Origin of the sequence: Photorhabdus sp. P32 (assembly GCF_038085095.1) — a bacterium.
GTDB lineage: Bacteria > Pseudomonadota > Gammaproteobacteria > Enterobacterales > Enterobacteriaceae > Photorhabdus > Photorhabdus luminescens.
In genome coordinates this window covers 57,672-115,342 of the sequence record NZ_JAZGJN010000288.1, presented here as the reverse complement: position 1 = coordinate 115,342, position 57,671 = coordinate 57,672, and the positions used below count along the sequence as shown (strand labels likewise).

The following is a 57,671-nucleotide window of genomic DNA, read 5'->3' as shown; positions in this document are numbered from 1 at the left end:
AAGCTCTGTTAAGTGGGACTTTTTAAATCGTTACTTGCCCTTAAATAAGACTGATTTGCTTCCAATGTGGGTGTCTGATTTCGATTTTCAGTGCCCGGAAGAAGTCTTGCAAACACTCTATTCTCGAATTGACCACGGTATTTTCGGTTATAGCGAACGCGACGATCGCTATTATCAATCAGCAATAGACTGGTTTTCGAGGCGTCATAAACTGACCTTATACCGCGATTGGTTTACGTCGATAGAAGGCGTCGTACCCGGATTGGCTTTACTGATACAGATGCTCAGTAAACCGGGGGAAGGTATCGTTGTGCAAGGACCCTATTATGCTTCATTCGCCAAAATTATTACTATGAACGGCAGAATGATGATTGAAAACCCGCTTCTTGAAAGTCAAGAAGGTTACAAAATTGACTATGATCATCTGGAACACATGTTGAAGAACCACAAACCACCTTTATTATTGTTATGTAATCCACACAACCCTACTGGCCGATGTTGGGATAGTGACGAACTGCTCCAGTTATTAATGCTTTGCAAAAGGTACGGTACGACGGTAATTTCCGATGAAATTTGGGCTGATTTAATTTTGCCTTGGGGAAAATTCACCTCAATACTGCATCTGGGGAGTGAATGGCATAGCAATGTCATTGCCGCCACCTCAACAAGTAAAACATTTGGGCTTTCATCACTCCGTATATCAAATTTTCTCATTCCAAATCCCGAACTTCGACATGCCTTTATCGATCGGTTGAATGCTCATGGACTAGACGTATTCAACGCGCTATCTATGGCTGCGGCTACAGCAGCATATCAACATGGGGATGTATGGCTTGATGAACTACAGCATTATTTGGCGGAAAACCGTTGTTGGTTCGAGCAGGCTTTAACGTCAGCCGTTCCGTGGTGCCGAATGACCAAAGCGGAAGGGACATATCTGGCTTGGCTGGATTGTCGCGATTTAGGTTTGGATGATGCTGCTTTGCAGCAGGTCTTATTACAAAAAGCCAAAATAGTCGTTTCAATGGGATGGGGTTTTGGCGACAGTGGCAAAGGGTTTATCCGAATAAATTTAGGTTGTCCTCGTCAATATCTTGAAAAAGCAATCACGGGTTTAGCTCAGTTAACATCATAAAATAAAAAGATATCTACGAAATCAGTAGAAATATGGGGAGAAATGTTAACATAATACAAAAAATTAACCGGTGATAAACATCCTGAATTGGCCTGTTTATATAATTTAACTACAGATCGATAACAAAGCAGGGCGTTAATAGCCCTGTTTTAATTTTATTATCATATCTGAAACTTTCCATGAGGAAAGTTTCAGATAATTAATTTCCTCTCATTAGTTTTTATATGAGGAGTTCATGTTGATTTTGAAAATGGCAACTAATTTAAAGTATCTGCTCGGCCATATTTCGCAAGGATCACAATTTAAAGCGGCAGCAATAAGCCGTTCACCTTTGGGCCACGGACGGTACAGCGCATTACTTAAGGTGGATGGAGCAAGCCCCGCTTTTCTTGAAACAGTAGAAAGATTTGTTCCTTGTTTTTTTAATGCCGCAATAATCTCTGCCGGGCGCCAGTCGTTTTTTACAATCATTTCTTCTTCTCCTAGTTTGGCCATTCAAGGCACTATGTTCATATTCTCTTCAAATTAATATTTTTATATTGTTACAGCCTTTTCCCTTAGTCCGCGCTGGGGCTGAATGCTAAAAAATAGCTGTACTAAGACATTAAACCCCGCTAAGTACAGCCAAATATTCTCCAAATGGAAAATGTTATGTCTAACGACAAAAAAGTCATAAATGAACTTAAATTGTTCAAAAATAAACATTGAATGTTCAGAAATGTTCTTTTGCGGATACTAAAATATTCAAAAAGTTTAGTTATTTTTGGGAGCGTTGGAATACGTATGAAATACCTTAACGAACGTCTTAAAGAAGCGTTTGAGTTACGGGGAATGACACCAACAAATCTGGCTCACCGAATTGGTGTGCAAGGGGGTTATATTTCGAAACTGCTTTCGGGGAAAATCAGCAACACCAAGCACATAGGCGCAATCAGTGAATGTCTCAATGTCAATATTGCGTGGCTTAAAAGTGGAGATGGGCTACCTGTCGTAGGAATTGAGACACATTATGTCGATATTCCACTTTACACGTCAGTTAATGAATATAGTAAAAAAAGTTATATGAAAATGGCTCGTATTCCATATTTATATGCAGATAAAGATAATGATCTATTTGCAATATCACTATCTCAAAATGACTTATTTGAGGAAGGGGCAACTATGGTTGTTAATAAGCATGGAAAAGGAAACGGTTTTTTTCTTATTGAAGATAATAAAGAATTATTCATCTCATCTCGATTTGACAATATGAATAGCCTCAATTGGGTGCATAACACAAATAAAAAATCTATAGTAATCAATACAGCCAAAATTTTAGGAAAAATTGTGGCATTTTACGAACAACCTTATTCAATTCACGTGTAGAAGAAAAATTACGTCAGGTTACGATTTGATGTAGAATTTAAAAGTTTTTATGTAACATATAGCAATATAATGTTTTTATAAGGCAATCCGTTTTAATGGATTGCGATGTTATGTGCGTGAAATTTTTAATGGGTAAAATAAATCACTTAAATAATTTTTAATAAAAATAATATTTTTTCTTATATTGTTTGATATTTATAATGCCATATTGAAATTAATAAACATACAGTCTTTGGCTGGATAATTGTTATACTATATTATATAGTTAAATTATTTTGTGTATCACCAGAAAACAGTTCGTTCAGATAATGACTTAAATATAAATTTAGGAGTCGCTATGTCAAATATAAGAAACAAATCCGCTCATATTACGCCACAATTAACGCTGATGTGGGATAAAAGCAATGAACCTTGGGGAGCCAGAGATCGCCAGTCAAGGTTTATTTATGCTAACCCTGCTTTTTATCAACTACTCAACCTTCCTGAAGATTTCGATATTATAGGGTTATTTATGGGTGAATTACCCTCACCTATTGCTGAATATGCAGAAGAATTTCATCGTCAGGATCAAAAAGCCATTCAAACTATGCAACGCGTCACTTCACTGGAAACACATAAGTTTGGGGAGCATAACATTAAACAAACTTATATTTGTGATAAATTTCCCCTTTATGATGAGAATAATGATTGCATTGGGATCTTCTTTCATATGTATAAAATTCAGGACTTTTCTATTTCGTACTACTATGAAAAAACCCCTCCGGCAACATTGGAATTCACTGCTCCGAATGACACTCTAACACAATCTGAATGGGAGGTTCTCTTTCTAATTCTGCGTTCATTAGATGAAGAGAAAATCAGTGAAGAACTAATGATAAGTGCAGAAGATGTAGTTAATCATATTCAATCAATTTACCAAAAATTCAATTTGCCCTTACATGCGGAATTAAAGGATTTCTGTAAAGAAAATAAATTTGATCTTTATATTCCAGCAAGATTTGTCACTATCGGCAGTAGAGAGTTAAGTTGATGATAAAATATTAAGAATCTAACTTTAAGACTGGAGAAAAAGGAGTAATAACATGGGTAATAAACTAATTATTTCACCTCAAGTCATTAATACAATGAAGCAAAGTAATGAGCCCTGGGGGATTAAAGATAAAAATTCATGCTATATTTATGGCAATCTGGCACTTAAACGTCTTGAAAATCTTCCAGACTCATTTGATTACGAAGGACGGTATGATTATGAACTTCCTTGGAGTGGAGCTGAATTTGCAAAAGAATTCGTTCTTCATGATCAAAGTGCAATGAAGAGCGAAACAACAGTATGTTCGCTTGAAACACATATGTATGGGAACGATAAATTTTTATCATCTCATTTTTGTGAAAAATACCCACTATATAATGATGAAAACGAATGTGTCGGGGTCATTTTCCACGGATGGGAAGTCCAGGATTTCTCATTAACACGTTTGTATCATGGAAAACTCCCCGCTTCTATTATATTTCAACCACCGACTGATTTATTCACTCCACAGGAATGGAATGTCATTTTTCTCTCTTTACATAAATATACCAGTAAACAAATTGGTCGAATGTTAAATATTTCCTACCGTACTGTTGAACACTATATGGCACAAATATACAGAAAGGTTGGTGTTAGGTCTGCTCAGCAATTGGAAGAATATTGTCGCTTCAATGATTATGATCTTTATGTACCAGAAAGATTTTTACATCCTGAAAGCAGCATTTTGGTTTGAATCTCAAATCTTAGTGATGTCCGTGACAGGAAGTGGCCGAACAGAGTTATCGTTATATGCTCCATTTATCGGGAAAAGCGAGTATGACTTACTTACACGATGATCCCTTTACTGCCCGTTTTAAGGAAGAAACGGGGGGTAAATATCCTTAACGTAATTTTATTACATCAGGCGATAACTACCTTGAAAAAGGCCGTTAAAGAGCGAGCTCTTTCGCGGTAATACGCAATAGGTATACATTTGGTATAACAATGATATAGGGGCGACTGGGAAACTAATTTTTACGTTAAGACTATCTTTCAATGGCCATTAATTTTCTTTCTTACCTGTTAAATGCTTATATTTTTTCTACCTAATCATAGATGTTATCCATTATTATTGATATTTATCTTAGGTTGGGTTTTTTAATTTTTTGGTAGTGCATGGCTATAATATAATTAACTTTAAAATTAGCAACTTTGGGAAAGTCTGTTGATAGAATAGGATGTTGATTCATATACTATTATTAGTGTAATTTATATTTGGATATTGGAGTAATTAAATCACATTTTTATTATCATAAATATTTATAAATTAGGATTGAGAGAATCTATTGATTTAGCAATAAGCTTCTCTCCGCATTTTTGACAGATATAATGACTTTCTCCGCGCAGAATTTTATTATGGCGTCGTAGGGTTAGTTCATGTTGCTGGCAACGACAATAATAAGTAAAAGTTTGACTACGTACTGAGTCGATTTTAAATTTGTGTGTACGGTTAGCTGGAACATTCAGTACTTCTTCCATCATCCAACGCCACTGTTTCCCATGTGGAGGTACTTTCCCAAAGTAGCGATAAACCAATAGATGAGCTAATTCGTGAGGCACAACTTCATCAATAAAAGTTTGTTGATTTTCAATCAATAATACTGGATTAAGGCGGATTTCCCAATTTTTTATATAGGCACTGCCTGCGGTAGTTCCCCGCTGGAGGTAGTTTATTGTAGGCTCAGGAAAATCACAGTTAAGATATAAGTTTGCTTGTTGCAGTTTTTGCTGCAAAGTATTTATAACGGCTTGTTGTAGGGAAATTGGAACGCTAGCTGATTTCATGTGTTGGAAATAAAATAGGTAAGGATTAGTGAATTCTATTAGAAATCCGTGAATAACCGATAATAATATTTTTAGGGATTCTTCAATCGTTAGCTAATGCTAAAAAAAAGCCTGGTTTAGTTATCTAAGCCAAGCTTTTTGCTGTTATATTTTTACATATTCATAGCTGATAGTTTCAGACCCGCAGCATCACGCAGCGCTTCTGCTTTATCAGTGGCTTCCCACGGGAACTGTGGACGACCAAAATGACCATAAGCCGCAGTATCACGATAGATTGGGTGTAATAGATCCAGCATCTGAATCAAACCGTGAGGGCGTAAATCAAAGAATTCACGTACCAGCAGAGTCAGAGTTGCTGTTGAAACTTTTTCAGTACCGAATGTTTCCACCATGATGGAAGTGGGTTCTGCAACGCCGATAGCATAAGAAACTTGAATTTCACAACGATCAGCCAGGCCAGCAGCAACAATATTTTTCGCTACATAGCGAGCAGCGTAAGCCGCTGAACGGTCCACCTTGGATGGATCTTTACCGGAGAATGCTCCGCCGCCATGACGTGCCATGCCGCCGTAAGTATCTACGATAATTTTACGGCCAGTCAGACCACAGTCCCCCATTGGGCCACCGATAACAAAACGACCTGTTGGGTTAATGAAATATTTGGTTGTTGGATTTAACCATTCAGCAGGCAGAACCGGCTTGATGATCTCTTCCATAACGGCTTCTTGCAGATCTTTCTGGCTAATATTTTCAGCATGCTGTGTGGAAAGTACAACCGCGTCAACGCCGACAATTTTGTCGTTATTGTATTGGAAAGTGATTTGGCTTTTAGCATCGGGGCGTAACCACGACAGTACACCATTTTTCCGAACTTCAGCTTGACGCTGAACCAGACGGTGCGCATAGGTGATAGGCGCAGGCATGAGTACGTCAGTTTCGTTGGTTGCATAACCAAACATTAGCCCTTGGTCGCCAGCGCCTTGTTGTAGGGGATCTTCACGATCAACACCTTGGTTAATATCCGGTGACTGTTTACCAATGGCGCTTAATACTGCGCATGAGTTTGCATCAAAACCCATTTCAGAATTAACATAACCAATCTCTCGAACTGTTTGTCGCGTAATTTCTTCAATATCAACCCAAGCGCTGGTAGTAATTTCACCACCAACCATGACCATGCCAGTTTTAACATAGGTTTCGCAGGCAACTCGTGCTTTTGGATCTTGTTCCAGAATAGCATCAAGAACGGCATCAGATATTTGGTCTGCAATTTTATCAGGATGCCCTTCGGAAACAGATTCGGAAGTGAAAAGGTATGTGGTCATTATATAACGTTACCTTAAAAATATAATTTCAGTTTGGAAATGGATGGATTAACATCTAGATGGCTATTTTAGGGTAATTCTTATCCATGCGCTAGATTTTTTTAGTTCAGTGAGTAATTTTCATCGGGGGAATGAATAATTTCTTGGTTGATATGTCGGTTTTGTTCAATTTCATTTTGCAATTTTGTGCGATTGCGAGTATAAACAGCGGCCGTAGTTGAAGTATTTGTGCTACAGACTCGCAGAAAGCTAATATAGCTTCTGTTTCTCAATCGAGAAAATGGCTCCTTAAATATGAGTCATGTGTGGGGGTGAATGGGGTAATGAACCATTATCTGCTGATTGCTAATGGCCAACAGCCACACTTGTCGTCGGATGTATCCGCGTCTTTTTCCTTTCTTTTCAATATGTCTTTAATTCGATGTTATCTGTTGTCTGCAAACAGGTCGGATATGTCGGACAGGCGTATTGTCACTCGGTAATTTTGTCATTGTTTAGTAGTAACTAAACGCTTTTTACAACCTGAGAGCATGCTGTTCCCTGATATTTCTCAACACGCGAGATTATAGCGTTTTGGGTTATTTATTAATTACAGGCGAAGGCGAAAAACTCTCACTCCCTTAAGGAGACTGCTATGAATGATAATATCGCTCGTAAAATGCAACAGACTTACAATATTGCATATTGGGGAGGGAGTTACTACTACGTCAATGATCTTGGCAATGTTAGTGTGTGTCCAAATCCTGATTTGCCGGGGGCAAGAATTGATCTTGCGGAATTGGTGAAAAGAGTTCAGCAGGAGCAGGAACATTTGCGCTTACCTGCGCTGTTTTGTTTCCCTCAAATCCTGCAACATCGTTTGCGTTCAATTAATGCTGCATTTAAACGTGCTAGAGAGTCATATGGTTATAAAGGCGATTACTTTTTAGTTTATCCCATTAAAGTTAACCAACAACGCCGCGTTATTGAATCACTGGCCAGTTCCGGCGAACCTTTAGGGCTTGAGGCCGGCTCCAAAGCAGAGCTAATGGCGGTGCTAGCCCATGCGGGTATGACTCGTACCGTCATCGTGTGTAATGGATATAAAGATCGTGAATATATTCGTCTGGCGCTGATCGGTGAGAAGTTAGGTCACAAGGTTTATTTGGTGATCGAGAAAATGTCTGAGATCGCTCAGGTATTGGAAGAGGCTGAACGATTGAATGTGATCCCTCGTCTGGGAGTTCGTGCACGTTTAGCATCTCAGGGATCAGGTAAATGGCAGGCCAGTGGCGGTGAAAAGTCGAAATTCGGGCTGGCGGCGACTCAGGTATTGCAATTGGTTGAGACTTTGCGCGCAGTGGATCGACTTGATAGTCTGCAATTGTTGCATTTTCACCTTGGCTCACAGTTGGCGAATATCCGTGATATCGCAACAGGGGTCCGTGAATCAGCGCGTTTTTATGTCGAGTTACATAAACTCGGGGTAAATATTCAATGTTTTGATGTTGGTGGTGGATTGGGTGTCGATTATGAAGGGACCCGTTCTCAATCTGATTGTTCTGTGAATTATGGGTTGAATGAATATGCCAACAATGTCATTTGGGGGATTGGCGATGCTTGTGATGAACATGGTTTACCCCATCCGACTGTTATCACAGAATCCGGGCGTGCCCTGACGGCTCATCATACTGTTTTGGTCTCCAATGTTATCGGGGTTGAGCGTAATGAATTTACGCAGACCACGCCACCGGCAGAGGATGCTTCCCGTCCCCTCACCAGTCTGTGGGAAACATGGCAGGAGATGCACTCTGAAGGGAATAGACGTTCTTTACGTGAATCGTTGCATGACAGCCAGCTTGATCTGCATGATGTTCACACACAATATGCACATGGCATGCTGGATTTGACGGAACGGGCATGGGCGGAAGAATTATATCTGAATATTTGTCGCCGTATTCAACAGGATCTTGACCCAAGCAACCGTGCTCACCGGCCGATTATTGATGAGCTGCAAGAGCGTATGGCAGATAAATTCTATGTGAATTTCTCTCTGTTCCAGTCTCTGCCTGATGCATGGGGTATCGATCAGTTGTTCCCGGTTTTACCGATTGAGGGGTTGGATAAGCCGTTGGAACGCCGTGCTGTGTTGTTAGATATCACCTGTGACTCCGATGGCATCATTGATCATTATGTGGATGGCGATGGTGTAGCAGCGACAATGCCGATGCCCGCTTATGACCCCGATTGCCCGCCAATGATTGGTTTCTTTATGGTGGGAGCATATCAGGAAATTCTTGGCAATATGCATAATCTGTTTGGCGATACAGCGGCTATTGATGTTTATGTATTCGATAATGGCGAAGTGACCTATAACCAGAGTGAAGAGGGGGATTCAGTCGCCGATATGCTGCAATATGTGAAACTGGACCCTAACGTATTGATGGCTCGCTTCCGTGATCAAGTAAAAGGCGCGGATTTGGATACAGGTTTGCAAGAGCAATTTTTACTGGAATTTGAAAGTGGTCTTTATGGCTACACATATCTGGAAGATGAATAATCTTCTGGTGTTAATTAAGCCTCCTGTATACAGATAATGTTATTTATATAAACCAGATGCGAAATGCAGAAAAATGGGGTTATTTCAGAAATACCCCATTTTGTCATGGCATGGGTATTCTGGTATTAAATAGCTTTGTTCTGTCGGGAAACTTTTGAGGATATATCTCATGACAATAAGTACCTTGGGCAACCAACAAGATGACTCTCTGGTTTCTAATGCCTTCGGTTTCCTGCGCTTTCCGCTGAATTTCCAGCCATATTCTAGCGATGCAGAGTGGGTAATTACTGGGGTGCCATTCGATATGGCGACATCAGGCCGTGCAGGTAGTCGCCACGGGCCTGCGGCTATTCGTCAGGTTTCTACTAACCTGGCATGGGAAAGCTGTCGTTGGCCGTGGGATTTTAAATTACGCAATTGCCTTAACGTTGTGGATTGTGGCGATGTGGTCTTCAACTTTGGTGATGCTCAGGATATGAGTGACAAGTTGCAAGCTCATGCTGAAAAATTGCTGGCTTCTGGTAAGCGTATGCTCTCTTTTGGTGGTGACCACTTTATCACTTTGCCTTTGCTGCGCGCTCATGCCAAACATTTCGGCAAAATGGCTCTGGTTCATTTTGATGCTCATGCTGATACCTATCCAAACGGTAGCCAATTTGATCACGGTACCATGTTCTATCATGCGCCAAATGAAGGGTTGATCGACCCACATCATTCAGTACAAATTGGTATTCGCACCGAACATGGACGGGACAATGGTTTTACGGTGCTGGATGCTGATCAGGTTAATGACCGTAGTGTGGATGATTTGCTTGCTCAGATAAAAGATACGGTTGGTGATATGCCGGTTTACCTGACTTTTGATATCGATTGTCTTGATCCTGCTTTTGCGCCAGGTACGGGGACCCCGGTTATTGGTGGTTTGACAACTGATCGGGCGCTGAAATTACTGCGTGGTTTGCAACCGCTAAATATTGTCGGTATGGATGTGGTTGAAGTGGCTCCAGCTTATGATCAGTCTGAAATTACGGCTCTGGCAGGTGCGACTATTGCGCTGGAGATGCTTTATTTACAGGCATCTAAGAAGCGCTAAATAACACGTAGTCTTAATATATTTTAGGGGATAGTGAAATAAGCTCGTATTGAGTTGTAGAGCTATCCCCTTCAAACATAAACTGAATTTCCCGATCTGCATCAAAAAAATCCTCGCCTGTGGTAATAAGATCTTCGAATCCTCTGGGAACTCTATCTTGTTGGTTTATTGGTACAAGTTGGACATAAGGTTTGTCAGCTAATTGGTTTAGGCTACTTTTAAGTTCATGCATATAAGTTCATGCATATTTTGTTTGGATAGTCATAGTAAGGTGCTTATATTTGGCTAGATTAGCCAAGTTAACAAAAAATGTCGAAATAACCGGCAATTTTTTTGTTACAAGGAATTGAGATGCCGCAGTGTTGAACTGGGCATCTACTAGTAGCATGCTTTCTAAATCAAAGAATGATATTTTTTTAGCGTTGTTATTGTAGCGCTATTTCTCATTTCTTTTCTTTTTCCCGCGCATCAGGTTTAGCGTTTCTACTGCCATTGAGAAGAACATGGCGAAATAGATGTAACCTTTAGGTATATGCACTTGTACGCTTTCCAGAATAAGGGTAAAGCCCACCAAAATTAAGAATGACAGCGCCAACATTTTGACGGAAGGGTGGCGGTCAACGAATTCGCCGATAGGACGAGCGGCGAGCATCATAACACCGACGGCTATGACAACGGCTGCCATCATAATGAATAGATGATCGGACAGACCAACTGCGGTGATAACTGAATCCAGGCTGAAAATAATGTCCAGCAACATAATCTGGATGATAGCCCCCATGAAGGAGTGAACAGGACGTTTTAGCTCTCCTTCATTGTCACCTTCGATCGTTTCGTGGATTTCTTTGCTGGCTTTCCATATCAGGAACAGACCGCCAAAGAATAGGATTAAGTCACGAGCAGAAATGTCATGTCCAAAAACTGTCAATATTGGGTAGGTTAGCCGAATAACCCAGGCAATAGATGCTAACAGCGCCAGGCGCATTAGCATTGCTCCCATTAGTCCGATCCTGCGTGCCCTATTTTGCTGATGGTTAGGGAGTTTCGCCACAACAAGTGACAAAAAGATAATGTTATCAATCCCTAAAACGATTTCTAGAATTGTTAGGGTGGCAAGTGCCATCCAGGCGTGAGGATCAACAATCCATTCTAACATTGCTTATTAAAACCTTAAGGTAAAAATCTAATTATACGCGTGATTAGATGCAAGGTAAGCATGGGAATGTAAAAATCAGTCAGAGCTCAACGTTAGATTAAGAAATGACGGGCCAGTAGAGGAGCAGTGAAATTTTTCCTCAGATAGAATCCGCGAGGCAGAGTCATAATAGGCTGGCCGTGTATTCCGATTGCTTCGGTTAACGCTTTGCTGTTAGCCGCTTTTGGGCGTAACTGTAATACTTCTCCATGACGGGCGGTAACACTCTCTACTTTGCCAAGCACGATGAAATCCATCAATTCTTCCCAGTCGCGACGCAGTAACTCTTCTTCTTCTTGATTGGGACTCCACAATAAAGGGGAACCCACTCGGCGTTTGGCTAAAGGAATTTCCCGTTCACCTTCAACGGGTATCCACAGCACCCGCGATAATTTGCGTCTCACATGACAACTTTTCCAGGTAATACCACTATTCCCTGTTAATGGTGCAACGCAGACAAATGTTGTTTCCAGTGGATAACCTCTTCTATCTACGGGGATAGTTTTGAGCTCAATGCCGATATGTTCAAAATCTTGTTCTGGCTTACTGCCGGCACTTGCACCGAGATAATATTCCAGCAGCATGCCTACCCAGCCTTTATCTCGTTTCAGATTAGGGGGAATAGGCAAATTTGCTTTTTCCGCGAGTTCTCCCATTGATAGACCAGCCAGAAGTTGGGCGCATTCAAGCAATTGTTGCTCGTTGTCTGGTGGCGTTGGGGGGGAAAAAAGAGTGTTCATTTGGGATATCCGTTTTTTAGGTCAAAAAACAGCCTTAGTTTCTGTGAATAATAAATCTGAAGTTTATACAATAGCTAAAAAGTGATAATAGCATGATATACAAACATTTTTTATTGCTGTTTCAAATATTGTAAAATTGCCTGTTGTTCTTGTTCACCTATTGCCGGTAATAATGAACAGGATCTTACACCATGTTATCCACAGTTTTATGGGATAAGTAGACAAAAATGAGATCACTGGTTTGATTTACAGGTTTGACTCACACTTTTTTCTACAAAAACCGCTGTTTTTTGCTTAACTAAAAAGCATAACCTGTGGATAACATGATGTTTGGTTGTTTTTTGTTCTCATCAACTAACGTTATTCGTTATAGCCGTGATTGAAACTAGAAATACTGAGGTAAATAGCCGCTATTTCAATGAAAAATAAATACTATTTCATTTTTTGTTTATAGATTGATAATTCATAATATAAAGCTATACCTGAATTACCCCTGCTTTTTTCACATAGATATCCACAGAAAAAGTGAATAAAAGCGAGTTTGTGTACCTGTGTATGTTCATAACTCTGGCCTTTTCTGTGAATTACCCTTCATGTGGGTTAAACCAGGCGGATTTGAAATCAAACCAACCAAAGGTGTTCATTTTGACTCCGCGCATGCTTCTTTGTCCCTGCAACTCAAGCCAGTGGTGGAACAGCGGATGCAGCCAATGCTCATCAATTATTTTTTCGCACCATTCTTCAAGGGATAGTTCTTGTCGTCGCCATTGAGATACTTCTTTATTCAAGTTATCACCAAGGCACTTTTTCAATAATGGCATCTCGTACAGTGTCGCGAACAGCGAAAATTCCAGAGGATTATAAAAGTTGGCGGTAGCAAGCCAGAGGTCGCTTTCGGCGTTGCCATTGAACCATGTGTCGTAATCCACAATGTTAATTTTCAATGTGACGCCGCATTTGGTCAGTATGGTTTGAAGGATCTGGCTGATTGTGTGGTATTCGTGATGTTGATGGTAAAGCGTGACGGTCAGATGAGTAATATCCTCTGGTTTGTTCAATTCAGATATGAGCTTACTGTGGTGCCAGCGTAGTAGTAAACCATAGGCGGGCGACCAGTGGCGTTGATAAAAAGGGTCGCAATGCGCGAGCAGATTTATCGGTGTTAACAGGCTACATAGCCATTGGCGAACGTCTTCTCTCCTACATTTAGTTGAACGGTGGTCATGTAGTAGGAAATAGCAGCCTTCTTCTATCCTGCTATCTAGCGAGTTATTACCTGTGCTGTCACTTTCCAGATGCAGCGTTGTACAAACCAGTTTCTCGGCTAATTCTGGTAGAAACCATATGTTCACCTGATCAATCAGCGCCCGAAAGCCAAAGTAATTATCAAAGGCACGAATTTGTAGTTTCTGAGCACTGTTTTTTATTACCTGGTAAGGGCCGGTTCCTACTGGCATACGAGAGAAGTTCGGTAACTTTGTCCACTCTTGAGGCAAGATCATGGCGTGTGGGCTGCCGATTAATAAAGGGAGCCAGAGATCGGGTTCTGAAAGAAAAATGTCAATCACATAGGGTGTGGGCGTGGTGACTTTTTCAATATGAGAAAAAAGGGGCAGGTGGCGTAATCTTTGTAGCGAAGCAATGACGTCTGCCATCTGTAATTCTCTGCCGTGGTGAAAATGGATGGCCGGCCGTAGATAAAAGCGCCAATGATTTGAGGATAATTGTTGCCAATGATGAGCTAAGTCAGCTTCTGGTTCCCCATTTTCCTCATTTATGCGGGTTAGGCTGTTAAATATCTGTCTGACCAGATGGATTTCAGATCGGCGCAAAGGCGAACCGGGTAGAAGATTAGGGAAAGGGCGATAATAGAGTATCCGCAGTAAGTTTTTTCCCTGACGGAAACGGCGTTCAATCTGGGATAGTACCATATGACGGACTGTATCTTTATCGCCAACCAATTGGACCAATTTCTCAACATTCTGTTGCTCAAGCAACTCTTCAGCCCGTTGTTGCTGGAGTTCCCATCCATCACGCAAGAAATTCAGTTGAGAACGTTTCCCCCGACCAGACTCTGCCTGCCACTGTAACCAGCCCGCTTTTTGCATATTGTTGAGCAGTGAACGGATATGGCGTTTTGAACAATGCAGTACATTTGCCAGCTCTTGTAACGTTGTTTCAGCCTCTTTTCCTTGATGGTGTTGCCATAATCGAATGAATTGTTGTTGTAAACGTGAACTGGGCATAAAAGAGGAACTCCAGAGTATTATTCATCAATTTTTATTTTCTTATATTGCAGCGATAATTATCTGTATTGAAAGTAGCTCAATAGGCCAGACGAAATCTGGCTTCTCCCCCAATTTTCTTGAGTAATGGTGATTTGCCAGCCAGTAAGAAAGCTTACTGGCTTTTTTTCTTATTGTACATTGCGTACTCTTTGCTTCTTTTTTACATATCAATTTAAAACGAGTAATCATCTGGCATTGGTGGCGCTTTGTCCAGCCACTATCGCTGTTTCATCTATTAATTTATTTTAAATGTGATATGGATTGATTAAATATTAGTTAAATTACTATATATGGCTATGGCTGAAAAGGTGACTGTCTGTATGAGTGTTGAGTATAGACGTGGTGGTATTTTTCTTGCCTTTGACACTGATAAAAAAATCCCGTAGTAGAAAACTACGGGATAAGTTAATAAAGGCAAAATTAACGCAGGAAAACCGGTTGTTCCTGCTCGTAGGCTGTTATGGCGTCCAGATGTTGTAATGTTAGGCCGATGCTGTCCAGACCATTCATCATACAGTGACGCCGGAAACTATCGATTTCAAAATCATAGCTTTTATTGCCAGCGTAGACTTTCTGTTGTTCTAGATCGACAGTAAAACGACAAACTTTGTTTTGCTGAACTAACTCAAATAGCTCATTGACATCTTTATCGTTCAGTTTTACTGGCAATAATTGGTTGTTGAAAGCGTTACTGTAGAAAATATCCGCAAAACTTGGGGCGATAACCACTTTAAAACCATAATCCGTTAATGCCCAAGGCGCATGTTCACGGGAGGAACCGCAACCAAAGTTTTCACGAGCCAGCAGGATACTAGCATCCTGATAACAAGGCTGATTTAATACGAATTCAGGATTAGGTTTTTGTCCTTCATCATCAAGAAAACGCCAATCATGAAACAGATGCTGACCAAATCCTGTACGAGTGACTTTCTGCAAGAATTGTTTGGGAATTATGGCATCAGTATCGACGTTTGCAGCATCTAAAGGAGCAACCAAGCCGGTATGTTGAATAAGCTTTTCCATCATTCTCTCCTTTATGACTTCTGTGCTGGATGGCGTATATCGATAAAATGACCATTAATCGCCGCCGCCGCCGCCATCGCTGGACTCACCAAATGGGTGCGCCCGCCACGTCCTTGGCGCCCTTCAAAGTTGCGGTTACTGGTAGAAGCGCAGCGTTCACCGGGTTGCAAGCGGTCATTATTCATTGCCAGACACATGGAACATCCGGGTAAGCGCCATTCAAAACCGGCCGCTATGAAAATTTTGTCCAAACCCTCTGCTTCTGCTTGTGCTTGAACAGGGCCTGATCCGGGAACAACGATTGCTTGAACGCCAGGGGCAACTTTATGACCTTGTGCGATAGCTGCGGCGGCCCGTAAATCTTCAATCCGGGAGTTGGTGCAAGAACCGATAAAGACTTTATCGATCTTCACATCTGTTAGCTTAATACCGGGTTTCAAGTCCATATAAGCCAGTGCTTTTTCAGCAGATGCACGTTCGACAGGATCACTAAAGGATTCTGGCGCTGGAATTGTTTGATCAATGGCGATCACTTGTCCAGGGTTTGTTCCCCACGTGACCTGCGGAGAGATCTCTTCTGCATTAATCGTAACAACAGTGTCATATTGTGCATCAGGATCGGATTTTAATGTCTTCCAGTAAGCGACCGCTTGCTCCCACAGCTCTCCTTTTGGTGAGAACTGGCGACCTTTCATATAAGTAAAAGTGGTTTCATCTGGTGCGACCAAACCTGCTTTAGCACCCATTTCGATTGCCATGTTACATAAAGTCATACGGCCTTCCATGCTAAGCGCCTCAATTGCCTTACCACAGAATTCCACCACATATCCCGTACCACCTGCACTACCCGTTTTGCCGATGATCGCCAGAACGATATCTTTGGCGGTAATCGCATCGCCGACATCACCCATCACTTCGATTTTCATCGTCTTAGCGCGGGCTTGTTTCAGGGTTTGGGTGGCGAGTACATGTTCAACTTCAGAAGTGCCAATACCGAAGGCCAATGCGCCGAATGCTCCGTGCGTGGCAGTGTGGGAATCGCCGCAAACAATAGTCGTGCCTGGCAGAGTAATACCCTGCTCAGGTCCGATAACATGAACAATCCCCTGATAGGGGTGATTGAGGTCATATAATGTGATACCGAATTCGGCGCAGTTTTTCATTAACTCCTGCATTTGAATACGTGCCATATCACCGCAGGCGTTAATATCTTTTGTTTGCGTGGATACGTTATGATCCATTGTTGCGAACGTTTTACCAGGTTGGTGCACAGGGCGACCTTTAGTGCGCAAACCATCAAAAGCTTGCGGGGAGGTTACTTCATGAACCAGATGACGATCAATATAGAGTAACGGGGTTTCATTCGGCACTTCCCGGACAATATGAGCGTCATATAATTTTTGATATAAAGTCTTAGCCATATTAAATACCCTCGGCTATATAGCGGGCGATAGCGCTGCCCATTTCATCAGTGCTGATTGCTTTACCGTTTCCGGTTAAATCTGTTGTGCGATAGCCCTGTTCCAGCGCGTAGTTAACTGCCTGCTCAATCGCATTTGCGGCGTCATTGTGACCTAAGCTGTAACGCAACAGTAGAGCGGCAGACAGGATCTGGGCTATCGGGTTAGCGATACCTTTTCCGGCGATATCTGGCGCAGAACCACCGGCGGGTTCATACAGGCCAAAACCTTTTTCGTTCAGGCTGGCTGAAGGCAGCATGCCCATTGAACCCGTAATCATGGCGCATTCATCAGATAAGATATCGCCGAAAATATTGGAGCACAGCATCACATCAAACTGAGATGGATCTTTAATTAACTGCATGGTGGCGTTATCAATATACATGTGATTGATTTCTACATCTGGATACTCTTTTGCAATCTCAGTTACAACTTCTCGCCACAATACGGAACTCTGCAACACATTTGCTTTATCAATAGACGTAACTTTGTTACTACGTTTGCGAGCGGATTCGAAGGCGATACGGGTAATGCGCTCGATTTCAAAACGGTGATAAACCTCAGTATCAAATGCCCGTTCATATTTACCTTGGCCTTCACGCCCTTTGGGTTGACCAAAATAGATACCGCCGGTTAATTCGCGGACACATAAAATATCAAAGCCTTTGGCGGCAATATCACTGCGTAAAGGACAAAATACCTCTAATCCGGCATATAAGCGGGCAGGGCGTAAGTTGCTGAATAGTTTGAAATGTTTGCGTAATGGCAACAGTGCGCCACGCTCCGGTTGTTCTGCTGGGGGTAAATGTTCCCATTTAGGACCTCCCACGGAGCCGAACAATATGGCATCAGCCTGTTCACAACCTGCTACGGTTTTTGCCGGTAGTGAACAGCCGTGGCGATCGATAGCAATCCCACCCACATCATATTCGCTGGTGGTGATACGGATATTGAAACGCTTACGGATTGCGTCCAATATTTTATAGGCCTGTGTCATAACTTCGGGGCCAATACCATCACCGGGTAAAACTGCAATATGATAATTGTTCGACATGTTTACACCATTTCCTTTGTATTTTGCTGTATGCGTTGTTTCTCTTTCTTAACTTGCTCTGTACGCCAAACGCAGTTCAGAGCATGAATCATTGCTTTGGCAGAAGATTCAATAATATCGGTATCCAAGCCCATACCGTGGAAGCGGCGTCCAAAGCATTCGACAACGATATTTACCTGACCTAGTGCATTTCTTCCTTGGCCTTTACCTGATAATTGATAAGAAACCAGTTCAATTGGGTATTCAGTTATTCGACTGATTGCCTGATAGACAGCATCTACCGGGCCATTGCCGGTGGCGGCTTCTGATTTCATCTCTTTACCACATACTACGCGTACAGCGGCTGTTGCCATCACGTTGGAGCCGGATTGGATATTAAAGTTATCCAGGTGGAAAAATTCGGGTTCTTGTTGTTGCAAATTCATGAAAGCTAAAGCTTCCAGGTCATAGTCAAATACTTGGCCTTTTTTATCCGCCAGACGTAAAAAGGCTTCATATAAGCTATCCAGATCGTAATCTTTATCTTGATATCCCATCTCTTCCATACGGTGTTTCACTGCGGCGCGACCGGAACGGGAAGTCAGGTTCAATTGAATTTCTTTCAGGCCGATGGATTCTGGCGTCATAATTTCGTAAGTTTCACGATTTTTCAGTACCCCGTCCTGATGAATCCCGGATGAGTGGGAAAATGCATTGCTGCCAACAATGGCTTTATTCGCGGGGATCGGCATATTGCATAATTGGCTGACTAACTGACTGGTGCGGTAAATTTCCTGATGGTTGATATTAGTATAAACGCCTAACATTTGCTGACGGACTTTAATCGCCATAATAACTTCTTCCAGTGAACAGTTACCGGCACGTTCACCCAAACCGTTTATCGTCCCTTCGATCTGACGGGCGCCGGATTGTACTGCTGTGATCGAGTTGGCGACAGACATCCCCAAATCATCGTGGCAATGGACGGATATTATCGCTTTATCAATATTAGGAACGCGTTCGATCAAGTTAGTGATGATACCGCCAAATTGATATGGTGTGGTGTAACCGACGGTATCTGGGATATTGATCGTCGTTGCGCCTGCTTTGATCGCGTTTTCAACGATCCGACACAGATTATCAATAGGTGTACGGCCCGCATCTTCACAGGAGAATTCGACATCATCAGTGTAACGACGTGCTCGTTTGATTGATTGAGCTGCCATTTCCATGACATTTTCGAATGTTTTTTTCAGCTTGGATTCAATATGTAAATTGGAAGTGGCCAAGAAAACGTGGATTCGAAACGCTTCTGCAACTTTTAATGCTTCCGCAGCCACATCGATGTCTTTTTCTACACAACGCGCTAAGGCACAAACACGGCTGTTTTTTATCTGCTTAGCGATCGTCTGTACAGATTCAAAATCACCAGGAGAGGAAACTGGAAAACCGACTTCCATGATATCAACACCCATTCTTTCCAGGGCCAAGGCAATTTGGAGCTTTTCGTTCACACATAAGCTGGCTTGTAATGCTTGTTCTCCATCACGTAACGTGGTGTCGAAGATAATAACTTGCTGGTTCATATGTACGTTCCTCTCATGGTTATTTTTTGCGCCCAGCAGGTAAAAAAAACCCGCGCATGGCGCGGGTTCTTGTTTATGTCTGGTTTGGACCAACTCTGTTTTGAATCAACTCTGTTTTCTGTCCACCAGCATACCGCGCGTATCAGATACGATAAGTAGTAGGTTTAATAGACAAATTGAGTGAATCATATCGATCCAACCTTTCAGTAGTATTAATGAGTGTTCGTGATTCGTATGCTTTTATTGATACGTTATCTTAAAAGTGATGTCAAGAATTCATTTAGGCATATGATTCTTGGTTTCACTTTTCTCATAGCGGTAAATTGAAGTGTTGATCTGTTTATATTTAAAAAGATTTTATTTTATTCTTTTTTGTTCGGGTTTGACTTTAATGAAAAGCTAAGATTTATATAAAAATAGCGCATTATACTGATTAATTAAAATTAAGTATTTTTGGTGTGGTAGGCTGGAAGTGGATTTGTATTTTTCTGAGAAACATCATTTGCTATTGAAAAAATAGATGCAAATAGGAAGTTATGTTATATATCTTTGAAAAAATAATTCTATAATATAATAACTCTGATAAAATTGTTTAATAATAATAAATCAGTGATTTTATTGTGAATTGTGTCTTTCTTTGATTTATCATCATATACAGAATAGCAGGGTGAATAAATTGTTAACATAATTGTACTTTTTTGTGAATGAATAATGAGCTCTACATTGTCTACTAATTGAAATTATATATTTTTAACACTAATAAGGGGATGCGCGGGTTAGCTATGCGTATTCAGATTTGTACAAGGACGAGTCTTAATTATTTGTTATCGAAATGATTAAGACAATTGATCTCGTTAATAGTTATAGTCATCGTAATATCTGAGTAATAAATGAAGGTATTTCCGATGTTTTGTTATTAGCTGGGATCATCTGCATGAGTTTAGTGGAGTTAAACAATGGCTGAATACACCTCAGTAACTGCAACCAAAAAAGATCCAAATGAAATTCATTTACGTAATGTGGATCTCAATCTGTTGACTGTTTTTGATGCAGTTATGCAAATGCAGAATGTGACACGTGCGGCACAGATATTAGGGATGTCACAACCTGCTGTCAGTAATGCGGTTTCTCGTTTGAAGCTAATGTTCAATGATGAATTATTTGTGCGTTATGGGCGTGGAATACAACCGACGGCAAGAGCTCATCAATTATTTGGTCCAGTCCGTCAGGCATTACAACTGGTATATAATGAGTTACCTGGGGTTGGCTTTGAGCCTGATAATAGTGATAGGGTTTTTAGTCTTTCAATTTGTAGCCCGCTGGATATTAGACTCGCAGCAAAAATAGTTGAACAGGTAAAACAAAATACACCCAATCTGGGTGTGACGATTAGATCATATTTGCATGATAATATTGAGCATCAGCTAAGATATCAGGAAACTGAGTTTGTCATTAGCTATACGCAGCTAGAACGCATGGATTTTCATCATTACCCGTTATTCAATGATGAGTTGGTCTTGGCTGTTTCTAATCATCATCCAAGAATTGAAAATAGTATTAGTGAGCAGCAATTGTATGAGGAACATCATGCAGTTGTATCATTGGATAATATATGTTCATTTAGCGTTCCCTATTATGATGGTGGTGAACGTTTGCGTTCGGTTGTTTATCAGGGTACCGACTTGAATAGCGTGTTGCATATTGTCTCTCAAACCTATTTGGTTGCGATTGCGCCAAAATGGTTGGTTGAGCACTATAGCGAACAATTAGCAATAAGAGCGGTTTCATTACCGTGGGATAAAGTAAGTCGTCCGTGTTACTTGATTTGGCACGAATCTACAGCGAAAGATAAAGGGCATCAGTGGATGAAATCGTTGTTGAGTCAACTTAGCGGCAGATAATTAATTTGAAACTCACTACTAGATAAGGGTGGTGAGTTTTTTTTATTTTATCACAAATTTTTCAACTTTTGATAAATAGGCTTTTCCTGTTGCTCAGGAATCGGTAGACTGCAAGGAAATAGCTAACACCTGTAAGCTGAAAAGCGAATAAGTGATGCGAGAAGGTATTATTAGAGAATAAAACCACTGTTTTTTCTCCGATAAGAAAAAAATTTTTCGAACAGGAAAAATGTTGTGATAACTAAAAATTTACATCCTTATCACTTGATAAACCGGTTACAACAACAAATCAAACAACACCCAGAGAAAATTGCTTTTCGCCAATGGTCTCCGGCTGAACAACTCGAACTAAACTGGAATGATATTGGCAAAAAGACCAACGCTATTAGCCGGGCGTTGTTGGAGATTGGTGTTGATGTGCAAGAGAAAATTGGCCTCTTTGCCCATAACAGCATGGCGTGGTCATTGGCAGATATCGCTGTATTACAACTTCGGGCGATCACTGTCCCTCTGTATGCAACCAGTAGTCAGGAACAGGCTAGTTTCATACTTAATGATGCTGGTGTGCGTATTTTGTTTGTTGGCGGGCAGGCGCAGTATGATGTTGCTATTACTTTGACAGAACATTGCCCTCAGTTAAGTCACATTATTGTCTTAGATGAATCAGTAGATTTGCGGGATTGTTCATTAGCTCTGCATTTATCTGATTTCATGGCCGGTGATAAATTACAATATCAGTCGGAGTTGGAAAACCGTATTGCTAACCACGATCTGGATGATCTTTTTACGCTTATTTATACGTCTGGTACAACCGGTGAGCCTAAAGGGGTTATGCTTGATTACCGTAATTTAGCCTATCAGTTGTATTCACATGATCATGTTCTGGCGTTAACTGATCAGGATGTTTCTTTAAGTTTTCTGCCGTTATCCCATGTCTTTGAACGTGCATGGAGTTTCTATGTCATGCATGTAGGGGCGCAAAATGTTTATCTGACCGACACTAATTCTGTTCGTCAAGCTATGGCGGATGTTTGCCCGACGGTGATGTGCGCAGTGCCGAGATTTTACGAAAAAGTTTACAGTGCGATTTTTGAAAAAGTTTCCCAAGCTCCTTGGCATCGAAGAAAACTCTTTAATTGGGCGATTAAATGTGGTGAACGTCAGTTTTTACGTAAGTTGCAAGGTAAAAAAAGCTGTCCCTGGTCAACAGCGATGCATCGACTGGCTGATAAATTGGTGTTGAGTAAATTGCGCAATGTGTTGGGGGGCAGAGTTCGGTTTTTACCTGCTGCCGGCGCACGTCTGGACGAAACGATTATCCTGTTCTTTCTCGCTGTTGGGGTAAATATCAAATATGGCTATGGCATGACAGAAACCTGTGCCACGGTTTCCTGTTGGGAAGAGCAAGGTTATGTGCTTGGTTCTATTGGTACACCACTGCCTGGCATTGATGTTCGTATCGGTGAAGAAGATGAGATACAAGTGCGTGGCCCGATTGTAATGAAAGGCTATTTCAATAATCAGGAAGAGACCATAAAAGCATTTACTCAAGACGGTTGGTTGCGTACAGGTGATGCCGGTAAGCTGGATGAAAATGGTAATTTGTTCATTACTGAACGTTTGAAAGATTTGATGAAAACATCGACTGGCAAATATATTGCCCCTCAAATGATTGAAAGTATTTTGGGGCAAGATCGTTTTATTGAACATGTTGCTGTTATTGCTGATGCTCGTAAATTTGTATCTGCTCTTATAGTGCCTTGTTATGATATATTGGAAGAATATGCAAGATCAATTAATCTCAAATATCATGACCGGGTTGAATTACTGCGTCATAGTCAGATTATCAATATGTTTGAGCAACGCTTGAAAGAGATGCAGAAAAACTTTGCTCACTTCGATCAGGTAAAGCGTTTCATATTATTGCCAACACCATTTTCAATGGAAACGGGTGAATTAACGCCAACATTGAAATTGAGGAGGAAAATTATTATGCAGCGTTACCATGAAGAAATTGAATCTATGTATCAGGATTGATTTTTGGGATCTTATACAAAAGGTTGGTGTTGCCGGTTATTCAGGCGAAATTTGGGGGATATTGTCGTAATATCCCATTTTTGGTTTATCCCATGAATATCCAATTTTAAAGAATTCAATATTAGACTAATAAACTTTTTCCGCCTTAAAATCACAGATAAATTATATTATCTAAGATTATTCTGTAATTGTTAAATATTGCAGATCGAATGAATATAATTTTATGAAATTGGCATTGTTTTCTTGGTTAATTATAGAGAATATATTGGTTGACAATATTGTGCTATTCCTGTATTGAATATCTTAATAAAATAATGGTAAATTTGTATGGTAAATAAAATATAATTTTTATAATGGGGTGAATTGATGAATTTTAATAATGTAGTTATTGTGCATGGTCTTATGGCGACTCCTGATCATCATTGGTTTCCTTGGCTTAAAGCTCAGTATGAAAAGTTAAATGTCAATGTGATAGTGCCGGAAATGCCTGAATCTCATGCTCCTTCACCTCATTTATGGCAAGAAAAGTTGCAGGAAAGTGTGCCTAATCCTGATGAAAAAACGCTTTTTATCGGGCATAGTCTGGGTTGTATTGCCACACTCCGTTATATCTTATCTTTACCTGATAATGTAAATATTGGGGGGATTGTATTGATTTCAGGATTTTATGAAAAGCTATCAACTTTACCTGAATTAAGTATATTTACTCATGAGAACTTGGATTTTCGTCCCCTCATACAAAAAATAAATCAACGAATAGCGATATTATCGCTTAATGATGAGATTGTACCCCCACAGTTTACATTAAATTTAAGTCAGCAACTTCAGGCTGAATTATATGGGGTTCCAGACGGTGGGCACTTTTTAGATCGCGACGGCTTTACTGTTTTTCCTAGGCTAGAAAAGGTATTAAAAGATAATTCGATGTTGTAAATAAATACCTTGGTTGCTTTAAATATGCCAAGTTTGTTTGCATTGAGAGCTTGGCTATTTTAGTAGATTATTTTAATCAATATACCCGTTATCTTTCAGCTACTTGAATAATAAAAGTATAAGAGTTAATAGTCATCTCAGTGATTAATTTTTTTTTAAGACATTCATTTTTGCATTGTGTTTTTTTATAAATATTGAGGTCTATCTCCTGAGTTGTGTAAATAATTTATTCCTATTTTAAATCGTCATTTGATTTATTATTGAATTTGGTTGTTTGGGTAATAATTTCATCTCTAGGCAAGTGTTGTATGTATGGGACTGGTATTCCAAGAATAAACAATGATTTGTAGTGCATTCTCTAATTAAAATGGGGTAAATGGATTTTATCCGAATGAATTATTTTCAATGGACATCAAAAGCGAAGAAATGACGGTCAAATTATCTGAGGCATTTTGTCTGGATTTACTTTATCAAATTCATACTTCGATGACTTAAATGATTTTGAAAACTGTTTTTTAGTTTTTTATCGTATATATACTGGATAATACCTATACGTTGTCATTCTTTTTAGGTATAGCCACTCATATTCTGCTTATCCTTCGCTGCTTGATAGCAAGATAACGCTTGCAAGAGACATCTTGAATTGTCAGAAAGTGGTTATTCTTCCTTGTACTCACATTGCTAACACCCGTTTCTAGCGTTATGTTAATTGACTCAGCATCAATATATCGCTGAGAGGCTATTCGTCTTACTAAAATAAAAGTGGAAGTAACTTCCGATTATTAACTTGCAAACAGAGCCTGGAGGAAAACCTATGGAGATGTTATCAGGAGCTGAAATGGTCGTCCGATCGTTAATTGATCAGGGCGTTGAGCATATATTCGGTTATCCGGGAGGGGCAGTTCTAGATATTTACGATGCCCTGCATACGGTTGGAGGTATTGAGCATATCCTGGTGCGTCATGAGCAGGGGGCCGTTCATATGGCTGATGGTTATGCTCGTTCTACCGGGAAGGTGGGGGTGGTATTGATTACCTCCGGTCCAGGCGCAACTAATGCCATTACAGGTATTGCGACGGCTTATATGGATTCAATTCCGATGGTGGTATTATCCGGTCAAGTCGCTAGTTCCCTGATTGGTAATGATGCATTTCAAGAATGTGACATGGTAGGGATATCCCGTCCGATCGTAAAACACAGTTTTTTAGTGAAAAAAGCGGAAGATATTCCGAAAGTACTGAAAAAAGCCTTCTATCTGGCTTCTAGTGGTCGTCCGGGGCCTGTAGTTATTGATTTACCGAAAGACACGGTAAATCCGGCAGTAAAATTACCCTATATTTATCCCGATCAGATAAGTATGCGCTCTTATAATCCAACGATTCAAGGACATAAAGGGCAGATTAAGCGGGCATTGAGAAAACTATTGAATGCGAAAAAACCGGTCATATATGTGGGCGGAGGGGCGATTAACGCAGATTGTTCAACAGAATTATTGGTATTGGCAGAAAAATTCAATATCCCTGTGGTGAGCTCCTTGATGGGATTGGGCAGTTTCCCTGCAACTCATCCGCAAAGCCTGGGTATGCTTGGTATGCATGGTACATTTGAAGCTAACAAAGCTATCCATAATTCAGATGTCATTTTTGCTGTTGGTGTACGTTTTGATGATCGCACTACCAATAATCTGGAAAAATATTGTCCGGAAGCAACGGTATTGCATATTGATATTGATCCAACATCAATTTCGAAAACGGTTTCGGCAGATGTACCTATTGTTGGTGATGCTAAACAGGTGCTTGGACAAATGCTGGCGTTGCTGGAAACAGTGGAAGACACACAAGATCCAGATGCGCTAAAAGATTGGTGGTTATCTATTCAGCAATGGCGTAGCCGTAAATGTCTCAATTTTGATCGCAGCGGCGAAAAAATTAAACCACAAGCTGCTATTGAGGTTCTCTATCGTCTAACGCAGGGGGAAGCTTATATCACTTCAGATGTTGGACAGCATCAGATGTTTGTTGCATTGCATTACCCATTTGATAAACCAAGACGTTGGATCAGTTCCGGTGGTTTGGGAACGATGGGATTTGGTTTACCGGCGGCTTTGGGCGTTAAACTGGTGAAACCGGAAGAGACGGTAGTCTGTGTTACGGGGGATGGCAGTATTCAGATGAATATTCAGGAGCTATCTACAGCATTGCAATATGGGTTGCCGATATTGGTTCTGAATTTGAATAACCGTTTCCTGGGAATGATAAGACAGTGGCAAGACATGATTTATGCTGGCCGTCACTCTCAGTCCTATATGGAATCTCTGCCTGATTTTGTCAAACTGGCTGAGGCTTATGGTCATGTTGGCATTTCTATCCAGCGTTATGACGAATTGGAAAGTAAATTGGCGGAAGCCTTGAAAGAGGTGACTGAAAATCAGCGGTTGGTCTTTGTTGATGTCACAGTGGATGAAACTGAACATGTATATCCTATGCAGATCCGTGGAGGAGCAATGGATGAGATGTGGTTAAGCAAAACGGAGAGAACCTGATTATGCGCCGGATTTTATCTGTATTACTTGAAAACGAATCAGGGGCTTTGTCCCGTGTTGTTGGCCTGTTTTCCCAACGTGGCTATAACATTGAAAGTTTAACTGTCGCCCCAACTGATGATCCGACATTATCGCGGATGACAATTCAGACTAAGGGAGATGCAAGGGTACTTGAACAGATTGAAAAACAGTTGCACAAGCTGGTGGATGTGTTACGAGTCAGCGAGTTGGCATCGGGTTCTCATGTAGAGCGTGAGGTTATGCTAGTCAAATTACAGGCCAGTGGATATGGACGTGAAGAGATCAAACGCAGTACTGATATCTTCCGTGGGCAGATCGTCGATGTGACTTCGACTTTATATACCGTGCAGTTGGTAGGAACTAGCGATAAATTGGATGCATTTCTCGATGCGGTTCGAGATGTTGCGGAAATTGTTGAAGTTGCTCGTTCAGGTATTGTCGGCGTATCTCGCGGGGATAAAATTATGCGATGAAAAATCGCAAACTGCGGGACTATATACCCTATGGATTTCAAGATGCATCGCGACGGCAAAGGAGCGAATCCCCGGGAGCATAGATAACGATGTGACCGGGGTGAGTGAGTGCAGCCAACAAAGAGGCAACTTGAAAGGTGACGGGTATATGCATACATTTATCAGGCTCTGCGATAAAGTAGAGCCTTTGTGGGGTCTATAAGGAGTTAATGTGAAACTGGATGAAATCGCCCGCCTTGCAGGTGTTTCACGCACAACGGCCAGTTATGTAATTAATGGTAAAGCCAAGCAATACCGTGTCAGTGATAAAACGGTAGAAAAAGTGATGGCAGTGGTTAGAGAGCATAATTACCATCCTAATGCTGTGGCAGCCGGTCTCCGTGCAGGACGTACCCGTTCTATTGGTTTGGTTATTCCAGATTTAGAAAATACCAGCTATACCCGTATTGCTAATTATTTGGAACGTCAGGCTCGTCAACGTGGTTATCAGTTATTGATAGCCTGTTCGGAAGACCAGCCTGATAATGAAATGCGTTGTGTTGAACACCTGTTGCAACGTCAGGTGGATGCAATTATTGTTTCTACCGCATTACCGCCGGAGCATCCTTTTTATCAACGTTGGGCAAGTCGTTCTTTGCCTATCATTGCTCTTGATCGGGCACTCGAAAATGAACATTTTATCAGCGTAGTGGGTGATGATTTTGAAGATGCAAAGATGTTAGCACAAGAATTTCGTCAATTCCCTGCTGAATCTGTGCTTTATCTCGGCGCATTACCTGAATTGTCAGTCAGTTTTCTGCGTGAGCAGGGGTTCCGTGAAGCGTGGAAAGATGATCCTCGCGAAATAATGTACCTCTATTCAAACAGCTATGAACGTGATGCGGCGGCTGAAGCGTTCTCCAAATGGTTAGAAACTCATTCAATGCCGCAAGCGTTGTTCACCACCTCTTTTGCCCTGTTGCAAGGCGTCATGGATGTTACCCTGAAACACAGCGGCCGTTTACCAAATCAATTGGTTATTGCGACTTTTGGCGATCATGAATTATTGGATTTCCTTGAATGTCCAGTGCTCTCTGTCGCGCAGCGTCATCGTGAAATTGCTGAACGGGTATTGGAACTGGTGTTAGCAAGTCTGGATGAAAAACAGAAGCCAGGGCCGGGTATCACACGGATACATCGTGACTTATGTCGTCGAGGAAGCCTGAGTCGAAAAATATAATAAAAACCCCTCATTAAATTTTCTGATGAGGGGTTTTGGTTGTCAGATTTGTTTTAAGAGAAATGTGTAAGGACAACTTTCAAGCAGTCCTTACGTAGATGTGTTTTACGTAGATGTTTTATCGCGATTAAATAGCAATTTCGTTCATACATAAATTATTCAGTAGGAAGAAGAGCATGGAACAGCACTTATTTGAGTTTGAGATTTGTCTATTTACCCCCGTTTTTTTACCGTCTTTTATATATTAAATTGATTTTAATAATATTTATCTGGTGGCTTTTTGTTGCTAGTTAGTTTCAATGCTGAATGCATCAAATAAAATGATAAACATTGCTGTACAATGGCTAAATAGTAATGAAATGTAAATTATGTAAATAAATTAATCACACAACTATTTTTTCATTATTTTGTCATAAACATTTATTTTCCTTGTGCTTGTAAAATTATTCAGAATTATCATGGTGTTAATTATTATTGATATTGCTAAATTTAATAATTATGCCTCCCAACTGCCAAAATCCTGCCATCAAATATAGCTAAAGCGCATCGGCTCTGGCTTGACAAGGTTTTCGTCCCATCCGTAAACTCCTTATTGTGGGGATTAGTGGGATAAAGTGGTAATTTTTGATCACCAGGGGCGACCTGAGGATGTTTCGATGTTTCGTGGAGCAACGCAGATTAATCTCGATAGCAAGGGGCGGCTCACCGTACCTACCCGATACCGGGCAATGCTAAATGAGGAATCGCAAGGGCAAATGGTTTGTACCATTGACCTTCATCAGCCGTGCTTGTTGCTCTATACATTATCTGAATGGGAAATTATTGAAGAAAAACTTTCTCGCTTATCCAGCATGAATCCGGCGGAGCGTCGGGTGCAACGTTTGCTTTTAGGTCATGCCAGTGAATGTCAGATGGATAGTGCAGGGCGTCTTTTGCTAGCTAGTACATTGCGCCAACATGCTGGGCTAGTCAAAGAGGTTATGCTGGTTGGTCAGTTCAACAAATTTGAACTGTGGGATGAGCAGACTTGGTATCAACAGGTTAAAGATGACATTGCGGCTGAGCAATCCACAAAGGAACCTTTATCAGTACGGTTACAGGAATTATCACTATAAATATGGCAAATAGTCATTTTAAACATACCAGCGTATTGCTGGATGAAGCAGTCAACGGACTGAATATCCGTGAAAATGGAATCTATATTGACGGTACATTTGGCCGTGGTGGGCATTCACGTCTGATTTTGTCGCAATTGGGGACGGCAGGTCGCTTAATTGCAATTGATCGCGATCCACAGGCGATTGAAGTAGCAAAAGCGATTACAGATCCCCGGTTTTCAATTGTACATGGGCCATTTTCTAAATTGGCTGACTATACAGAAAAAGCCGGGCTGACTGGCAAAATTGATGGTGTATTACTGGATTTAGGTGTTTCTTCGCCTCAGTTGGATGACCCAGAACGCGGTTTTTCTTTTATGCGTGATGGGCCGTTAGATATGCGGATGGACCCGACTCGCGGGCAGTCAGCAGCAGAATGGCTGATGCATGCGACAGCAGATGATATTGCTTGGGTATTGAAAACATTTGGCGAAGAGCGTTTCGCCAAACGCATTGCCAGAGCCATTGTGGCACGCAATCAGGAAGATCCAATTACCCGAACAAAAGCGCTAGCTGATTTGATTGCTCAAGCTAGCCCAGTAAAAGAAAAACATAAGCATCCAGCAACTAGGAGCTTCCAGGCTATTAGGATTTATATCAACAGTGAGCTGGAAGAAATTGAGCAAGCGCTGGAGGGAGCATTACAAGTGCTTGCGCCAGAGGGGAGACTGTCAGTTATCAGTTTTCATTCGCTGGAAGATCGTATCGTTAAACGATTTATTCGTCAGAATAGTCGAGGGCCACAGGTGCCAGCAGGATTGCCATTAACAGAAGAGCAACTGAAAGCACAAGGTGGGCGTAGCTTGAAATCGATTGGCAAAATGAAACCTTCAGAGGAAGAAGTGGCTGATAACCCACGGGCTCGCAGTTCTGTTTTGCGTTTTGCTGAAAAAGTTAGTGAATAATGGCAGGTGAACGTCACGGATTAACCGGTATTATCGGCAACGATTTACTCAAAAATGCCAAAATACCGTTAATTCTTCTAGTCGCTGTATTGGTTTCGGCCATAGTCGTTGTAACCATTGCACATGAAACCCGCTTGTTGACGGCTGAAAGAGAACATCTGGTCGTGGAAAGAGATGCATTAGATATCGAGTGGCGCAATCTGATCCTCGAAGAAAATGCCTTAGGCGATCACAGTCGAGTTGAGCGGATAGCTGTTGAAAAAATGCATATGCAGCATGTTAATCCTGCTCAGGAAAACATTGTTGTTTCACAGTGAGTTAATTTAATTATTAAAAGGTAAGCGATGAAAGCAGCACGCTCCGTGAAATTAAAACGGCAAGAAGATAAAGCCAGTTTTGTTAGCTGGCGTTTTGCTTTGTTGTGCGGGGGGATTGCCGTAGCTTTAATTGGCTTATTGCTGAGAGTGACTTATTTGCAGGTCATCAACCCGGATCAACTGGTTAAAGAAGGTGATTTACGTTCCCTGCGCGTGCAATCAATCCCTACCGCTCGCGGTATGATCAGTGACCGTATGGGGCGACCTCTGGCTGTCAGCGTTCCAGTCAATGCTGTTTGGGCAGATCCGAAAGAGGTATTTGAAAAAGGGGGGATTACGGATGATACCCGCTGGAAAGCTTTATCTGATGCCATTAATTTGCCTCTTGAGCAACTTACCGACAAAGTTAGCGCTAATCCGAAAGGTCGTTTTGTTTATTTAGCGCGTCAGGTTAATCCATCGGTTGGCGATTATATTCATAAACTGAAATTGCCGGGGATTTATTTGCGCCAGGAATCCCGGCGTTATTACCCGTCAGGTCAGGTAACCGCACATATTATTGGCGTGACCAACGTTGATGGTCAGGGTATTGAAGGCGTAGAAAAAAGTTTTGATCGTTGGCTGACGGGTCAACCGGGTGAGCGGACTGTACGTAAAGACCGCTTTGGCCGTGTCATCGAAGATATTTCATCTGTTGATAGTCTGGCGGCGCACAATTTGGTATTGAGTATTGATGAGCGTTTACAGGCGTTAGTTTACCGCGAATTAACAAACGCGGTGGCCTTTAACAAAGCAGAATCCGGTACAGCAGTATTGGTAGATGTTAATACCGGAGAAGTGCTGGCAATGGCAAACAGCCCATCTTATAACCCAAATAATCGCATTAATACGCCAAAAGAAGTGATGCGTAACCGGGCTATCACCGATATTTTCGAGCCAGGTTCCACTGTTAAACCTATGGTGGTAATGGCTGCGCTCAATGATGGTATCATCAAAGAAAATACGGTTATTAATACAGTACCTTTTAGGATAAGCGGCAAAGAAATTAGAGATGTATCCCGTTATTCGGAATTATCTATCACTGGTATTTTACAAAAATCGAGTAACGTCGGTGTTTCTAAGCTAGCGTTAGCGATGCCCGCAACAGAATTGGTGGATGTTTATTCACGCTTTGGGTTAGGAAAGGCGACCAATCTGGGGTTGGTTGGAGAAAGCAGCGGCTTATATCCAATAGGAAAACAACGGTGGTCAGATCTTGAGAGAGCGACCTTTTCTTACGGTTATGGGCTGATGGTAACACCATTACAGTTAGCGCGGGTCTATGCAACGATTGGTAGCTTGGGTATTTATCGTCCTCTGTCAATTACCAAAGTTGATCCGCCTGTGCCGGGCACAAGAGTATTTCCTGAGCCTATCATGCGAACAGTCGTTCATATGATGGAAAGTGTGGCTTTGCCTGGCGGAGGTGGAGTACGGGCTGCGATAAAAGGTTATCGGATTGCAATCAAGACGGGTACAGCCAAGAAAGTCGGGCCGGATGGCAAATATGCTAATCGATATATCTCTTACGCCGCAGGAGTTGCCCCTGCAAGTAACCCAAGATTTGCACTGGTTGTGGTCATTAATGATCCACTGACAGGTAAGTATTACGGTGGTGTGGTTTCTGCGCCGGTATTTGGTGCCATTATGGGGGGTGCTCTACGCATCATGAATGTGGAGCCGGATGCTTTGGCGGCAGGTGATAAAAACGAATTTGTAATTAATAAGAAAGAGGATACAGGTGGCAGATCGTAATCTACGCGATTTACTCGCGCCGTTGGGTATTGATGCCCCAGTGCGTGAGTTACGCGAAATGACATTAGACAGCCGTAAATCGTCTGCCGGAGATCTGTTTGTTGCGATTAAAGGGTACCAGACAGATGGTCGACACTACATTCCTCAAGCTATCGCACAAGGGGTTGCGGCGGTTATTGCAGAAGCTCAGGGCGAGGCTGATAACGGAACCGTACAAATTATGCATGGTGTTCCGGTTGTTTATGTGAACGATTTGAATAATAAGTTGTCACAGTTAACTGGTGAGTTTTACTGTCACCCTGGTGATAAATTGCGCTTGATTGGTGTAACCGGAACCAATGGTAAAACAACTACGACTCAATTACTTGCGCAGTGGAGCCACAGATTAGGTGAAACCAGCGCGGTGATGGGAACTGTTGGCAATGGTTTATTGGGGCGTGTGACGCCAAGTGAAAATACCACAGGTTCTGCCGTTGATATCCAACTGGATTTGCAACAACTTGTTCAGCAAGGGGCGACTTTTGCGGCAATGGAAGTCTCTTCTCATGGGTTGGTTCAGGGGCGTGTGGCTGCGCTGCCGTTTGAGGCGGCAGTGTTTACCAATTTGAGCCGTGACCATCTTGATTACCACGGTGATATGGAGCACTACGAAGCAGCTAAGTGGCTGCTATTTTCCACTCATAATGTGAAGCAACAAATCATTAATGCTGATGATGAGATTGGATTGAAATGGTTATCCCATTTACCACAAGCGGTTGCTGTAACGATGGAAAATCGTTTGCCGGAAAATTGGCAGGGCCGTTGGTTGGCGGCGCATGAAATAAAGTATCACGATAAAGGGGCATCTATCACTTTCGAGTCCAGTTGGGGAGGCGGTACAATTGATAGTTCGCTAATGGGGGCATTTAATGTCAGTAACCTATTGTTGGCGCTTTCCACCCTATTAGCTCTGGATTATCCGCTGGAAAAACTACTTGAAACAGCTTCCTGCCTGGAACCTGTCTGTGGGCGAATGGAAGTATTCACTGCGCCGGGCAAACCCGTTGTCGTTGTTGATTATGCTCACACACCTGATGCGCTGGAAAAGGCTTTAATGGCTGCACGTTTGCATTGTCAAGGTAAGCTTTGGTGTGTTTTTGGTTGTGGTGGTGATCGTGATAAAGGTAAACGTCCATTGATGGGGGGCGTTGCAGAACAGTGGGCCGATTATGTGATTGTTACTGATGATAATCCGCGCAATGAAGAACCACAGGCAATTGTTGCTGATATTCTGACGGGGTTTCTTGATCCGGGGAGGGCGATAGCGATTCATGGCCGTGTTGAAGCGGTAACCAACGCTATTATGCAGGCAAAAGCAGGTGATGTTGTATTGATAGCGGGTAAAGGCCATGAAGATTATCAATTGGTCGGCCATCGTCGTCTGGATTACTCGGACCGGTTAACTGTTGCTCGGTTATTGGGGGTGATTGCATGATTTCCCTCACTTTGCAACAACTAGCACAAGTAACGAATGGCGTATTGAATCAGGTGACTGAACAGCAGGCAGCAAATATTTGTATCAGTGATGTGGCTACTGACAGCCGTCAGGTTGGAAATGGCAGTCTGTTTATTGCCTTGAAAGGTGAGCGTTTTGATGCTCATGATTTTTTTGCTGATGCAGTAAAAGCCGGTGCTGGCGCTTTGCTTGTCAGCCGTATGTTGGATGTTAACTTTCCACAGGTCGTGGTTAAAGATACTCGTTTAGCAATGGGTAAATTAGCGGGTTGGGTTCGCCAGCAGAGTAACGCTCGTGTCGTTGCGTTGACGGGGTCGTCCGGCAAAACATCGGTGAAAGAGATGACTGCGGCGATTTTGCGCCAGTGTGGTAACACCCTCTATACCGCGGGTAACCTGAATAATGATATTGGCGTACCGCTGACATTGTTCAGACTGACAGAACAACATGAGTTTGCTGTGGTTGAATTAGGTGCAAGTCATGTTGGTGAAATCGCTTATACCGTAGAAATGGTTCGGCCAGAAACGGCGTTAGTCAATAACCTGTTTGCCGCGCACTTAGCGGATTTTGGTTCTCTTGCGAGTATTGCAAAAGCTAAAGGCGAAATTTTTACCGGCCTTCCAGAAAAAGGTACGGCCATTGTCAATATGGAAAGTAATGATTGGGCTCATTGGCAACAAGTTATTGGTGACAAAACAGTTCAGCGTTTTTCCATGCAACAAGTATCAGGTGCTGATTTTTACGCTACGGATATTCAGGTTAAACAACTGACGACGGATTTTTGTCTGCACACGCCTATTGGTAGCACAGAAATCAACTTGCCGTTGCCTGGGAAACACAATGTCGCCAATGTGTTAGCTGCCAGTGCGTTGGCAATTTCTGTTGGTGCAACCTTACGAGATATTCGTCTGGGCTTGTCTGAGCTGAAAGCGGTACCGGGGCGGTTGTTTCCAATCAATTTGGCAGAAGGAAAATTGCTGCTTGATGACACGTATAACGCCAATGTTGGTTCAATGACCGTTGCCGTTCAGGTGTTATCACAGATGCCGGGTTACCGAGTGCTGGTTGTCGGCGATATAGGGGCATTAGGTGAACAGTCAGAAGATTACCATCGTCAAATTGGTGAAACCGCAGCTTCTTGCGGTATCGATAGCGTGTTCAGTGTCGGCAAATTAAGTATTCATGTTAGTGAGGCAAGCGGCTGTGGTCAGCATTTTGCGGATAAAGCCGCATTGATTGCAACATTGATTCCACTATTACAGCAACACAAAGTCATTTCAGTGTTAGTTAAAGGTTCGCGCAATACCAAAATGGAAGATGTTGTTTACGCATTACAGGAGAGCTTCACATGTTAGTTTGGCTGGCCGAATATTTGGTCAAATATCATACCGGCTTTCACGTCTTTTCTTACTTGACGTTTAGGGCTATCGTCAGCCTGCTGACTGCTTTGGCTATCGCATTGTGGATGGGGCCGCGCATGATCGCCTTCCTGCAAAAATTACAAATTGGGCAGGTTGTTCGCAACGATGGGCCGGAATCTCATTTTAGCAAGCGTGGTACGCCGACGATGGGTGGTTTGCTGATCTTACTTGCAATTACGATTTCTACACTGTTGTGGGTTCGCTTGAACAACCCTTATGTTTGGTGCGTGCTGATTGTGCTGATTGGTTACGGCATTGTTGGTTTTGTAGATGATTACCGCAAAGTTGTGCGCAAAGATACTAAGGGGTTGATTGCCCGCTGGAAGTATTTCTGGCAGTCCGTCTTAGCATTGGGTGTGGCGTTTGCCATGTATAGCGTCGGTAAAGATACGCCGGCAACGCAATTGGTCGTGCCATTCTTTAAAGATGTGATGCCGCAACTGGGTGTGCTTTACATTCTGTTGACTTACTTTGTGATTGTCGGAACCAGTAATGCAGTGAATCTGACGGACGGATTGGATGGTTTGGCAATTATGCCAACCGTTTTTGTTGCGGCGGGTTTTGCTTTGGTGGCATGGGCAACAGGTAACGTCAATTTTGCTAACTATCTGCATATCCCTTATCTGAGCCATGCTGGCGAGCTGGTTATCGTCTGTACTGCGATTGTTGGCGCGGGGCTAGGTTTCTTATGGTTTAACACTTACCCGGCTCAAGTGTTTATGGGGGATGTGGGTTCTTTGGCATTAGGCGGCGCACTGGGGACGATTGCTGTGTTGTTACGCCAGGAGTTTCTATTGGTGATTATGGGCGGTGTATTTGTGGTAGAAACCCTGTCAGTTATTTTACAGGTGGGTTCTTTTAAACTGCGCGGGCAGCGTATTTTCCGTATGGCGCCTATTCACCATCACTATGAATTGAAAGGCTGGCCAGAACCACGCGTTATTGTGCGTTTTTGGATTATTTCTCTGATGCTAGTGCTGATTGGCCTGGCAACATTGAAGGTACGTTAATCATGACGGATTATTTGGGTAAAAAAGTCGTCATTATCGGGTTGGGACTGACTGGTCTCTCCTGTGTCGACTTTTTTATGGCACGAGGCGTGATCCCGCGTGTGATGGATACTCGTGCGGTACCACCCGGCAAGGATAAACTGCCCGATGGTGTTGAGTGTCACAGTGGAAGCCTGAATACTGGTTGGTTGATGGATGCTGACTTGATTGTTGTAAGCCCAGGCGTTGCTTTGGCAACGGTGGAATTACAGGCTGCGGCTAATGCAGGTATTGAAATTGTTGGTGATATCGAGTTGTTTTGCCGTGAAGCAACAGCTCCAATTGTCGCAATTACGGGTTCTAATGGTAAAAGCACCGTTACCAGTCTTGTCGGTGAAATGGCGAGAGCGGCTAATTGGCAGGTGGGTGTTGGCGGTAATATTGGCCTGCCTGCATTAGAATTGTTGAAGAAATCTTGTCAGCTTTATGTTTTAGAGCTCTCCAGTTTCCAGTTGGAAACCACATATAGCCTGAATGCAACAGCTGCCGCTGTGCTTAATGTGACTGAGGATCATATGGATCGCTATCCTCAGGGAGTATCTCAGTACCGGGCGGCTAAACTGAGGATTTATCGCCAGGCGAAAAGATGCATTGTGAATGCTCAAGATCCCCTGACACTGCCTGAAACGGGTATGGACAGCCGTTGTGTCAGCTTTGGTGTCGATTGTGGCGACTACCAGCTTGATAGTGAAAACGCCTGTTTGAAAGTTCACAACCAATCACTACTGGCGACAAATGAAATTAAGCTGACTGGACGACATAACTACGTCAATGGATTGGTTGCATTGGCTTTAGCTGATGCGGTTGGTATTCCTCGTGAAGCCAGTTTGACAGCATTGACGGTTTATCCGGGGCTTGACCATCGTTTCCAACTTGTTCATCTGAACAACGGAGTGCGTTGGATTAACGATTCTAAGGCAACCAATGTTGGCAGTACGGCGGCGGCGCTTAATGGTCTGAACCTGGAAGGCACGCTTTATTTGTTGTTAGGTGGCGATGGTAAGTCGGCAGACTTTTCTCCGCTCAAGCTTTTCCTTTGTGGGGATAAAATTCGGCTTTATTGCTTTGGCCGGGATGGGAAACGACTGGCGCAACTACGCCCGGAAATAGCGACATTAACTGAAACTATGGAACAGGCGATACGTGATATCGCTCCGCGGCTGGAGGCGGGTGACATGGTGCTGTTATCTCCTGCTTGTGCAAGCCTTGATCAGTTCCGCAATTTTGAACAGCGTGGTCATGAGTTTGCCCGTTTGGCAGAGGAGTTGGGCTGATGTCTATTCCGGGATTCAGTAGATTAAAAGACTGGGTTATTGGCGGCCGTGAAACTGATGCCGCCAATATGGTGTTGTATGATCGCACACTGGTTTGGCTGACGCTCGGATTGGGAATTATCGGCTTTGTTATGGTGACATCAGCATCAATGCCGGTCGGGCAGCGTCTTGCAGAAGATCCGTTTCTGTTTGCTAAACGTGATGCGATTTATCTCTTGCTGGCTTTCGGGTTGTCATTGATCACACTGCGTATCCCGATGGATTTCTGGCAGCGCTATAGCAATCTGATGCTGCTTACTTCCGTTATTTTGTTGTTGATTGTCCTGGTGGTGGGAAATTCCGTAAATGGCGCATCGCGTTGGATTGCCATTGGGCCTTTGAGAATTCAACCTGCTGAGTTATCGAAACTTGCTCTATTTTGCTATCTCGCCAGTTATTTAGTGCGCAAAGTAGAAGAAGTGCGGAATAACTTTTGGGGGTTCTGTAAGCCAATGGGCGTGATGGTTGTGCTAGCGGTGTTACTTCTGGCTCAACCTGACTTAGGAACTGTGGTTGTACTGTTTGTAACAACGTTGGCAATGCTATTTCTGGCCGGTGCGAAGTTATGGCAATTTCTAGCGATTATTGGTTCAGGGGTATTCGCGGTGGTTTTGTTAATCATTGCTGAACCTTACCGTATACGCCGTGTGACGTCCTTTCTGGACCCTTGGGAAGATCCATATGGCAAAGGTTATCAATTAACGCAATCTTTGATGGCTTTTGGTCGTGGGGAATTTTTAGGGCAAGGACTAGGAAATTCAGTACAGAAATTGGAATACCTGCCGGAAGCGCATACTGACTTTATTTTCTCTGTTTTGGCAGAAGAATTAGGTTACGTAGGTGTGGTTTTGGTGTTGTTAATGATATTCTTCGTCGCTTTTCGCGCGATGACGATAGGTCGTCGCGCATTACAGATGGATCAGCGTTTTTCGGGTTTTCTCGCTTGTTCGGTGGGTATCTGGTTCAGTTTTCAGGCTCTGGTTAACGTTGGGGCCGCCGCCGGTATGTTGCCGACTAAAGGTTTGACTTTACCTTTGATTAGTTACGGTGGTTCAAGTTTGTTGATTATGTCAACAGCTATTGTATTGCTATTAAGAATTGATTTTGAAACACGCTTGGCAAAAGCTCAGGCGTTTGTAAGGAGCCCCCGATGAGTGGCAAAACCCGGCGTTTGATGGTGATGGCAGGTGGAACTGGAGGACATGTCTTCCCAGGGTTGGCTGTAGCTCATCATTTAAAAGACCAGGGCTGGGACGTTCTCTGGTTGGGAACAGCGGATCGTATGGAAGCCGATTTAGTACCGAAACATGGCATTGACATTGAATTTATTCAGATTTCTGGTCTGCGAGGTAAAGGGATCAAAGCATTGTTAGCTGCCCCGGTGCGAATTTTCAAAGCAATTCGTCAGGCAAAGGCGATTATACATCGCTATCAACCAGATGTCGTGCTTGGCATGGGAGGATATGTTTCTGGTCCCGGCGGTATTGCTGCATGGATGTGCGGTATTCCGGTTGTATTGCATGAACAGAATGGTATTGCCGGCCTGACAAATCGGTGGCTGGCTAAAATTGCTACAACTGTTTTACAAGCATTTCCCGGCGCATTTCCAAAAGCGCCCGTTGTTGGCAACCCTGTTCGCGCAGATGTGTTGGCGCTGCCTATGCCTAAACAACGTTTAACAGGGCGTGAAGGTCCGATTCGGATTCTGGTTGTTGGCGGCAGTCAAGGGGCGAGAATTCTTAACCAGACAATGCCTGAAATTGCTGCCCGTATGGGTGATAAAATTACGCTTTGGCATCAGACAGGCAAAGGGGCGAAAGAAAGTGTTCAGAATGCCTACAACAACTCAGTTAAATGTGAACATAAGATTACTGAATTTATTGACGATATGGCGCAAGCTTATGCTTGGGCTGATGTAGTGATTTGTCGTTCTGGCGCGTTGACGGTTAGTGAAGTGTCTACTGCGGGATTACCTGCGATTTTTGTGCCATTTCAGCATAAAGATCGTCAGCAATACTGGAATGCGTTACCTCTAGAAAAGGTTGGCGCAGCAAAAATACTGGAGCAACCCCAATTTACGGTTGATGCAATAATCGAATTGTTAACTCAGTGGCAACGGCCGCAATTGTTGGAAATGGCGGAAAAAGCCCGTTCAGCAGCAATTGTTGATGCAACTGAGCGAGTATCGGCGGCATTAATCGATGCGGCGAAAAAATGATTTAGATCGCCTTAAAAGGGGCGGTGAAGCAAACATATATAGTGAAGAAGAAAACGTGAATACACAGCAACTGGCGAAATTAAGAGCTTTCGTGCCTGAGATGAGGAAAGTCAGGCATATCCACTTTGTTGGCATTGGAGGTGCTGGCATGGGGGGGATCGCCGAAGTGTTGGCTAATGAAGGTTATCAGATTAGTGGATCTGATTTAGCGCCAAACCCGGTAACTCGGCAACTGACTAAGTTGGGCGCTCAGATTTACTTTAACCATCGTCCTGAAAATATACTGGATGCCAGTGTTGTTGTGGCTTCAAGCGCAATCTTGGCGGATAACCCGGAAATTGTCGCTGCTCGTGAGGCCCGAATTCCGGTTATTCGCCGAGCAGAGATGTTGGCAGAACTCATGCGTTACCGTCATGGTATCGCTATTGCCGGGACTCACGGTAAAACAACCACAACGGCGATGATTTCTAGCATCTATGCACAGGCTGGTTTAGATCCCACCTTTGTTAATGGTGGTTTAGTTAAAGCAGCAGGAACACATGCTCGTCTTGGCAGTAGCCGTTATTTAATTGCGGAGGCTGACGAAAGTGATGCCTCTTTCTTGCATTTGCAGCCGATGGTGGCGGTCATTACGAATATCGAAGCAGACCATATGGATACCTATCATGGTGACTTCGAAAACCTGAAACAGACGTTCATTAACTTCTTGCACAACTTACCTTTCTACGGGCGTGCAGTTATGTGCATTGATGATCCGGTTGTTAAAGAGTTAATCCCTCGTGTTGGGCGCTATATCACGACGTATGGTTTTAGTGAAGAGGCCGATGTCCGTATTACCCATTATGAGCAAAAGGGCGCTCAGGGATATTTTACTATCAGTCGTCAAGATATGGCGGATTTGAAAGTCGTATTGAATGCGCCAGGTCGCCATAATGCGCTGAATGCAGCGGCGGCAGTAGCCGTTGCAACTGAGGAAGGGATTTCTGGCAGTGATATTTTGGCTGCGTTGGCTGGTTTTCAGGGAACCGGGCGCCGTTTTGATTTTTTGGGCGATTTTTCTCTGGAACACGTTAACGGCAAAGGTGGCAGTGCAATGTTGGTTGATGATTATGGTCATCATCCAACGGAAGTGGATGCAACGATTAAAGCCGCTCGCGCTGGCTGGCCGGATAAACGTATTGTGATGATATTTCAACCTCATCGTTATACCCGAACCCGTGATTTGTATGATGACTTTGCCAATGTATTGAATCAGGTAGATGTATTGCTGATGTTGGACGTTTACTCTGCGGGTGAAGCGGTTATTCCGGGGGCGGATAGTCGTTCGTTGTGCCGTACTATCCGTAGCCGCGGTAAGTTAGATCCGATTTTAGTATCTGATTCAGCAAAGGTAACCACTGCGTTGGCACAGGTGCTGGATGATAATGATTTAGTTCTGGTTCAAGGGGCCGGCAATATAGGCAAAATAGCGCGTAATTTGGCTGAAACAAAATTACAGCCATCTTTGAATGAGGAAAAACGCAATGGCTGAGAAAGTCGCGGTACTGTTGGGGGGAACTTCCGCTGAGCGTGAAGTTTCGCTGTTATCGGGACACGCCGTGTTGGCTGGCTTGAGAGAAGCAGGTATTGATGCATATCCAGTTGATACAAAAGATTTTTCTGTAACTCAACTTAAAGAGGCTGGATTTGAGAAAGTCTTTATCGCGCTTCATGGGCGTGGTGGGGAAGATGGTACTTTGCAAGGTGTATTAGAGTTTTTGCAGTTACCCTATACCGGTAGCGGCGTGATGGCCTCTGCGCTGTCAATGGACAAATTGCGCACAAAACAGTTATGGCAAGGGATTGGATTGACTGTTTCGCCATATGTTGCAATGAATTCTCAGCAATTTGAACGATTGACGGATTTTCAACTCCAAGAATATGTAGCTGATTTAGGTCTGCCATTAATTATTAAGCCAAGTCTGGAAGGTTCCAGTGTTGGTATGACTAAGGTTAATGAGATTTCGGAGTTGCGTGGCGCATTAGAGATAGCGTTTCGTTATGACGTTGATTTGCTGATAGAAAAATGGTTGTACGGCCCGGAATACACGGTAGCCATCCTTGGTGATACGGCTTTACCTTCTATTCGTATTCAACCCGCTGCTATTTTTTATGACTATGAGGCAAAATATCTGTCTGAAGAAACACAGTATTTTTGTCCAAGCGGCTTAAGTGATGAAAAAGAGCAGCAATTGGTAGAACTGGCGCTTAAAGCTTATCAATCAGTAGGATGTAGTGGTTGGGGACGGGTAGATGTCATGATGGATACTGATGGTGGTTTCTATCTGCTGGAAGTGAATACATCGCCAGGGATGACCAGTCACAGCTTGGTGCCGATGGCTGCGCGTCAGGCTGGATTAAGTTTTTCACAGTTGGTGGTAAAGATTCTGGAGTTGGCTGATTGATATGTCTCAAGCGGCCCTGAAAGTAAGGGGGCGGGATAATGAAAATAGCAGTTCCCGTCCTAGTAACGGCTCTTACCTGGCAGGGCTTATTTTCTTCCTGATGGTAATTGGGACCATTATTTGGGGAGGTTGGGCTGTTCTTAACTGGATGAAAGATGCTAACAGATTGCCTATTTCAAAACTGGTGGTAACGGGTGAGCGTCACTACACTACCAACGATGATATCCGGCAGGCAATTTTATCATTAGGGCAACCGGGAACTTTCATGACGCAGGATGTGAATATCATTCAGCAGCAAATTGAACGGATGCCGTGGATAAGGCAAGTCACTGTCCGTAAACAGTGGCCTGATGAACTGAGAATTCATCTGGTAGAATATGTCCCTTATGTGCGCTGGAATGAAACACAGATGCTGGATGCCGAAGGTCAAGTATTCAGCATTCCGCCTGAATGGGGAGCTAAAGGATATTTCCCGATGCTTTATGGCCCACAAGGTAGTGAAAAAGAAGTACTTGATGGTTACCGAGCTATGGCTAAACTTCTCGCCGCCAATAAACTGAAATTAAAAGCGGCGGCAATGACTGCGCGCCGTTCCTGGCAACTGACGCTGGATAATGGTGTCCAGCTAAAGCTGGGAAGAATGGATACAACAGGCCGTATTAAACGTTTTATCGAGCTTTATCCGCTGTTACAGCAGAACACAGAGAAAAGGGTAGATTACGTGGATTTGCGTTATGACAGCGGCGCCGCGGTAGGTTGGGCGCCTTTACCGATTGGCGATCCTAATGCTCCGGCCAAAGGGCAATAAACAATTACTGGCAATAATTATATGAGGCAGGCAGAACAACGATGATCAAATCGACGGACAGAAAATTAGTAGTTGGCCTAGAGATTGGCACAGCAAAGGTATCTGCCCTTGTTGGTGAAATTCTGCCCGATGGTATGGTTAATATTATCGGGGTGGGAAGCTGTCCATCCCGCGGTATGGATAAAGGCGGTGTAAACGACCTGGAGTCGGTTGTTAAATGTGTACAGCGGGCTATCGATCAGGCTGAATTGATGGCAGATTGTCAAATTTCTTCTGTTTATCTGGCGTTATCTGGAAAACACATCAGTTGTCAGAATGAAATCGGGATGGTTCCTATTTCCGAAGAGGAAGTCACTCAGGAAGATGTAGACAATGTTGTTCATACTGCCAAATCAGTTCGTGTACGTGATGAATACCGAATACTACATGTTATTCCGCAAGAATATGCTATCGATTATCAGGAAGGCATTAAGAATCCGGTGGGGCTTTCCGGTGTGCGCATGCAGGCGAAAGTTCACTTGATTACCTGTCATAATGATATGGCGAAGAATATTGCAAAAGCCGTTGAGCGCTGTGGTTTGAAAGTCGACCAGCTTATTTTTTCCGGGTTGGCTGCCAGCTATGCTGTTTTGACCGAAGACGAGCGTGAATTGGGCGTTTGCGTGGTAGATATTGGCGGCGGGACGATGGATATTGCGGTGTATACCGGCGGAGCGTTGCGTCATACCAAAGTTATCCCTTATGCCGGCAACGTTGTCACCAGTGATATTGCTTATGCCTTTGGTACGCCGCCAAGCGATGCAGAAACGATAAAGGTACGCCACGGTTGTGCGCTGGGTTCGTTAGTCAGCAAAGATGAAAGTGTGGAGGTACCCAGTGTCGGTGGACGTCCACCACGTAGCTTACAACGTCAGACGTTGGCTGAGGTCATTGAGCCGCGTTACATCGAATTACTGAATTTAGTGAATGATGAAATCTTGCGATTGCAGGAACAGTTACGCCAGCAGGGGGTTAAACACCACTTAGCTGCGGGTATTGTCTTGACTGGTGGTGGCGCTCAGATTGATGGTTTGGCTGAATGTGCTCAGCGTGTGTTCCATGCTCAGGTACGTATTGGTCAACCTCTTAATATTACTGGTCTGACGGACTATGCGCAGGAACCCTATTATTCAACAGCAGTGGGGTTGCTGCATTACGGGAAAGCCTCTCATCTTAATGGTGATGCGGATATTGAAAAACATGCTTCAGTGAGTCGCTGGTTTAAGAGAGTCAGTAGCTGGCTGAAAAAAGAGTTTTAATTTTATACAGAGGCTGCATCTTCTTTTAGCCTCGATATAAAGGCACAAAGCGGAGAGAAACTATATGTTTGAACCAATAGAATTAACCAATGACGCGGTGATTAAGGTCATCGGCGTCGGCGGTGGCGGCGGTAACGCTGTTGAGCACATGGTGCGTGAACGCATCGAAGGTGTTGAATTCTTTGCAGTAAACACGGATGCTCAGGCATTGCGTAAAACGGCTGTCGGCCAGACTATCCAGATTGGTAATGGTATTACCAAAGGTTTGGGCGCTGGGGCAAACCCGGAAGTGGGTCGTACTGCTGCTCAAGAAGATCGGGATGCATTGCGCACCGCGCTTGATGGTGCGGATATGGTATTTATCGCTGCCGGTATGGGTGGTGGTACTGGTACTGGCGCAGCGCCTGTGGTAGCTGAAATTGCAAAAGAGCTTGGGATTTTGACAGTTGCTGTGGTGACTAAGCCTTTCAATTTCGAAGGTAAAAAACGCATGGCGTTTGCCGAACAAGGGATCACTGAATTATCCAAACATGTAGATTCATTGATTACTATCCCTAACGACAAACTGTTGAAAGTGCTTGGCCGCGGCATTTCATTACTGGATGCTTTCGGCGCAGCTAATGACGTTTTAAAAGGCGCGGTTCAGGGTATCGCTGAACTGATCACGCGTCCAGGTCTGATGAATGTTGACTTTGCTGACGTGCGTACCGTGATGTCCGAAATGGGCTACGCTATGATGGGTTCTGGTATTGCACAGGGTGAAGATCGTGCAGAAGAGGCCGCTGAGATGGCGATTTCTAGTCCATTGCTGGAAGATATCGACTTGTCAGGCGCTCGTGGTGTTTTGGTTAACATTACTGCTGGTTTTGATCTGCGTTTGGATGAGTTCGAAACAGTGGGTAACACGATCCGCGCATTTGCATCTGATAACGCAACTGTCGTGATTGGTACCTCTCTGGATCCAGACATGAACGATGAGTTGCGTGTGACTGTGGTTGCCACCGGTATTGGGATGGATAAACGTCCTGAAATTACGTTGGTTACCAATAAATCTTCTCAGTCAAGTGTAATGGAACACCGTCATCAGCAAATATCTGGCGGTATGTCTTCATTGTCTGAAGAAAATAAACCAGCAGCAAAAGTGGTGAATGACCAAAGCGTACAAACTAGCAAGGAGCCCGATTATTTGGATATTCCTGCATTTTTGCGTAAACAGGCCGATTAATAGCTAAAAAATTGGATTCTCCGCTTTTTGTGCTAAACTTGCCCGCCAACCATAGTGTATAGTGGTTGGCAGGATGGATAACATTGCGAGATAAAACGATGATCAAACAAAGGACACTTAAACGTATTGTTCAGGCGACTGGCGTCGGTTTACACACCGGTAAAAAAGTCACGCTGACAATGCGCCCAGCACCGGCTAATACCGGGGTCATCTATCGCCGCACTGACTTGAATCCACCGGTTGATTTTCCGGCAGATGCAAAATCCGTGCGTGATACTATGCTCTGTACTTGCCTGGTAAATGAGCATGACGTGCGAATCTCAACGGTTGAGCATCTGAATGCAGCACTTGCGGGGTTAGGTATCGATAATATTATTATCGAAGTTGACGCGCCAGAAATTCCTATTATGGATGGTAGCGCTAGCCCGTTTGTTTTCCTGCTGCTGGATGCGGGCATCGAAGAGCTGAACACGGCTAAAAAATTCCTGCGTATTAAGGAAACTGTACGTGTGGAAGAGGGTGATAAGTGGGCAGAGATGACACCTTATAATGGTTTCAGTCTGGATTTCACTATTGATTTCAATCACCCTGCAATTGATTCAAGCTCTCAACGTTACTGCATGGATTTCTCGGCAGAAGCGTTTGTTCGTCAAATCAGTCGTGCACGTACATTTGGCTTTATGCGTGATATTGAGTACTTACAATCTAAAGGCTTATGTTTAGGCGGTAGCTTTGATTGTGCGATTGTTGTTGATGACTATCGTGTGCTTAATGAAGATGGTTTGCGTTTTGAAGACGAATTTGTCCGCCATAAAATGCTGGATGCAATTGGCGATCTGTTTATGTGTGGCTATAACATCATTGGCGCATTTACTGCGTTCAAATCTGGTCATGCGTTGAACAATAAACTGTTGCAGGCAGTTCTGGCGCAAGAAAGCGCATGGGAACTGATCACTTTCGAAGATGAAGCTGAAATGCCATTGGCTTTTCTTGCTCCATCAACTGTAATGGCATAACTCTCTCATGTGCTGAGAATAATTCAATGATATATCAGTGAGTTATGTTATCAGTGGTTTTGTTCTCGCTGATGTTTTTTACTCAGCGTTAGCGCTTATTTTTTAGCTGTACTGGCACTCTCTCCGGCCAGTGCAGCTAATCGCTCTAATCTTTCCTTCAGCTTTTTTGGACTACGGTTCGCTAGCACTATTAATTCTTTCGCACTCTCTTGACTTAACTGACGCGTCGGTAACGTTTTGTGATCATTGCCCATCGTTTTTGCGAAGCTCTGCGCACTATTGCCATGCTTAATCATAAGTGATGGGTTAATCCTGATGTCGATAGATGACAATGATGGTAGAATTCCGCTTCTTAGTGTAGAAAGCAGCGTTGGCAGCTCGTAACGTAATCTGGTCATCCAACTGGCGTTTCCTGCTTCCAGTACCAGAATTTGTTTGCGATAATTAGCGACCCGACACCACGGATGTAATTGTGCGGGAAGCAAGCTAATAACGGCACGGTTAAGTTTTAACAAAGCGACGGCACGTTGCTGGATAACATGAAGCGGGCTTTTCTCAACGGCAGCGGCGTCTTCAAAAAGAACATCTAATGATTGTGGGCGGCTATCGCGCATAATAAAAGTAGCTCCGGTATGATGAAGGATTAATGGGTATTCTAAATCTTTGGCGACAATTTGGCAGACGTTATTTCTGGTCACATCTATTATTAGGGGTGGTTGCGGCAAGTATTGGCGTTCCTACCATTGCAGCGGGTGTTACCGATAATATTTCACAAGCGACGCCTAGCCAAAGTTGGCAAAATCAGGCTTTATCAGCTTTTGATAATCTATTCTCATTGCAGAATGTTCAACACCAGCCGGCTAATGGTATTAATTACTGGCAACAACATGCTGTACGCAATGTGATCAGGCAGCTTTCTTTTGTTTTTTCTATTTCCCAACCTGTGAACGATGAAACAGCAAAACAAAGTATCCGGTTAAGCTCTTCTAGTATTCAGCAGCTTGTGCTAGAAACCCTGAATGCACTATTAACTCAGGAACCTAAGCCGCCTGAACCAGTTTCAGATATACCTTTCCTGAATGTTTCATCACAATCTTCTTATACTCCGACGTTTTGGATTGCTAAAGCCCAAGGTATCCGCGCAGGTCCTACTGCCTACCTCTGAATCTTCGTTTTTTTACAAATTCCGAAATAAATAACTATTTGCTGGCTGCGAGATAACGGCCTTATCTGAGATGTAATTAACTATGCTGATTAAATTATTAACAAAGGTTTTTGGTAGTCGTAATGACCGTACACTGCGTCGTATGCGTAAAGTTGTTGATGTGATCAACCGCATGGAGCCAGAGTTTGAAAAATTGTCTGATGACGAATTGAAGGGTAAAACAGCCGAATTTCGTGCCCGTTTGGAAAAGGGGGAATCGCTGCAAAATTTGTTACCTGAAGCATTTGCAACAGTACGTGAAGCAAGTAAGCGCGTATTTGCTATGCGTCATTTCGACGTTCAGTTACTGGGGGGAATGGTTCTAAATGAACGTTGTATTGCTGAAATGCGTACTGGTGAAGGTAAAACATTGACAGCGACTTTGCCGGCTTATTTGAATGCATTAACTGGGCGTGGTGTTCACGTAGTCACAGTGAATGATTATCTGGCACAACGCGACGCTGAAAATAACCGCCCATTGTTTGAATTTCTGGGATTGAGTGTTGGTATTAACCTGCCAGGTATGCCGGCGCCCGTTAAACGCCAGGCATATGCCGCAGATATTACCTATGGTACTAACAACGAATATGGCTTTGACTATCTTCGTGACAACATGGCATTTAGTCCTGAAGAGCGTGTTCAGCGCAAACTACATTATGCGCTAGTGGATGAAGTTGACTCCATTCTGATTGACGAAGCGCGGACGCCATTGATTATCTCTGGTCCCGCTGAAGATAGTTCTGAACTTTATATCAAAGTTAATAAGTTGATCCCTAAATTGATTCGTCAGGAAAAAGACGACTCAGAGACTTTCCAGGGAGAAGGCCACTTTTCTGTCGACGAAAAGTCCCGTCAGGTTAACTTGACGGAACGTGGTTTGGTTTTAATTGAGCAATTGCTGGCGGAAGCCAAATTGATGGAAGAGGGTGAATCCCTATATTCACCAACCAATATCATGTTAATGCACCATGTTACGGCTGCGTTACGTGCCCATGCGCTGTTTACCCGTGATGTTGATTATATTGTGAAAGATGGCGAAGTCATTATTGTTGATGAGCATACTGGCCGTACCATGCAGGGGCGTCGCTGGTCTGATGGATTGCATCAGGCTGTTGAAGCTAAGGAAGGAGTAGAAATTCAGAATGAAAACCAAACCCTGGCTTCTATCACTTTCCAAAACTACTTCCGGTTGTATGAAAAACTGGCGGGTATGACTGGTACAGCAGATACCGAAGCATTTGAGTTTAGCTCTATTTATAAGCTCGATACCATTGTGGTGCCGACAAACCGCCCAATGATCCGTAATGATTTGCCGGATTTGGTTTATATGACCGAAGCTGAAAAAATTGAAGCTATCATTGAAGATATCCGCGAACGTACCGATAAAGGGCAGCCTATATTGGTGGGAACTATTTCTATTGAAAAATCTGAACTGGTTTCCCGTGAACTAACTAAAGCGGGTATTGAGCACAATGTACTTAACGCCAAATTTCATGCAATGGAAGCGGATATTATTGCTCAGGCTGGTCAAGTAAGCGCGGTAACCATTGCGACTAACATGGCTGGTCGTGGTACGGATATTGTGCTAGGAGGTAGTTGGCAGGCAGAAATTGCTAAACTAGCAGAGCCAACAGAAGCTCAGATTGAAGAGATTAAAGCTGCCTGGCAGGAACGTCATGATAGGGTTCTGGCCGCAGGTGGTTTGCATATTATCGGTACGGAACGTCATGAGTCTCGTCGTATTGATAATCAGTTACGTGGGCGTTCCGGGCGTCAAGGGGATGCGGGATCGTCCCGTTTCTATTTATCAATGGAAGACTCACTGATGCGTATTTTTGCCTCTGATCGTGTTACTGGCATGATGCGTAAATTGGGTATGAAACCGGGTGAGGCGATTGAACATCCGTGGGTGACCAAAGCCATTGCCAATGCTCAACGTAAAGTAGAGAGCCGTAACTTCGATATACGTAAGCAATTGCTAGAGTACGATGATGTTGCTAACGATCAGCGCCGCGCTATTTATGCTCAGCGTAACGATTTGCTGGATGTGAGAGATGTTAGTGAAACCATTGGTAGCATTCGTGAAGATGTATTTAAAGCAACCATTGATGCTTATATTCCCCCTCAATCTCTAGAGGAGATGTGGGATGTGGAAGGTTTGCAGCAACGTTTAGCGGCTGATTTCGATTTAGAGCTGCCGATCAAAGAGTGGTTGGACAAAGAGCCTGAACTACATGAAGAGACGTTGCGTGAGCGTATCCTTGAACAGGCTGTTGAAGTTTATAAACGTAAAGAAGAGGTTGTCGGCGTTGAAATGATGCGTAACTTCGAAAAAGGTATCATGTTGCAGACTCTGGATATGTTGTGGAAAGAGCATCTGGCAGCAATGGATTACCTACGCCAGGGTATCCATCTACGTGGTTATGCTCAGAAAGATCCAAAACAGGAATATAAACGTGAATCTTTCGCTATGTTTGCCAACATGTTGGAATCGCTGAAATACGAAGTGATTAGTACATTGAGCAAAGTTCAAGTGAGATTGCCGGAAGAAGTCGAGGCATTAGAGCAACAGCGCCGGGCAGAAGCTGAACGCTTGGCAAGACAACAGCAATTAAGCCATGAAGTTGAAAAAGGCGCATTGATGTCTACAACAGAAGCTCAGATTGCTAGTGGAGCTCGTAAAGTAGGCCGTAATGATCCTTGTCCTTGTGGATCGGGTAAAAAATATAAACATTGTCACGGGCGCTTGCAGTAATGATAAAAAGGCGGGAAACCGCCTTTTTACTGTTAGTTTTAAGTGAGTCATTTGGATATAACATTTGGTTGTTGAGCGATCAAAAAGAATAGATGAAGAAGTAAGAGTAATATGGAAAAGAAACACCTACATATAGCCGCTGGGATTATTAGAAATACACAACATGAAATTTTTATTACTCAGCGCCATGCTGATGCCCATATGGGTGGTTTCTGGGAATTTCCTGGCGGGAAAGTTGAGAAAGAGGAAACGCCTGAGCAGGCTTTAATACGTGAGTTACAGGAAGAGATTGGTATTGCCGTTACTCATTATGAGCTGGTAAAAACGGTTGAACATGATTTTCCTGACAGGTTGATTACCCTGTATTTCTTCTTGGTGGATGGATGGGAAAACGAACCTTTCGGTAAAGAAGGGCAGCTTTCTCGGTGGGTATTACAGAAAGATTTAATTGCTGATGAATTCCCGCCAGCTAATCGCAGCATTGTTGCATTACTTACCGCTTGAGTTGTCAATAGCCGCATTATAATAACGCGGCTATTTATTATTGCTCAGGCTGTTCACTCCAATCGTCGCTATCGGAGTTTTCACTTTGGCTTGGTATCCGTTTCTCTTCACTTGCCCACTCGCCTAAGTCAATTAATTGACAGCGCTTACTACAAAATGGGCGGTGTGGGCTTATTTCTCCCCAAACCACGGTCTTACTGCATGTTGGACATTCAATGGTTAATAATTCAGACATAATAATTTTCCTGATAATTAGTTCGTAATATTAGCAGCATGCCAATTCAAATGGTAAATGAGCAGGCACGAAGCCTTTTTCACTATCCAATGGTAAAAAACGGATAGCAAACCGGGTTTTATGACCAGAAATTTGAGGAAACAGTAAAGGTTTTAATGGTAAACGTAACCTCAGTAAATCTGCGCCTTCTGCTGTGTTCTGATGAAAACCGTTTTTACTGATTTCTGAACGGAAAATAGCAGATTGGCGGATGAGTTCTAAAATACTTTCCAGGGCTTGTTGGAGAGGCAGCAAACTATCAATCCAGAATGCAACCATTTTATCTCTTTCTGATTGTGGTAAATGAAGCCATAAATGTAGGGTGGGTAGATCAAAACCACAGCACCCACTTGGAATACTGAGACGCTGACGCACCATACTGATAATTTTATCTTCTTTCAGGGATTGTCCTAACCGTGGTGCTTTACTTAATGCGATAGCTCGCTCTTTCAATTTTAATCTGAAACTATTGACAATATTAATATCAACATCGGGTATTTCAGCCCATTGTTTTAATTTGGCCTGTTGGCGTTCTAATTCTTTTAGCAATTCTGAACGTACTTCCCCCCGTTCTAGCACTTCAAGTAGCTCAGTCACTGTGCGGAAAAAGGCGAGGCTGCTTGCTAGTGAGTTTAAATGGCGTTGACTGGTGAGTTGTTGCAGAGAAGATTCGATTCTCAACCATGCTCGCATTTTTTCATTCAGTGGGTGTTCAAAAATGATTGTAGAAGTTGTGTCACTCATCATGATTATCCTGTCTGGCTGAACCAGCTAATCTTAAATATTGTTGATGTAGTTCGGCAACACGAGGAGCAATTGCCTGTACATTATCATGATTTGAGATAATGTCATCGGCATAAGCCAGCCTCTCGCTACGGGATACTTGGGCAGCCAAAATATTTTCAACCTGTTGGTTGCTAATACCATCACGAGTGGCTACCCGGCGGATTTGTAATTCAGGTGAAACGTCAACGACTAGAATCCGATCTGCCAGATGTCCCAAATTATTTTCGACTAATAATGGAATAACCCAAATAACATAAGGCGCAGTTATCTGTTTTAATTGTCGCTGGGTTTCTTGATGTATTAGAGGGTGAAGAAGTTGATTAACCCACTGTTTCTCTTGTTTGTTTGTGAATATTTTCTGGCGTAACAGTGCTCGGTTAAGGCTGCCATCGGGTGTCAATATGTCATGACCAAAGTGTTCTGTTATGGCTTGTAGAGCCGGCGTTCCAGGAGCAACGACTTCTCTGGCAATAATATCTGCATCGACAAGAGGAACACCAAGAGCTGCAAAAGCATTGGCGATTGTGGTTTTACCGCTGCCAATCCCACCTGTGAGTGCAATAATATAAGTCATCCTATCCCTTAATATTACTTGATACTATTTTAGGATTGTAACCGAAAGGAGGCAGATGACCTAGAGACAAAGCTATGGAATTATTTTTACTTTAGGTAAGTATCGTACCTAGCTGAAAAATGGGTAAATACATTGCGAGCAATAGTGTACCGACAATGATCGCTATTATGACTATAAGTATTGGTTCTAGTAACTGGGTCATATTATCAGAAATTTCCAATGCTTGTTGTTGGTACCAGTTAGCGAGATTTCCTAATAATAGTTCCAGATTGCCAGATTCTTCGCCAACACTGACAAACTGTTGACACAGAGCAGGAAAACAAGATTGTTGTTTCAGTGTTTCGCTCATTGGTATCCCTTGATTAATTTGAGCTCGTAAGAATTTAGTCGCTTGCAGAAATACCGGATGATTTATTGATGCAATAGCACTATCTAACCCTGCGGTGAGTGTCAGGCCGGCTTTTTGTGTCATAAACAGGATATGGAAAAGTTGCCCTAATTGCTGGCAACTAATTAATTTTGCAATAACGGGTAAACGTAACATTAGATTTTTTTCACGAGTGATCCATATTGTATGACGTTGACGTAATTGTAGGTAAAATAGAAGCAATATAATTAATCCAATAACACCATAGCTACCATACTGAATTAGCCAGTTGGAAGTTATTAATAAACTGCGGGTAAGCAGGGGAAGTTGTGCATCAAATGAATGATAAATATGTTCAAATTCGGGTAAAACAAAAACAAGCATTAATAAAATAATGATGCCGGCAACGACGGTAATAATCAGAGGGTAACGCAATGCTTTTGCTATTTTCTTCTGTAATTTATCTTGTTGCTCCTGTTGTTTAACCAATAATTGACAGCAGACTTCTAATTGCCCGGTTAATTCTCCAACAGTAATAAGTTGACAAAATAAAGGCGGAAATAGAAATGGATAATTTTTTAATGAGGAGGAAAATGACTCTCCACGGGTAATTTTTTTGCTAATATCTAATAATACACAGTGCCATAATGGATGATCACATTCTCGAATAAGAATGTTGAGACAATTTAGTAATGGCATTCCTGATGATAATAGTGTCGCCAATTGACGAATAAAATTCAAACGGTAAGCAACTTGTTGTTGATGATAAAATATCAATTTTTCACATTTTATATTATAAGGTTGCAATCCAGAATGAATAAGCTGCTGATATAAATCTTTCCGGCTGTCACATAGTGATTTCCCTTTTGATATTTCGCCTTTGTTATTCACTGCTTGCCAATTATAAAGATAATGAATTTTCATTATTATTCCTGACCTGTGACTTGATAAACTTCTTCTAATGTAGTGATACCTTGTTCCACTAATAAAATACCGGATGAAAGTAAAGTCTCTTTTCTTTGAGATATAATGGTTTTTTGTGTATTTTGAGAGTTCTGTTCTGATAATATTTGTTGAATATCATCTGTTATTTCTAAAAACTCATAGATAGCTGTTCGACCATAATAACCGGAAAAACAGTGCTCGCAACCAACCGCCAGCCATTGCTTAATAAATAGAGAATTATTTTCGGTATTAATAATGGTTTCTTCTGTTTGTTGTTTACGACAATGAACACATAATTTTCTAACAAGCCGTTGGGCGATAATTAATTTAATACAAGAAGCCGCCATATAACCTGAAATACCCAGATTTTGTAGGCGAGATAATGTATCTATGGTTGAATTAGTGTGCAATGTAGAAAGGACCAGATGACCTGTTTGTGCCGCTTTTACTGAAATTTCGGCTGTTTCGCTATCACGTATTTCTCCCACCATAATGACATCAGGATCTTGGCGTAACAGCGCCCGTAATACTTTGGCAAAATTGAGGTCGATTTTGCTGTTAGTTTGTGTCTGGTTAACGCCGTTCAGTGGGATTTCTACGGGGTCTTCTACACTGCAAATATTCTTTTTATTCTGATTCAGATATTGTAAACAGCTATATAAAGTCACGGTTTTTCCGCTACCTGTTGGGCCAGTGACTAAAATCATTCCTTGTGGTAATGCGAGTTTTTGTCGGAGCTGATTTAATAATGGATCAGGAATACCTAGTTGATCTAGCGACAATTGTTGCATTGTATTTAATATCCTAAGCACAACTTTTTCTCCATGTATTGTCGGCAAAGTTGCCATACGGATAGCATAATTGTGTCGGGTGTCAGACCAATCAAATTGTCCATCTTGAGGGAGCCGTTTTTCAGCAATATTCAATTTCGCCATTATTTTAAGACGTGCGGCAATGCTTGCGCTCATTTGAGAAGATGGAGAAGACAAGGGGTGTAATGCGCCATCAACCCGGATACGAATACGATAACCTTGTTGGAATGGTTCAAAATGAATATCGGATGCACGCCGTTGAATTGCAGCTAATAAAGTTTGATTAATAAGTTGAATAACGGGAGCATCATTTTCATCTGTATTAGTATCAGCTATAAGTGGTAATAACGCGGATTCTTCCTCTGGTGCACGACTCAATGAAGTATTTTGATGTAATATTGATTCTATCCTTGCCAGTGGCCAAATTTCTACATTGACGATGCATCCGGAAATAAAGCGTAATGCTGATAATAAATCATCATTAGGTAATTCGTTGCTGGCAATTGTTATCGTATTATCATCTTTTTTTATTACAACAGATTGGTGGCGTTGACAAATATCATAAATTTCTCTTTCCATCAATGTGTTTTCTGCTGTTGAAAGTGAGTTCATTGTTACTTCCTGTATAAATATATATTGATATAACTGTTATCTTTCAAGTTGCCTCTTTGTTGGCTGCATTCACTCACCCCGGTCACATAGTTATCTATGCTCCCGGGGATTCGCTCCCTTGCCGTCGCGATGCATCTTGAAATCCATAAGGTATAAGAGTAATGCATTAAAATTCAAATAGTTCCTGACAACGGCTCTTTAATGAATTGTTTGCTGATTCACATTTAATATTCCATTTAATTAAACCTGTTTGTGTATTTAGTATCGGCTTTAATATAACACTGAGGTTTTTAAGACTCTGTTTCCCGTTAATGGTAACTTCCCCATTTTTAACTGAAATGTTTTCGATATATCTGCTGTTATGTTCTTTGGGAATTGACATTGCTCCTGCATTGCAACCATTGAAATCTTCAATTTCAAAACCGCAAAGTTCTATACCTGATTTATAAGGTACAATATTTTGTAGTATATCTGTTAAAGCGGCTTTCTGGATATACCCTTGATAACTGGGAATGCCAATAGCACTTAAGATGGAAATGATAGCAATAGCAACCATAATCTCCATTAAAGTAAATCCTTGTTGTCGCATATTTTTTCTCCGTGTTGCGGTATTGCGATATATATCCGTTGTCATAGGGTATAGAGAATGAATGAAAAATAAAAAAATGAAACAGGATATATGAAGGTTATGGAATTGACTCGAAAAAATATTTCTGAATTACACGGTTTACAAAAATATTTACGGTGGTGTTCGCAAATTTTCTAGCTACCCATTGCTGATTTACACCACCATCAATATTATTATTGCTAATTACTGAAAGCGCATTGAGAGATCTAATGCTCTAATATGTTTGGTGAGCGCTCCGACAGAAATAAAATCGATGCCTGTTTCAGCATAGCTGCGCAGAGTATCCAGGGTGATATTACCGGATACTTCTAAAGCGACTTTACCTGATGTGATAGCGACGGCTTCTTTCATCATTGGAATAGTAAAATTATCTAGCATAATAATATCAACCTGAGCTTTTAGTGCCAGAATGAGTTCATCTAGAGTTTCTACTTCGATTTCAACAGGGATGCCAGGGTGAGAATAACGAGCTTTATCTACTGCCTGTTTAATAGAGCCATTGGCAATAATATGGTTTTCTTTGATAAGGAAAGCATCGAATAATCCAAGGCGGTGATTATTGCCACCTCCGCAAAGTACGGCATATTTTAGGGCTGTGCGTAATCCCGGTAGCGTTTTGCGCGTATCAAGTAATTGGGTTTTTAAGCCGACAAGACGGTGAACATAATGACTGGTTTCCGTTGCAACGCCAGAGAGAGTTTGAATAAAGTTAAGGGCGGTACGTTCACCAGTTAATAATATCTGTGCTGGGCCTCGTAATATGCAAAGTTTTTGGTTAGCTGTAATTGCATCACTATCTTTGACTAACCATTCAATGGAGATTTGGTCGCCTAATTGAGTAAAAACTTCATTCAGCCATTGTTGTCCACAGAAAATGCCATCTTCCCGAGTGATAATGACTGCGGTGGCTTGTTTATCTGCGGGAATTAATTGGCCGGTAATATCAGCGGTGAAATTTGTATTTCCGCCTAGATCTTCTTTTAATGCG

General features: G+C 42.6%; 50 protein-coding genes (2 of these 50 cut by a window edge). 31 read left to right on the top strand and 19 right to left on the bottom strand.

All coding sequences use genetic code 11. From position 1 onward, the window contains the following. A protein-coding gene (locus tag V2H77_RS19400) for a MalY/PatB family protein (RefSeq protein WP_341500113.1) crosses the window boundary here: on the top strand, window positions 1-1,135 show its 3' portion. Its footprint begins 44 nt before the window's first position; the window shows 1,135 of its 1,179 coding nt (coding positions 45-1,179); the start codon falls outside the window, past its left edge; the stop codon is at window positions 1,133-1,135. A gap of 213 nt (window positions 1,136-1,348) precedes the next feature. Here the strand turns inward: V2H77_RS19400 and V2H77_RS19395 are convergent, their stop codons facing one another. Continuing rightward, window positions 1,349-1,630 carry a helix-turn-helix domain-containing protein gene (locus V2H77_RS19395; protein WP_341500112.1) on the bottom strand — a complete coding sequence of 94 codons (282 nt, stop codon included), beginning with the start codon at window positions 1,628-1,630 and terminating at the stop codon, window positions 1,349-1,351. Window positions 1,631-1,918: 288 nt separating this feature from the next. Here V2H77_RS19395 and V2H77_RS19390 point away from each other — a divergent pair, with 288 nt between their 5' ends. The 3 genes from V2H77_RS19390 to V2H77_RS19380 all read left to right on the top strand — a co-directional run bounded on the left by V2H77_RS19390 (window position 1,919) and on the right by V2H77_RS19380 (window position 4,263). Next, the gene (locus V2H77_RS19390; RefSeq protein WP_341500111.1) at window positions 1,919-2,500 is read left to right on the top strand and encodes a helix-turn-helix domain-containing protein; all 582 of its coding nucleotides are present in this window, start codon (window positions 1,919-1,921) and stop codon (window positions 2,498-2,500) included. 337 nt (window positions 2,501-2,837) lie between these two features. Continuing rightward, window positions 2,838-3,530: a PAS domain-containing protein gene (locus V2H77_RS19385; protein ID WP_341500110.1), complete on the top strand. Its 693-nt coding sequence runs from the start codon at window positions 2,838-2,840 to the stop codon at window positions 3,528-3,530. 52 nt (window positions 3,531-3,582) lie between these two features. After that, window positions 3,583-4,263, top strand: coding sequence for a helix-turn-helix transcriptional regulator (locus V2H77_RS19380; RefSeq protein WP_341500109.1), 681 nt, complete (start codon window positions 3,583-3,585; stop codon window positions 4,261-4,263). Window positions 4,264-4,829: 566 nt separating this feature from the next. Here V2H77_RS19380 and V2H77_RS19375 read toward each other — a convergent pair. Next, on the bottom strand, window positions 4,830-5,354 hold the full coding sequence (locus V2H77_RS19375; RefSeq protein WP_341500108.1) for a SprT family zinc-dependent metalloprotease: 525 nt from the start codon (window positions 5,352-5,354) through the stop codon (window positions 4,830-4,832). Between the two features lie 152 nt (window positions 5,355-5,506). Next, the gene (gene metK / locus V2H77_RS19370) at window positions 5,507-6,679 is read right to left on the bottom strand and encodes a methionine adenosyltransferase (protein WP_341500107.1); all 1,173 of its coding nucleotides are present in this window, start codon (window positions 6,677-6,679) and stop codon (window positions 5,507-5,509) included. Window positions 6,680-7,313: 634 nt separating this feature from the next. On the opposite strand from metK, the gene speA reads away from it, so the two are divergent. Together speA and speB are read left to right on the top strand one after the other, a co-directional pair. Beyond that, window positions 7,314-9,218 (top strand): biosynthetic arginine decarboxylase, encoded by a 1,905-nt coding sequence (gene speA, locus V2H77_RS19365; protein WP_341500106.1) that lies wholly within the window; start codon window positions 7,314-7,316, stop codon window positions 9,216-9,218. 169 nt (window positions 9,219-9,387) lie between these two features. Next, complete coding sequence (gene speB, locus V2H77_RS19360; protein WP_341500105.1) at window positions 9,388-10,311, top strand: agmatinase; 924 nt, start codon at window positions 9,388-9,390, stop codon at window positions 10,309-10,311. A gap of 13 nt (window positions 10,312-10,324) precedes the next feature. Here speB and V2H77_RS19355 read toward each other — a convergent pair whose 3' ends face one another. The 8 genes from V2H77_RS19355 to leuA form a co-directional block, all read right to left on the bottom strand. Then, complete coding sequence (locus V2H77_RS19355) at window positions 10,325-10,543, bottom strand: prevent-host-death protein (protein WP_341500104.1); 219 nt, start codon at window positions 10,541-10,543, stop codon at window positions 10,325-10,327. Between the two features lie 204 nt (window positions 10,544-10,747). Then, window positions 10,748-11,467, bottom strand: a complete 720-nt coding sequence (locus tag V2H77_RS19350) for a TerC family protein (protein WP_341500103.1) — start codon at window positions 11,465-11,467, stop codon at window positions 10,748-10,750. Between the two features lie 92 nt (window positions 11,468-11,559). Continuing rightward, a complete protein-coding gene (gene mutH / locus V2H77_RS19345) occupies window positions 11,560-12,246 on the bottom strand; it encodes a DNA mismatch repair endonuclease MutH (protein ID WP_341500102.1) in 687 nt (228 codons plus the stop codon). A 584-nt stretch (window positions 12,247-12,830) separates the two neighbouring features. After that, window positions 12,831-14,492 (bottom strand): HTH-type transcriptional regulator SgrR, encoded by a 1,662-nt coding sequence (gene sgrR, locus V2H77_RS19340; protein ID WP_341500101.1) that lies wholly within the window; start codon window positions 14,490-14,492, stop codon window positions 12,831-12,833. A gap of 462 nt (window positions 14,493-14,954) precedes the next feature. Beyond that, window positions 14,955-15,560: a 3-isopropylmalate dehydratase small subunit gene (gene leuD, locus V2H77_RS19335; protein WP_341500100.1), complete on the bottom strand. Its 606-nt coding sequence runs from the start codon at window positions 15,558-15,560 to the stop codon at window positions 14,955-14,957. 8 nt (window positions 15,561-15,568) lie between these two features. Next, entirely contained in the window at window positions 15,569-16,978 is a 1,410-nt protein-coding gene (leuC, locus tag V2H77_RS19330) for a 3-isopropylmalate dehydratase large subunit (protein ID WP_341500099.1), read from the bottom strand. A gap of 1 nt (window position 16,979) precedes the next feature. Continuing rightward, entirely contained in the window at window positions 16,980-18,071 is a 1,092-nt protein-coding gene (leuB, locus tag V2H77_RS19325) for a 3-isopropylmalate dehydrogenase (RefSeq protein ID WP_341500098.1), read from the bottom strand. Between the two features lie 2 nt (window positions 18,072-18,073). Then, window positions 18,074-19,636 (bottom strand): 2-isopropylmalate synthase, encoded by a 1,563-nt coding sequence (gene leuA / locus V2H77_RS19320; RefSeq protein WP_341500097.1) that lies wholly within the window; start codon window positions 19,634-19,636, stop codon window positions 18,074-18,076. Between the two features lie 956 nt (window positions 19,637-20,592). Here leuA and leuO point away from each other — a divergent pair. The 22 genes from leuO (at window position 20,593) to lpxC (ending at window position 47,222) form a co-directional block, all read left to right on the top strand. Continuing rightward, window positions 20,593-21,537, top strand: a complete 945-nt coding sequence (gene leuO / locus V2H77_RS19315) for a transcriptional regulator LeuO (RefSeq protein ID WP_049582410.1) — start codon at window positions 20,593-20,595, stop codon at window positions 21,535-21,537. Between the two features lie 237 nt (window positions 21,538-21,774). Continuing rightward, window positions 21,775-23,574 carry an AMP-dependent synthetase/ligase gene (locus V2H77_RS19310; protein WP_341500123.1) on the top strand — a complete coding sequence of 600 codons (1,800 nt, stop codon included), beginning with the start codon at window positions 21,775-21,777 and terminating at the stop codon, window positions 23,572-23,574. A gap of 366 nt (window positions 23,575-23,940) precedes the next feature. Further along, the gene (locus V2H77_RS19305) at window positions 23,941-24,507 is read left to right on the top strand and encodes an RBBP9/YdeN family alpha/beta hydrolase (protein ID WP_341500096.1); all 567 of its coding nucleotides are present in this window, start codon (window positions 23,941-23,943) and stop codon (window positions 24,505-24,507) included. Window positions 24,508-25,321: 814 nt separating this feature from the next. Continuing rightward, window positions 25,322-27,049, top strand: coding sequence for an acetolactate synthase 3 large subunit (gene ilvI / locus V2H77_RS19300; RefSeq protein ID WP_341500095.1), 1,728 nt, complete (start codon window positions 25,322-25,324; stop codon window positions 27,047-27,049). A 2-nt stretch (window positions 27,050-27,051) separates the two neighbouring features. Further along, the gene (gene ilvN, locus V2H77_RS19295; protein ID WP_049582402.1) at window positions 27,052-27,543 is read left to right on the top strand and encodes an acetolactate synthase small subunit; all 492 of its coding nucleotides are present in this window, start codon (window positions 27,052-27,054) and stop codon (window positions 27,541-27,543) included. Between the two features lie 211 nt (window positions 27,544-27,754). After that, window positions 27,755-28,762 (top strand): catabolite repressor/activator, encoded by a 1,008-nt coding sequence (cra, locus tag V2H77_RS19290; protein ID WP_341500094.1) that lies wholly within the window; start codon window positions 27,755-27,757, stop codon window positions 28,760-28,762. 656 nt (window positions 28,763-29,418) lie between these two features. Next, window positions 29,419-29,877 (top strand): division/cell wall cluster transcriptional repressor MraZ, encoded by a 459-nt coding sequence (gene mraZ / locus V2H77_RS19285; RefSeq protein ID WP_265378473.1) that lies wholly within the window; start codon window positions 29,419-29,421, stop codon window positions 29,875-29,877. Window positions 29,878-29,879: 2 nt separating this feature from the next. Beyond that, on the top strand, window positions 29,880-30,824 hold the full coding sequence (gene rsmH, locus V2H77_RS19280; RefSeq protein WP_265378474.1) for a 16S rRNA (cytosine(1402)-N(4))-methyltransferase RsmH: 945 nt from the start codon (window positions 29,880-29,882) through the stop codon (window positions 30,822-30,824). Continuing rightward, entirely contained in the window at window positions 30,821-31,141 is a 321-nt protein-coding gene (gene ftsL / locus V2H77_RS19275) for a cell division protein FtsL (protein ID WP_074524835.1), read from the top strand. Before rsmH ends, ftsL begins: the two co-directional genes overlap by 4 nt. A 27-nt stretch (window positions 31,142-31,168) precedes the next feature. Beyond that, window positions 31,169-32,935, top strand: coding sequence for a peptidoglycan glycosyltransferase FtsI (locus V2H77_RS19270; RefSeq protein WP_341500093.1), 1,767 nt, complete (start codon window positions 31,169-31,171; stop codon window positions 32,933-32,935). Next, window positions 32,922-34,409, top strand: coding sequence for a UDP-N-acetylmuramoyl-L-alanyl-D-glutamate--2,6-diaminopimelate ligase (gene murE, locus V2H77_RS19265; protein ID WP_341500092.1), 1,488 nt, complete (start codon window positions 32,922-32,924; stop codon window positions 34,407-34,409). Before V2H77_RS19270 ends, murE begins: the two co-directional genes overlap by 14 nt. Continuing rightward, window positions 34,406-35,785, top strand: a complete 1,380-nt coding sequence (murF, locus tag V2H77_RS19260; RefSeq protein ID WP_341500091.1) for a UDP-N-acetylmuramoyl-tripeptide--D-alanyl-D-alanine ligase — start codon at window positions 34,406-34,408, stop codon at window positions 35,783-35,785. Before murE ends, murF begins: the two co-directional genes overlap by 4 nt. Next, window positions 35,779-36,861, top strand: coding sequence for a phospho-N-acetylmuramoyl-pentapeptide-transferase (mraY, locus tag V2H77_RS19255; RefSeq protein ID WP_265378478.1), 1,083 nt, complete (start codon window positions 35,779-35,781; stop codon window positions 36,859-36,861). The genes murF and mraY overlap by 7 nt, the downstream gene beginning before the upstream one ends. 2 nt (window positions 36,862-36,863) lie before the next feature. Then, the gene (gene murD / locus V2H77_RS19250) at window positions 36,864-38,174 is read left to right on the top strand and encodes a UDP-N-acetylmuramoyl-L-alanine--D-glutamate ligase (protein ID WP_341500090.1); all 1,311 of its coding nucleotides are present in this window, start codon (window positions 36,864-36,866) and stop codon (window positions 38,172-38,174) included. Further along, on the top strand, window positions 38,174-39,367 hold the full coding sequence (gene ftsW, locus V2H77_RS19245) for a cell division protein FtsW (RefSeq protein ID WP_341500089.1): 1,194 nt from the start codon (window positions 38,174-38,176) through the stop codon (window positions 39,365-39,367). The genes murD and ftsW overlap by 1 nt, the downstream gene beginning before the upstream one ends. Next, window positions 39,364-40,431 carry an undecaprenyldiphospho-muramoylpentapeptide beta-N-acetylglucosaminyltransferase gene (gene murG, locus V2H77_RS19240; RefSeq protein WP_341500088.1) on the top strand — a complete coding sequence of 356 codons (1,068 nt, stop codon included), beginning with the start codon at window positions 39,364-39,366 and terminating at the stop codon, window positions 40,429-40,431. The genes ftsW and murG overlap by 4 nt, the downstream gene beginning before the upstream one ends. A gap of 55 nt (window positions 40,432-40,486) precedes the next feature. Beyond that, on the top strand, window positions 40,487-41,962 hold the full coding sequence (murC, locus tag V2H77_RS19235) for a UDP-N-acetylmuramate--L-alanine ligase (RefSeq protein WP_341500122.1): 1,476 nt from the start codon (window positions 40,487-40,489) through the stop codon (window positions 41,960-41,962). Continuing rightward, window positions 41,955-42,875, top strand: coding sequence for a D-alanine--D-alanine ligase (locus tag V2H77_RS19230; protein WP_341500087.1), 921 nt, complete (start codon window positions 41,955-41,957; stop codon window positions 42,873-42,875). Before murC ends, V2H77_RS19230 begins: the two co-directional genes overlap by 8 nt. A 1-nt stretch (window position 42,876) precedes the next feature. After that, entirely contained in the window at window positions 42,877-43,683 is an 807-nt protein-coding gene (gene ftsQ / locus V2H77_RS19225; protein ID WP_341500086.1) for a cell division protein FtsQ, read from the top strand. Between the two features lie 41 nt (window positions 43,684-43,724). After that, entirely contained in the window at window positions 43,725-44,981 is a 1,257-nt protein-coding gene (gene ftsA / locus V2H77_RS19220) for a cell division protein FtsA (RefSeq protein ID WP_049582386.1), read from the top strand. Window positions 44,982-45,045: 64 nt separating this feature from the next. After that, window positions 45,046-46,206, top strand: coding sequence for a cell division protein FtsZ (gene ftsZ, locus V2H77_RS19215; RefSeq protein WP_132345906.1), 1,161 nt, complete (start codon window positions 45,046-45,048; stop codon window positions 46,204-46,206). 98 nt (window positions 46,207-46,304) lie between these two features. Further along, window positions 46,305-47,222 carry a UDP-3-O-acyl-N-acetylglucosamine deacetylase gene (gene lpxC, locus V2H77_RS19210; protein WP_265378485.1) on the top strand — a complete coding sequence of 306 codons (918 nt, stop codon included), beginning with the start codon at window positions 46,305-46,307 and terminating at the stop codon, window positions 47,220-47,222. A gap of 95 nt (window positions 47,223-47,317) precedes the next feature. Here the strand turns inward: lpxC and V2H77_RS19205 are convergent, their stop codons facing one another. After that, entirely contained in the window at window positions 47,318-47,836 is a 519-nt protein-coding gene (locus V2H77_RS19205) for a DUF721 domain-containing protein (protein WP_341500085.1), read from the bottom strand. A gap of 32 nt (window positions 47,837-47,868) precedes the next feature. Between V2H77_RS19205 and secM the strand changes: the two genes are divergently transcribed. The 3 genes from secM to mutT all read left to right on the top strand — a co-directional run bounded on the left by secM (window position 47,869) and on the right by mutT (window position 51,685). Continuing rightward, the gene (gene secM, locus V2H77_RS19200) at window positions 47,869-48,387 is read left to right on the top strand and encodes a secA translation cis-regulator SecM (protein WP_341500084.1); all 519 of its coding nucleotides are present in this window, start codon (window positions 47,869-47,871) and stop codon (window positions 48,385-48,387) included. Between the two features lie 82 nt (window positions 48,388-48,469). Then, the gene (gene secA, locus V2H77_RS19195) at window positions 48,470-51,181 is read left to right on the top strand and encodes a preprotein translocase subunit SecA (protein ID WP_341500083.1); all 2,712 of its coding nucleotides are present in this window, start codon (window positions 48,470-48,472) and stop codon (window positions 51,179-51,181) included. A 111-nt stretch (window positions 51,182-51,292) separates the two neighbouring features. Continuing rightward, window positions 51,293-51,685, top strand: a complete 393-nt coding sequence (gene mutT / locus V2H77_RS19190) for an 8-oxo-dGTP diphosphatase MutT (protein WP_341500082.1) — start codon at window positions 51,293-51,295, stop codon at window positions 51,683-51,685. 37 nt (window positions 51,686-51,722) lie between these two features. Here mutT and yacG read toward each other — a convergent pair whose 3' ends face one another. The 7 genes from yacG to nadC all read right to left on the bottom strand — a co-directional run. Then, on the bottom strand, window positions 51,723-51,920 hold the full coding sequence (gene yacG, locus V2H77_RS19185) for a DNA gyrase inhibitor YacG (RefSeq protein WP_265378490.1): 198 nt from the start codon (window positions 51,918-51,920) through the stop codon (window positions 51,723-51,725). 30 nt (window positions 51,921-51,950) lie between these two features. Further along, window positions 51,951-52,703, bottom strand: coding sequence for a cell division protein ZapD (zapD, locus tag V2H77_RS19180; protein ID WP_088373318.1), 753 nt, complete (start codon window positions 52,701-52,703; stop codon window positions 51,951-51,953). Then, entirely contained in the window at window positions 52,696-53,319 is a 624-nt protein-coding gene (gene coaE, locus V2H77_RS19175) for a dephospho-CoA kinase (RefSeq protein WP_265378491.1), read from the bottom strand. Before coaE ends, zapD begins: the two co-directional genes overlap by 8 nt. A 91-nt stretch (window positions 53,320-53,410) precedes the next feature. Further along, a complete protein-coding gene (hofC, locus tag V2H77_RS19170) occupies window positions 53,411-54,610 on the bottom strand; it encodes a protein transport protein HofC (RefSeq protein ID WP_341500081.1) in 1,200 nt (399 codons plus the stop codon). A gap of 2 nt (window positions 54,611-54,612) precedes the next feature. Further along, a complete protein-coding gene (gene gspE, locus V2H77_RS19165; protein ID WP_341500080.1) occupies window positions 54,613-56,055 on the bottom strand; it encodes a type II secretion system protein GspE in 1,443 nt (480 codons plus the stop codon). A gap of 166 nt (window positions 56,056-56,221) precedes the next feature. After that, window positions 56,222-56,644, bottom strand: coding sequence for a prepilin peptidase-dependent pilin (gene ppdD / locus V2H77_RS19160; protein WP_265378494.1), 423 nt, complete (start codon window positions 56,642-56,644; stop codon window positions 56,222-56,224). A 222-nt stretch (window positions 56,645-56,866) separates the two neighbouring features. Continuing rightward, window positions 56,867-57,671, bottom strand: the 3' portion of a protein-coding gene (nadC, locus tag V2H77_RS19155) for a carboxylating nicotinate-nucleotide diphosphorylase (protein ID WP_341500079.1). Its footprint extends 86 nt past the window's final position; the window shows 805 of its 891 coding nt (coding positions 87-891); its start codon lies off the right edge, out of view; the stop codon is at window positions 56,867-56,869.

Excerpts from the sequence above, each read along its gene's own strand:
- V2H77_RS19205 (WP_341500085.1), bottom strand. The coding sequence starts at position 47,836 with ATGCGCGATAGCCGCCCACAATCATTAGATGTTCTTTTTGAAGACGCC.
- ilvN (WP_049582402.1), top strand. The coding sequence starts at position 27,052 with ATGCGCCGGATTTTATCTGTATTACTTGAAAACGAATCAGGGGCTTTG.
- V2H77_RS19355 (WP_341500104.1), bottom strand. The coding sequence starts at position 10,543 with ATGCATGAACTTAAAAGTAGCCTAAACCAATTAGCTGACAAACCTTAT.
- V2H77_RS19350 (WP_341500103.1), bottom strand. The coding sequence starts at position 11,467 with ATGTTAGAATGGATTGTTGATCCTCACGCCTGGATGGCACTTGCCACC.
- leuC (WP_341500099.1), bottom strand. The coding sequence starts at position 16,978 with ATGGCTAAGACTTTATATCAAAAATTATATGACGCTCATATTGTCCGG.
- V2H77_RS19385 (WP_341500110.1), top strand. The coding sequence starts at position 2,838 with ATGTCAAATATAAGAAACAAATCCGCTCATATTACGCCACAATTAACG.
- gspE (WP_341500080.1), bottom strand. The coding sequence starts at position 56,055 with ATGAACTCACTTTCAACAGCAGAAAACACATTGATGGAAAGAGAAATT.
- leuB (WP_341500098.1), bottom strand. The coding sequence starts at position 18,071 with ATGTCGAACAATTATCATATTGCAGTTTTACCCGGTGATGGTATTGGC.
- rsmH (WP_265378474.1), top strand. The coding sequence starts at position 29,880 with ATGGCAAATAGTCATTTTAAACATACCAGCGTATTGCTGGATGAAGCA.
- murF (WP_341500091.1), top strand. The coding sequence starts at position 34,406 with ATGATTTCCCTCACTTTGCAACAACTAGCACAAGTAACGAATGGCGTA.
- leuD (WP_341500100.1), bottom strand. The coding sequence starts at position 15,560 with ATGATGGAAAAGCTTATTCAACATACCGGCTTGGTTGCTCCTTTAGAT.
- ftsQ (WP_341500086.1), top strand. The coding sequence starts at position 42,877 with ATGTCTCAAGCGGCCCTGAAAGTAAGGGGGCGGGATAATGAAAATAGC.
- V2H77_RS19390 (WP_341500111.1), top strand. The coding sequence starts at position 1,919 with ATGAAATACCTTAACGAACGTCTTAAAGAAGCGTTTGAGTTACGGGGA.
- murG (WP_341500088.1), top strand. The coding sequence starts at position 39,364 with ATGAGTGGCAAAACCCGGCGTTTGATGGTGATGGCAGGTGGAACTGGA.
- leuA (WP_341500097.1), bottom strand. The coding sequence starts at position 19,636 with ATGAACCAGCAAGTTATTATCTTCGACACCACGTTACGTGATGGAGAA.
- mraZ (WP_265378473.1), top strand. The coding sequence starts at position 29,419 with ATGTTTCGTGGAGCAACGCAGATTAATCTCGATAGCAAGGGGCGGCTC.
- ilvI (WP_341500095.1), top strand. The coding sequence starts at position 25,322 with ATGGAGATGTTATCAGGAGCTGAAATGGTCGTCCGATCGTTAATTGAT.
- ftsZ (WP_132345906.1), top strand. The coding sequence starts at position 45,046 with ATGTTTGAACCAATAGAATTAACCAATGACGCGGTGATTAAGGTCATC.
- murD (WP_341500090.1), top strand. The coding sequence starts at position 36,864 with ATGACGGATTATTTGGGTAAAAAAGTCGTCATTATCGGGTTGGGACTG.
- secA (WP_341500083.1), top strand. The coding sequence starts at position 48,470 with ATGCTGATTAAATTATTAACAAAGGTTTTTGGTAGTCGTAATGACCGT.
- zapD (WP_088373318.1), bottom strand. The coding sequence starts at position 52,703 with ATGAGTGACACAACTTCTACAATCATTTTTGAACACCCACTGAATGAA.
- ftsW (WP_341500089.1), top strand. The coding sequence starts at position 38,174 with ATGTCTATTCCGGGATTCAGTAGATTAAAAGACTGGGTTATTGGCGGC.
- coaE (WP_265378491.1), bottom strand. The coding sequence starts at position 53,319 with ATGACTTATATTATTGCACTCACAGGTGGGATTGGCAGCGGTAAAACC.
- ftsA (WP_049582386.1), top strand. The coding sequence starts at position 43,725 with ATGATCAAATCGACGGACAGAAAATTAGTAGTTGGCCTAGAGATTGGC.
- V2H77_RS19375 (WP_341500108.1), bottom strand. The coding sequence starts at position 5,354 with ATGAAATCAGCTAGCGTTCCAATTTCCCTACAACAAGCCGTTATAAAT.
- hofC (WP_341500081.1), bottom strand. The coding sequence starts at position 54,610 with ATGAAAATTCATTATCTTTATAATTGGCAAGCAGTGAATAACAAAGGC.
- mutT (WP_341500082.1), top strand. The coding sequence starts at position 51,293 with ATGGAAAAGAAACACCTACATATAGCCGCTGGGATTATTAGAAATACA.
- secM (WP_341500084.1), top strand. The coding sequence starts at position 47,869 with ATGGGTATTCTAAATCTTTGGCGACAATTTGGCAGACGTTATTTCTGG.
- metK (WP_341500107.1), bottom strand. The coding sequence starts at position 6,679 with ATGACCACATACCTTTTCACTTCCGAATCTGTTTCCGAAGGGCATCCT.
- yacG (WP_265378490.1), bottom strand. The coding sequence starts at position 51,920 with ATGTCTGAATTATTAACCATTGAATGTCCAACATGCAGTAAGACCGTG.
- sgrR (WP_341500101.1), bottom strand. The coding sequence starts at position 14,492 with ATGCCCAGTTCACGTTTACAACAACAATTCATTCGATTATGGCAACAC.
- V2H77_RS19380 (WP_341500109.1), top strand. The coding sequence starts at position 3,583 with ATGGGTAATAAACTAATTATTTCACCTCAAGTCATTAATACAATGAAG.
- mutH (WP_341500102.1), bottom strand. The coding sequence starts at position 12,246 with ATGAACACTCTTTTTTCCCCCCCAACGCCACCAGACAACGAGCAACAA.
- lpxC (WP_265378485.1), top strand. The coding sequence starts at position 46,305 with ATGATCAAACAAAGGACACTTAAACGTATTGTTCAGGCGACTGGCGTC.
- speA (WP_341500106.1), top strand. The coding sequence starts at position 7,314 with ATGAATGATAATATCGCTCGTAAAATGCAACAGACTTACAATATTGCA.
- V2H77_RS19230 (WP_341500087.1), top strand. The coding sequence starts at position 41,955 with ATGGCTGAGAAAGTCGCGGTACTGTTGGGGGGAACTTCCGCTGAGCGT.
- leuO (WP_049582410.1), top strand. The coding sequence starts at position 20,593 with ATGGCTGAATACACCTCAGTAACTGCAACCAAAAAAGATCCAAATGAA.
- mraY (WP_265378478.1), top strand. The coding sequence starts at position 35,779 with ATGTTAGTTTGGCTGGCCGAATATTTGGTCAAATATCATACCGGCTTT.
- V2H77_RS19395 (WP_341500112.1), bottom strand. The coding sequence starts at position 1,630 with ATGGCCAAACTAGGAGAAGAAGAAATGATTGTAAAAAACGACTGGCGC.
- ppdD (WP_265378494.1), bottom strand. The coding sequence starts at position 56,644 with ATGCGACAACAAGGATTTACTTTAATGGAGATTATGGTTGCTATTGCT.
- V2H77_RS19305 (WP_341500096.1), top strand. The coding sequence starts at position 23,941 with ATGAATTTTAATAATGTAGTTATTGTGCATGGTCTTATGGCGACTCCT.
- V2H77_RS19270 (WP_341500093.1), top strand. The coding sequence starts at position 31,169 with ATGAAAGCAGCACGCTCCGTGAAATTAAAACGGCAAGAAGATAAAGCC.
- speB (WP_341500105.1), top strand. The coding sequence starts at position 9,388 with ATGACAATAAGTACCTTGGGCAACCAACAAGATGACTCTCTGGTTTCT.